A 56,049-nucleotide genomic window follows, 5' to 3' on the forward strand; every position below is an offset into this window, starting at 1 on the left:
AGGACGGGCCAGCCGAGCAGGTGACCGCCGTCGAGGACGCCGCCGAGCTTGAGCGGGACGGTGGTCTGCGCCTTGTCCACGTAGCGCGAGACGAAGCCCGAGTCGACCAGGCCGATCAGCAGGATGAAGAGGCCGATACCGATCGCGATGCCCTTGCGCAGCGACTTCGGCACGGCGCTCATCACGCGTTCCCGCAGCCCGGTCGCGACCAGCAGCATCACCACGATGCCCGCGAGGACGACCATGCCCATCGCGTCCGGCCAGGTCATCCTGGGGGCGAGCTGGAGCGCGACGACGGTGTTGACACCGAGACCGGCGGCCAGCGCGATCGGCACATTGCCGATGACGCCCATGAGCAGGGTGGTGAACGCGGCGGTCAGCACGGTGGCGGTGACCAGCTGGCCACCGTCGAGGTGGTGACCGTACATGTCCTTGCCGCTACCGAGGATGATCGGGTTCAGCACGATGATGTACGCCATCGCGAAGAACGTGGCGAATCCGCCGCGGATTTCGCGCGCAACCGACGACCCCCGCTCGGAGATCTTGAAGAAGCGGTCCAGGCCGTTCTGCGGCTGGGGAGCCGGGGACTGGACGGAATCGACCGGAGCGGTGGCCGAGGGGGACATGTATGACCTCAGTCGTACGTAGAGGGGGTTAAAAGTGGTCAGCTTTGGACTTTCAGACGAATAATTCGAGACAGTCGTAAGCAGATTCAGTATGAATACATAAGGCGAAGATCGCTATCTCCGCGCGTAGACCCATGGGCCACCCGGCCGGACGGCCTTTATGTATGCCGTCTTTACGGGCTACGGGAGGGGGCCGCAGGGGGCCCCATACACTGAGGTCATGGCGAAGTGGACACCGAAGCACGAGGCACCCGAGCCCCTGGAGGGGCCCGTCGTCGCCACCATCACGGGCGGCACGATCCTCTGGTTCGTCCTCTTCCTGGTCCAGCTCCCGTTCTACGGCTGGTTCGACGACCACGGGTACGCGTGGTGGGTGTGGACCTGTCTGGCCGGTGCGGGGCTCGGCCTGATCGGCATCTGGTACGTACGGGGACGGGACGCGGCGATCAAGCGCGCGGCTGCGTCCGCCGCCGAGGAGGGGTCGGCCGGAGCCCCCGTGCCCGGCACCGGGACGGACGGCAAGGGCTCTTCGGACACCCCCGCGTAACGCGTTCCGGCCACCGGGGGCGTCCACCACCCCCACCATCGTCCCGGCCGCCCCGGCGTAGTTCCGGCTGCCCCGGCGTGTCCACCGTCCCCCGGCGTCCGCCGCCCCGGCCTCAGGGTCTCCGTCCACCCGCAGGACCATTACCCCCCGTTTCCCCTCCTCCCCCGGTCTGATCTTCGGACCCCCGATGGGTGATTCGGACGATCCACCCGTACCGTCGGAACCATGACGCAGCGGGCACCCCATGACTACGGCGAGCAGACCCCCGAGGCCTCCGCCTCCGCCGACCGACCCGGGCCGGGCATGATCGACGCCGGGTCCGAGCTCGACCCGGTCCATCCGGTGAAGCTGCCGGCCCTGCCCGTGAACACCCGTGGGCTGACCGCGGCCGAGGTGGCCGAGCGGATCGCCCGGGGCGAGGTCAACGACGTACCCGTCCGCTCGTCCCGCTCCCTCCGCGAGATCGTCCGCGCCAACGTCTTCACCCGGTTCAACCTGATCATCGGCGTGCTCTGGCTGATCATGCTGTTCGTCGCGCCGATCCAGGACGGCCTCTTCGGCTTCGTGATCATCGCCAACACCGGCATCGGCATCGTCCAGGAGTGGCGCGCCAAGAAGACCCTGGACAGCCTCGCGGTCATCGGCGAGGCCAAACCCACGGTGCGGCGCGACGGGGTGTCGGCCGAGATCTCCACCTCCGAGATCGTCCTCGGGGACCTCGTCGAGCTGGGCCCCGGCGACAAGGTCGTCGTGGACGGCACGGTCGCCGAGGCCGACAGCCTGGAGATCGACGAGTCGCTGCTCACCGGCGAGGCCGACCCGGTGCTGAAGCATCCCGGCGACCCCGTGATGTCCGGCAGCTTCGTCGTCGCGGGCGGCGGCTCGTTCGCCGCCACCAAGGTCGGCCGCGAAGCCTACGCCGCGCAGCTCGCCGAGGAGGCGTCCCGCTTCACCCTCGTCCAGTCCGAGCTGCGCACCGGCATCTCCACCATCCTCAAGTACGTCACCTGGATGATGGTGCCGACCGCGATCGGCCTGATCATCAGCCAGCTCGTCGTCAAGGACAACAACTTCAAGGAGTCGGTCGCCCGGACCGTCGGCGGCATCGTGCCGATGATTCCGGAAGGACTGGTGCTGCTCACCTCGGTCGCCTTCGCGATCGGGGTCGTACGGCTCGGCCGCAAGCAGTGCCTGGTCCAGGAGCTCCCCGCCATCGAGGGCCTGGCCCGGGTCGACGTCGTCTGCCTGGACAAGACCGGCACCCTCACCGAGGGCGGCATGGACGTCACCGAGGTACGGACGCTCGGCGGCGCGGACGACGCGTACGTGCAGCGCGTGCTGGGTGCCCTCGGCGCCTCCGACCCACGGCCCAACGCGAGCCTGCAGGCCATCGTCGACGCCTACCCGGACGGCGAGGAGTGGCGGTGCACGCAGGCGCTGCCGTTCTCCTCGGCCCGCAAGTACAGCGGCGCCGCGTTCGACGAGGGCGGCGGCCGGCAGTCGGCATGGCTGCTCGGCGCCCCCGACGTGCTGCTCCCCGAGCGGGACCCGGCGCTCACCGAAATCGAGCAGCTCAACGAGCAGGGGCTTCGGGTGCTGCTGCTGGCCCGCGCGCAGGGCGGGCTCGAAGGGCCGGACATCGCCACCGGGGCCGTACCCAGCGCGCTGGTCGTCCTGGAACAGCGGCTGCGGCCCGACGCCGGGGAGACGCTGGCCTACTTCGCCGACCAGCGGGTGACCGCGAAGGTCATCTCCGGCGACAACGCGGTCTCCGTCGGCGCGGTCGCCGGAAAGCTCGGCATGCCGGGCGCCGGGAACACCCTGGACGCCCGCCGGCTGCCCACCGACCCGGACGACATGGCCACGGCCATGGAGGAGAACGCGGTCTTCGGCCGGGTCACCCCGCAGCAGAAGCGGGACATGGTCGGCGCGCTCCAGTCCCGCGGCCACACCGTCGCGATGACCGGCGACGGCGTCAACGACGTACTGGCGCTGAAGGACGCCGACATCGGCGTCGCCATGGGGTCGGGCTCCGAGGCGACCCGGGCCGTCGCCCAGATCGTGCTGCTCAACAACAGCTTCGCGACGCTGCCGTCCGTCGTCGCCGAGGGCCGCCGGGTGATCGGCAACATCACCCGGGTCGCCACCCTGTTCCTGACCAAGACCGTCTACTCCGTGCTGCTGGCGGTCCTGGTGGTCTGCTTCCAGGTCGACTACCCGTTCCTGCCGCGCCACCTGACCCTGCTGTCGACGCTGACGATCGGCATCCCGGCGTTCTTCCTGGCCCTCGCGCCCAACAAGGAACGGGCCCATCCGCACTTCGTGCGCCGCGTCATGCGGTACGCGATCCCCTCGGGCACCATCGCGGCCGTCGCCACCTTCGTGACGTATCTGATCGCCCGGAGCCACTACTCCGGTGCGGGCGCGCTGGACGCGGAGACCAGCGCGGCCACGCTCACGCTGTTCCTGGTCTCGATGTGGGTCCTGGCGATCATCGCCCGCCCGTACACCTGGTGGCGGATCTGCCTGGTGGTGGCGATGGGGCTGGCGTTCCTGATCGTGCTGGTGGTGCCGTGGCTGCAGAACTTCTTCGCGCTCAAGCTGGTGGGAGCGGTGATGCCGTGGACCGCGGTGGCGATCGCGGTGGTGGCGGCGGCCGGCCTGGAGTACGCCTGGCGGCTGGTCAGCCGCCGCTTCCCGGTCTAGGCCCCCGCGCCCGCGGGCGGCTTCACGTCGTCACCTGACGTCGACGAAGTCGCCCGCGGTCGTAACGGCCGGGGTGGTGGACGTACCGGCGAAGCTGTAGCGCCAGTAACCGTCGGCCGCCGCCTTGACCGTCGTCTTCAGGTTGCCGGTGCTGTTCGTCCTGACCGTCTTGACCGTGGTGTACGTGGAGCCGTTCTTCTTTCGGAACTGGAGCTTCACCGGCTGCCCGGTGTAGCCGTGGTACGCGTGGTCCTCCCAGTTCGCCCGGGACAGTTTCCCGGTGACCGTGATCGTCTTGCCCTTCTTCACCGGCTCCGGGGCGGCGTTCACCGTCAGCTTCGACAGCCGCTGCACCCGCGCGGTGGTGTACGAGTCGTAGGACGTGAGGCCGCCGTCCTTGGCGGACGCACCCGCGAGGACGTGCCAGGAGCCCGCCACCTTGTTCCAGCGCAGGTCGACCTTCGGGTCGATCGTGAGGGTGAGCGTGCAGGTGGCGGTGGTGGCGCTCGTGTTCTTGCAGGTCGCGCCCCCTTCGGGCACCAAAGCACCGTCCATGCCCTCGTCCGGGTCGGTCCCGTGCCACAGGAGCACCCAGCCGTCGGCGATGCCAGAGGCGTGCGAGGCGGTGACCGAGAGGGTGATCGTCTTCGGGGCCGTCGTCCCCAGGACGATGTCCTTGCCGCCGTTGACCAGGACCTCGGAGAGAACGGGCTCCGCCGTGGCGGCGGGCTTCCCGGTCCCGCCCGCGGGGGCCGCCGACGCGGGCAGGGCGGTCAGGGCGGTCAGGGCGAGAGCACCGGAAACAGCGGCAACTGCACGGATACGCATGTGTTCCTCCAGTCTGTTGGCTCGCCCGACTCGACGAACCGGCGATACGGGATGCGAACGGGCCGCGCCCGGGAGGACGGCGGGAGCCGTCCCCGGACACGGCCCGGAAAGGTGCGCGATGGTGCGTGTCTCGCGAAAGAACTACTTCACGTCGACGAAGTCGCCCGCGGTCGTGACGGCCGGGGTGGTGGACGTACCGGCGAAGCTGTAGCGCCAGTAACCGTCGACCGACGCCTTGACCGTCGTCTTCAGGTTGCCGGTGCTGTTCGTCTTGACCGTCTTGACCGTGGTGTACGTGGAGCTGCTCTTCTTGCGGAACTGGAGCTTCACCGGCTGCCCGGTGTAGCCCTGGTACTTGAAGGTCTCCCAGTTGGCCCGCGAGAGCTTTCCGGTGACCGTGATCGTCTTGCCCTTCTTCACGGGCTCCGGGGCGGCGTTGACCGTCAGCTTCGACAGCCGCTGCACCCGCGCGGTGCTGTGGAAGTCGGTGTAGGCGACGTCGGTGTAGTTGCCCGCGAGGGCGCCCGCGGCGACGTGCCAGGTACCGGCCAGGGAGTTCTTGTACAGGTCGTAGCGCGGGTAGATGGTGAACGTCAGCTTGCAGGTGGAGGTCGTCGCGTTGACCTTGGTGCACTTGGCCGTGTCCTCGTTCGGCAGGATGGCCCCGTCGATCGTGTTCTCCGAAGACGGGTCCGTGCCGTGCCACAGGTCGGCGTAGGCGTCGACGACACCGGCCGGGTGCGACGCGGTGACCGAGACGGAGATCGTCTTCGCGGCCGTGGTGCCCAGGACGATGTTCTTGCCGCCGTTGACGACGACCTTGGAGATGACGGGTTCCGCGGTGGCGGCGCGGGAGGCCGCGGCGGCCTTCGAGGACCCCTTGGCGGCGGTGCCGAAGACCTCGGCGGCCGACGTCGGCTTGTGCAGGTTCGCAGCAGAGTGGTCGCCCGCGTGGGCGGCCGGAACGGCCAGAGCGGTCAGGGCCAGGGCGCCGGAAACGGCTGCGACAGTGGCACGAATACGCATGTGTTTTCCCCAGTGGAGAAAGGGCCCCGCGAGTACGTGGTGCGACCCGTGCGGGGCTCGTTCGGTCTGTGAGTCTGCTGACTCGACAGACCAGACCCTCCACACATGTGAAGGGTTGTACACCAAACCGAACTTCTTGCGAAGATCCTTCCGCGGCGCTCGGAAGATCCTTGCCTCAGCGCTCGGAAGATCCCCCTCGGCGCTCATGGGGCCCTTGGGTGTTCGTGGGGCCCTCGGGTGTTCGTGGGGCCCTCGGCGCTCGTGGGGGCCCTTGGGCGCCCCGCCTCAGTCGAACCAGCGGTCCCGGGCCAGTTCGGCCGTGCGGGACGGGTCCTCCAGCAGCGCCGCGACCTCGAAACGGCGCGGCCACTGCCCCGCCGCCCAGGCCAGGCCCGCCGCGACACCCTCCAGCGTGGCGGCGTGCACGGTCCCGTCGGGGGTGCGGCGCCAGTCCAGTTCGACGCCGCCCGCGCGCAGTTCGCCGTGCTCGATGTACGTGTCCGGGGTTCCGGCGCCGAGGAGGACCCGTACCGCATCCGGTACCCGGTGCTCCTCGCCCTCCGTCGTCACCTCCGCCGCCACGGTCTCGCCGAGCCGCCGCACCTGGAACAGCTCGGCCAGATCGGCCGCGCGCGTCGGGGCGACCGGGAGCAGCGGGAGACCGGCGGTGAGCGGCAGCAGATCCGGGGCGTCCGCGATCACCGCGTCCGCCGCGTCGACGACCCGGACCTCGCCGTCGACCACGGCCCGCAGCTCGTCGGGCAGCGTCACCTGTTCGGGGTCGAGATCGGCCAGCGCCGTGTACAGGGAGTGCAGTTGTACGGGGCCGACCTCACGGTCCTCGTCCGCGAGCCGGGCCAGGAGTTCGGCGGCGCCGCCGGGCTCGTCGAGCAGGGCGGCCACGGAGGTCCGTACGCCGAGGGCGCGCAGCACCTGGGCGTCGTCGAACCCGGTCGCGTCGGCGGAGTCGTACAGTCCGGCCAGCCGCGGGTCGCCGGAGGCCGCCCGCAGACCGGCCGGCCGGCGGCCGTCGAGCACGGGGTGGTCGCGCAGCCACCAGGCCGTGTACGGACGGACGGACCGGGTCGTGCCGTCGGGCAGCAGCACCCGCACCGGCTGGGTCAGCGCGTCGCGCAGCGGCGGCCGGGCGAGCAGGGCGAGCGCCTGCGGCCAGGCGTCGTCGTCGACGAGGTCCAGGTCGCGGACGGCGACGAGTTCGGTGGCGACCGGCGGCACGGGAGTGTCGGGCAGCTGGTCGAGGACGTCCTCGCACCACACGTCCACGGCGTCGAGCAGACCCGCGTCGTCGGGCTCGGCGAAGTCGCCCTCGCGGGGGTCCAGTTCGTCCGGGTCCAGGACGACGTCGGCGGCCCGGACGAGGGCGAAGGTGGCGAGCACACCGCAGGCGGTGAGCGGCTGCTCGCCCCAGCGTTCGGTCAGCTCCTGGTCGCAGAGCGCGAGTTCGCCCTCCCGCATGACGGCCGCGAACGGGCTGCCGGGCAGCACGAGTTCACTGGCGGGGGCCGGTTCGCCGTCCTCGTCGGGCAGGGCGAGCGCGCCGAGCCAGGGCTCGTCGCCGGGGGCCAGCTCGGCGTCCCGTACGAGGGTGAGGACGGTCTCGGCGAGCTCGTCGGCGTCCAGCGCGTCCTCGTCCCAGATCTCGCCCGCGTCCAGCGATCCGGCGACGGCGGCCCGCACCTGCGGGGTCGCCAGCACGGCGCGCGGGGTGGCGGGCAGGGCGCCCAGCTTCTCCAGCAGCGGATGGGCGGCGTCCGGGTGCGCGACCTTGAGCCCGAGCCGGGCGAGCCGGTCCAGGACGGGGCCGGTGAGCGCGTCGGGGAGCGGAAGGAGGACCTGGCGGGGGCCGATGGTGGTGCGGGGGGCGGCCGGCGCCCCGGCGTCCGGCGCCTCCGGCGTCCCGGCCAGCGGGACGGGCAGGCCGGAGAGGCGGTCCGGGTCGGTGCCGGACAGGCTGTCGTACAGCCGCCGCCACCAGCCGGGGTCGCGCTCCAGCCCGGCGAGCCGGTCGATCGCCTCGGTCAGCGGGACGCGGGCGACGCCGAGCGTGCGCAGTTCGCTGCGGCGCTCCAGCCCGGCGGGCAGCAGGCACGGCAGGACCTCGGCGAGCACCCGTACGGTCTCGGCGCCGACGCCCTCCAGCACCTCGGCCTCGATGGGGCGCAGCGCGGTGGTGGCCGCCTCGCGGATGCCGTCCGCCGCGTCCCAGGTGTCCCACCGGTCCGCTTCAGCGGCTGCGTCGCGCGGGGCGGCGGGCGCCAGGAACGCGACGCGCGGCAGCCGCGCCAGGATCGCGCCGCGCAGGGCGCCGTCCAGTTCGCCCTTGCCGAGCGGCCCGGGGACGAGGTCGATGGTGTCGACCGCCGTCGGCTGCCAGCCGGCGAGCAGTTCGGCGTACGCCTCGGCCGCGCGCTGCACCAGGAAGTCGGTGAGCGGGCCGGGCGCGGGGTGGCGGCGGGCGGTGTCGAGCGGCAGCGACGCGATGAGCAGCGCGGGGATGCCGAGGGGTTCGTCGGTGGGGGTCGGCGCGTGGACGACGGGGGCGGTGCGGGGGCGTACCGGGGCGCCCTCCGCGTCCACGGGGACCGCCCAGGTGACCGACCAGTGCGGGCGCAGCCGTTCCTCGCGGGGCCGGTCGACGAGCAGGGCGGGCTCGACGGGGCCGTGGTGGGTGACGGTGCGCCAGCGGTGCGTGCCGTGTGCGGAGTCCTCGACGTGGGTGTACGGGCCGTGCTGCGAGCGGCGCAGCGTCCGTACGGCGTCCTGGGTCTCGATCACGATCTCGTCGAGGCCGCGCAGGGTGAGCAGGAGCGCGTCGTCGACCGCGTCGAGCAGCCGGAGCACGAGGTCCTCGGCGCCGCCGTCGCGCAGCGGGAGGACGACGACGGTGTCGTACCCGTCGGGTGCGGTGCCCTCGGCGGGCAGCGGGAGCCGCAGCAGCGGTACGTGGCCGTCGCGGCGGCGGAGCTCGTCACCGAGTCCGGGGCTGGCGACGGCCGTGCGGGCGGCGAGGTCGCGGGCCTCGGCGAGGGACCAGCGGACGCCGCCGTGCCGGCCGACGACGGCGGGCTCGTCGCTCACCGCGAGCACCGCGGCGAACCCGACGCCGAACCGGCCGACGGCTCCCTCGTGCCCCTCCCGCTTGGCGGAGGCGCGCAGGGTGGAGAGCGACTCCACGCCGGTGGCGTCGAGGGCGGCACCGGTGTTGGCGGCGGCGAGTACGGCGGGGGCGTCCGCGGTCGCCGGGTGAAGGGTGAGGCGGAGCCGGCCGGGGACCTGGGCGCGGGCGGCGGCGTCGGCGGCGTTCTGGGCCAGCTCGACGACGAGGCGGTCGCGGTAGCCGCCGAGTGCGAGGTCCTCCTCGGCGTTGGCGTCCTCACGGAACCTGGCGGGGCCGGCGCCCCAGGAGTCGAGCACGCCGCGTCGCATCCGTGCGGTCCCGAACGGATCGGCCCCCTCGGTCGCATTCATGCTCACGCTCTGACTCCGCTCTTTCCGGTTACGCGTTGCCCGTGCCGCCAGTGTGCGCTTGAAGGTACCGGGTCCTCTCGCCGGGCGGGGCGCCGTGTCTGCGGGGTCGCCCGCGGCAAGGCCGGATTCTGTCGCACCGCACACTGCCGCCCCGGCCGCGTCCTCGACGCCGGACGGTCCGGGGCATGCCGGACAGAGCCTGTCCGGCGATCGGGGAAAACGGCTCACCGGCCGGACCCGCAGGCCCGCAGGCGCACCCAGGACGTGCCGAGCGTGGGCCCCCGGGCGCACGCACCCCGGGGCCGCGCCCCGCACATGAAAACGAAGCGGTTCGCGGGTGAGGCGGCAGGCTCACCCAGGACGTACCCCCGGTCGCCCCGCACGCTCACCCAGGACGTGCCGGGACCAACCCCGGCAGGCGCCGGGCGGCGGGCCCGTCAGGAGTGGCCGAGGTCCTCCGTCGGGGCGTCCGGCTCCACCGGTACCGAGCCGGAGTCCCGCGCCGGCCGCAGCGGATACTCGTCCACCTGCATCGTGTCGAGCGCATGCGGCGCCGGCTTCGGCGGCTTCGGCATCACCGCCGCCTCCGAATGCCCACCGCACCCGTACGACAGCGACACCACATGGCCGTCCGCCGGACCGAACTCGTTCGCGCACACCCCGAACGCCTGCTTCAGCGAACCCGCCAACGGCACCAGGAACGCGCACGTGACGCACGACGCCGGAGCCGCCTGGGCCATCGGCGTCTTCGCGCCGAACCCCTCGTCCCACCGGTCGGCCGCCGTATGCAGCCCGTACCGCGACAGCACCCGCGCCCGCCGCATGCCGAGCTCCTCCGCGACCGCCGCGATCGAGCCCCGGTCCGTCGTCGCGGGACGCGTCGTCAGCTCCGCGTCCTCCACGTCGACGATGTCGGCCATCTCCTCCGACATCTCGGAGACCGCGGAGTTCGGCGGCGGCTCCTCCTCGCCGGTGTAGCCGGGCTCCAGGCGGAGGTCGTCCGCCTCGGTGGGCAGCAGATCGCCGGGCCCCATGTCCCCGGGGCGCAGCCGCTCGCTCCACGGCACCCACTCGGGGGCGAGGAGCGCGTCACCGCCGGGCAGCAGAACCGTCTCGTCCAGGGTGATGTTCTTCGCGCGGGACGCCCGCGCGACCGTCACCGCCCAGCGCCAGCCCCGGTAACCGGGCTCCTGGCACTCGAAGAAATGCGTGACGACCCGGTCGCCCTCGGAGACCAGGCCCGCATGCTCACCGACGACCCCCGGTGCGGCTGCCTCCTCGGCCGCCGCGCGTGCGAGGTCTACCGCCTCGGCGCACAGACGGTCGGGGACAGGGGTACGGGCCGTACGGCTTCGCGTCGTCGCAGCACTCACAGGTCTCGCTTCTCTCCTACGCCAGTCTCACGAGCGCGCCAGCACATCCATCGATTTCGGCCATGACGGGTGCGGGCGGAGCGGACCTGGGGGCCGCGTCGACGTCCACACCCGTTGTGCCTGCCTCGGGCGCACCTTCTGCCATCCATTCTGCGGGATCGCCGATAGGCGCGCGGCCGAGAACAACCGCCGGTGGCGCGCTACGCACGCTACCCTCTCCGCCGCTCCCCGCCCACCTGCCCGTCCGGAACAGGGTCGTATCCGGGGTCGCGCTCCCGTGCGAAGACCGTCTCGCGGCCCGTGCGATCACCGGCCGGTTCAAGCCGGTCGGGCCGGTCGGAGCACTGGCCCGACAGGGCGGAGTGCACCGCGTCCCGCGCCGATGCCGGTTCGTCACCGCCGTGACTGGGGCACTATGACGAAGTGACTTCCGCCAGGTCGCACAAGGATCCCGGCCCGCTCCGCAGGACGGGCCGGGCGGTCGGTCATGCCCTCCGCACCCCGTTCACCGGCACCGCGAAAGGAATCCGGAAGGCGACGCACGCCCACGGCGCCGGGGAGTCCGGGCTCGGCAAGCTGATCGAACTGCACGCGGTGAACGGCGCGGGCGATGTGATGATCACGGTTGCGCTCGCCTCGACGGTGTTCTTCGCCGTACCGACGGACGAGGCCCGGGGCCGCGTCGCCCTCTACCTCGCCGTCACCATGGCGCCCTTCACCCTCCTCGCGCCCGTGATCGGCCCGCTCCTTGACCATCTGCCGCACGGCCGCCGCGCCGCGATGGCCGCCGCGATGCTGGCCCGTGCGGTGCTCGCGCTCACCATGTCGGGCGCCGTCGCCACCGGCGGCCTGGAGCTGTATCCGGCCGCACTGGGCGTCCTGGTCTGCTCGAAGGCGTACGGCGTCGTCCGCAGCGCCGTCGTGCCGCGCCTGCTGCCGCCCCGCTTCTCCCTGGTCAAGGCGAATTCCCGAGTCACCCTGGCCGGGCTCCTGGCGACCGGTGTCGCCGCCCCGATCGGGGCGGGGCTCCAGATCATCGGCTCCCCCTGGCCGCTGTACGGGGCGTGCGTGATCTTCGTCGGAGGGACCGTCCTCGCCTTCACGCTGCCGCACAAGGTCGACTCCTCGAAGGGCGAGCGGAAGGCCCAGCTGGTGCCCCCGCTCGGCGCGGCGTCCCCCCGTCCCGCGGTGGGGCGGAACGGGAAGGCGAAGGGCCGGGAGAAGAACGGCGAGAAACGGCCCGGGCTGCGGTCCGTGGGACCGTCCGTGCTGAACGGGCTCCAGGCCAACACCGCGCACCGCGCCCTCTCCGGCTTCCTGATCTTCTTCCTGGCGTTCCTGCTGCGTGAGCAGCCGCTCGCCGGGCAGAGCGCCGCCGTCTCGCTCGGCATCGCCGGCGTGGCGGCCGGTGCCGGCAACGCGCTCGGTACGGCGGTCGGCTCCTGGCTGAGGGCCCGCGGACCCGAGATGATCGTCGCCTCCGTGCTGGCCCTGGCGCTGGGCGTCGCCGTGCTCGCCGCGCTCTTCTTCAGCACCGTCATGGTCGCCGCGCTCAGCGCGACGGCGGGCTTCACCCAGGCCCTGTCGAAGCTCTCGCTGGACGCGATGATCCAGCGCGATGTGCCCGAAGAGGTGCGGACCTCCGCGTTCGCCCGGTCCGAGACCGTGCTCCAGATGGCGTGGGTGGTCGGCGGCGGCATCGGCATCGCCCTCCCCCTCAACGGCGTACTGGGCATGTCGGTGGCGGCGGCCGTCCTCGCCCTGGGCGCGGCCACGTCCGTACGGGGGCTGCTGGCCGCCGCGCGGCACGGCTCGCCGCACCCCCGCGTGGCGTGAGCGGGAGCGACCGATAGCCTTCGGCCCATGACCGTTGCGTTCTTCTCCGGTAAGGGCCGTCGAATCGGCGTCGCTCTTGGTGCCGTGTCCGCGGGACTCCTTGTCCTGTCCGCCTGCGACAAGCCGACGCCGCTCGCGACCGTAACGGTCGGCGGCAACTCGGTGAGCACCGAGGCGTCCTGCTACAACGACGGCAAGGCCCTCAAGGAGTCCGAGCTCCAGGGCTGCCTCAACAAGAAGGCGGAGAAGTCCGTCGAGGTCGCGATGGACGACAAGGTCCGCTTCGGCGTCGACCCGGAGATCGCGGACAACGGCTGGACCCTGTTCATCAACGGGCAGCAGGCCGAGCAGGAGCCGTACAAGAAGACCTACCGGTCCATCCCGGGCAGCGCCTTCTTCTCCAGCCAGACCGGCGAGACCACGAGCAACAAGACGCAGATCAGCATCGTGGAGACCAAGGGCAAGAAGCTCACGGGCATCTGGCACTTCGAGCTCAAGAAGACTTCCTGATCCCCCTCCCGCCCTCGGAGGATTCCCCCGTGCGTGTGCTCGTCGTGACCGCTGTCCCCGCTGAACGGGACGCGGTCACGCGTGCGTTCGGGGACGTGTCCGAGGTGCCGGGCGCCCGGACCCACCGCGTGACCGGCCCCGGCGGCTCCGTCCTCGTCGATGTCCTCGCGGGCGGCGTCGGCCCGGCCGCCGCGGCCGCTGCGGCGGCTTTCGGCCTCGCCGCGCAGCCGTACGACCTCGTCGTCTCGGCCGGGATCGGCGGCGGGTTCGCACCCGTCGCCCCGGTCGGCTCGGTCGTCGTCGCGAGCGGCATCGTCGCCGCCGACCTGGGCGCCGAGACCCCCGAGGGCTTCGTCCCCGTCACCGGTCTGGGCTTCGGGCGCGACCGGTTCACACCACCGCCCGCGCGGGTACGGGACGTGGCCGCCGCCGCCGGCGCGCTCACCGGCGAGGTCCTCACCGTCTCGACCGTGACCGGCAGCGCCGCACGCGCCGCCGCCCTGCTCGCCACGCACCCCCGGGCCGCCGCCGAGGCCATGGAGGGCTTCGGGGTCGCCGAGGCCGCCGAGCGGGCGGGCGTACCGGTGCTGGAGATCCGGGCCGTCTCGAACACCGTCGGCCCGCGCGACCGGGACGCCTGGCGCATCGGCGACGCGCTGGCCGCGCTCACCGGGGCGTTCGGGAAGCTCGCACCCGCACTGGAAGGTTGGACCCGCCATGACCGACACGACTCGTAACCCGTCGAATCCGCTGCACATCGCCTTCTCGCCGTGCCCGAACGACACCTTCGTCTTCGACGCCTGGGCGCACGGAAGGGTCCCCGGCGCGCCCGCACTCGATGTCACCTTCGCGGACATCGACCTCACCAACGGCATGGCCGAGCGCGGCGAGCTCGACGTGCTCAAGGTCTCGTACGCGGTACTGCCCTGGGTGCTCAACGAGTACGCGCTGCTGCCGTGCGGCGGGGCGCTGGGGCGGGGCTGCGGGCCGCTCGTCCTCACGAAGGAGCCGGGCACGGATCTGACGGGGAAGACCGTCGCCGTACCGGGTGAGCGCTCCACGGCGTATCTGCTCTTCCGGCTCTGGGCGGCCGACGTGGTGCCGGGCGGGGTCGGCGAGATCGTCGTCCTGCCGTTCGACGAGATCATGCCCGCCGTCCGCGACGGGAAGGTGGACGCCGGTCTCGTCATCCACGAGGCCCGTTTCACGTACCAGAACTACGGGCTCCACAACCTCGCCGACATGGGCCGGCACTGGGAGGAGACGACCGGGCTGCCGATCCCGCTCGGCGCGATCATCGCCAAGCGGTCGCTGGGCGCGGCCACGCTGCGGCTGCTCGCCGACGCGGTGTGCACCTCGGTCCGGATGGCCTGGGACGACCCGGAGGCGTCACGCCCCTACGTGCTGGAGCACGCCCAGGAGATGGACCCGGCCGTGGCGGACCAGCACATCGGGCTGTACGTCAACGAGTTCACCGCGAACCTCGGCGAGGACGGCTACGCGGCGATCCGCGGACTGCTGACCCGCGCGGCGGCCGAGGGACTGGTGCCGCCCCTCGGCCCGGACGCGCTGTCGTTCGTCTGAGTTCTGCGCGGGTCACACGTCGAGCTGGTCGGCGACCGCGCGCAGCAGACCGCCGATCTTCTTCCCGGCCGCCTTGTCGGGATAGCGGCCGCGCTCCAGCATCGGCGTGATGTTCTCCAGCAGGGTGGTCAGGTCCTGCACGATGGACGCGAGTTCGTCCGGCTTGCGGCGCTGTGCGGCCGCGACGGACGGCGTCGGGTCCAAGATCGCCACCGAGAGCGCCTGGTCTCCGCGCTGACCTGCGACGACGCCGAATTCGACGCGCTGTCCGGGCTTGAGTGCGTCGACGCCGTCGGGAAGCACCGAGGAGTGCACGAAGACGTCGCCGCCGTCGTCGCGGGAGAGGAAGCCGAAGCCCTTCTCGCTGTTGAACCATTTGACCTTGCCAGTCGGCAAAGCACGCACCCCATCTCAACCCGTATGCCGGAACAAGCCTCAGCAGGTCAGGCTATCCAGTGGTGGTGCTCCCCTGCTGGCAGCAGCCTCCCCAGGGGAACTACCCCTCGTCAAGCCTGGTCATCCGGACTGCTGTCCAGAAACGGTGCCTGTGTGGCGCACCGTCGGCCGTGGGACTGGTCGCCGGCACCGGGAACTACCCTGGCGGGGTGAGTACTACATCTTCTGGCGCCGGTGACCGGCTGGTCCGGATCGGCGCGATCGTCTTCTTCGTCGGCGCGCTGGCCACACTGGCCACGATGGCCCCGCTGTTCCTCGGGACCCATCCACTTCCGTCCATCGCGTGGTCGCTGTGCATGCTGATGGGCGTCGGCTTCCTGATCGCCGCGGCGGGTGTGGTGCGGTCGGTGCGGGCGGGGGCGCCGAAGCGGTAGGGCCGGGGGCGCCCGGCGGCCCGTTTCGGCCTCGCACCGGACGGGCCCGGTCCTCGGCGCGGGCCCGGCTCCGGACGGGCTCGATCTCGCCCGGTCCGCACACCCGTAGCCCCGCGCCGGCCGTCCGGGGGTGCGCCGGCAGCGGATGCTGGGAGACTACGAGCATGCCGATTACCGAAGTCTCGCCCGGGGTGTCCATCGCGTACGAGACCTTCGGTGACCCCTCCGACGCGCCTGTCCTCCTCGTGATGGGTTTCAGCGCTCAGATGATCGCCTGGCACGAGGACTTCTGCCGCGCACTCGCGCGTCGTGGCCGCTACGTGATCCGGTACGACAACCGCGACTGCGGGCTGTCCACCACGTTCGACGGTCATCCCGTCGATACGGGCCGGCTCATCGCCGCCGTGAGCTCCGGAGACATTCCGTCCGCCCGCGCGATGGTTCCCTACACGCTTCAGGACATGGCCGACGACGGCCTCGGCCTGCTCACGGCGCTCGGAATCGAACGAGCTCACGTGGTCGGATCCTCGATGGGCGGAATGCTCGCCCAGACGATGGCCATCAGCCGGCCGACGCGGGTGCTGACCCTGACGTCGATGATGTCCTCGACCGGCGAACCCGAATACGGCCGGTCCAGCCCCGAAGCCCAGGCGGTGATCTCCGGTCCGAAGCCGGCGGACCGCGAGGGATACATCGCAGCGGCGGAAAAGGACCTGGTATGGGCCTCCAAGCGCTACGGCGACCCCGCGGCCCTTCGTGAGCTGGCTGCCGACAGTTACGACCGCGCGTACTGCCCGGCCGGAGCCGGACGTCAACTCGGAGCGCTGATCCTCAGTGGTTCACGCGCACCTGCGCTCCGGGAGCTCCGGGTCCCGACCTTGGTGATCCATGGCCTGGACGACACGCTGATCGACCCCAGCGGAGGGGAACGCACCGCGGCTCTCGTGCCCGGAGCGAAGCTCTTGCTGATCCCCGGCATGGGTCACGACCGCCCCCGCGAACTCTGGCCCGAAATCAACGACGCCATCGAGGCGCACACCGACCGCGAATGAACCATTTCGGCGGCAGTCCCGCCATGGTCACGACGCTCCGTCGCAGAGCGCCCGGAAGTGCGGCAGCGCCTGATGGTCCGGGTCGGATTCCGTAAGCGCGCAGTCGCCGTCGAGTCGACTCGGTCTGCCGGAACTCGGTCCATGGAGGTTTCCTGGCCGGCTTGCCGTCTGGTTCGGCGGACGCATCCCGCAGGCCGCCGACCGCGCACGTTCCTGCTGCTGCCGATGACTTGTGATCTCCGGTCCGGTCCGACTCCGCCAAAGCGGTGGCCCGTGACAGGTGGGGGGTGCGTGAGCGTCAGCGGAGGGGCAGGACGGCGGCCTCGGCGCCGAAACCGGCCACCAGCCGTCCATCCGGCGCCACCGTAGCGGCATGCACCGGCGGGGGGACACCAGCGGCGGGCCGACCTGTTGGCCGGCAGCCAGGCCCCATACCCGCACCCTGGCTCCAACTCCGCCTCGCATCCGCCAGGACAGGGCCGTATGACTGATCCAGTGAAACCGTGCCGAGGCGGGACACCGCGCCGTATACGTACAGGACGGTCTGCCCGGATCCGGGATGGGCGCCGATGGCGAACGGGAATACCTGGACAGTGGTGTGCTCCCGCTCACTCTGCTCAACCAGATGTCGAAGCTGGTTCCTGGCGACGGCAGGGGCCGCCGGCTGGCACACGGAGTGCAGCTTCATGAATGACTCCCCGTCTGCTCGACTCTCACTCCGAGCCTTCGCGCTCTCCCCTTATGCCGTGAACACCACAAATCACCCCACTCCCAACCCTCAGAACTGCTACCTTCTCAAGTCAAATAGTAATTTCGCACGAACACGGATAACAAGCACTTCAAACAACGTCCCCCTGGTGCGACAAACCACAAATCCCCCTGCCCAAAAAGAGGACGCGATGAGAAGGTAAAGAAACATTCATTACGACAGCGTCAGCTCCGGAGAATGGACTGGCCTCTCCCACGGCGATCAATTCTTCCAGATCAAGTACATCAATGACAGCGATTTCGGAAACAACCTCAACGTGCGCGTAGTTGCCATAGATACGACTCAGGCCGACTAGGCAAAAACTTCAGAGTTGCGGCAGGGCGTCCAAAAAATTGGGCGCCCTGCACGGCATTACAACTTACCGAAAGAATTCATGAAATTCACGACACGCCTTCGCGTCAGCAGTGCATTGTGGGTACTCCCTGCCGCAATCGGCTTGATGCTCTTGTATTTTTTCAAAAGTTTCGCAATTGATTACAAAGTACCCGAATACCAACCCAAGTACGCACCATCCGTCACATCGTCCGCACTGCTGTCATTCTATGCGCTCTCCTATGCAATTGCTTCCTCGCTCTCCGCATGGGAAAGCGGAAGACTAAGAAGAAATCACGTTTGGGAACTCGCACCATCGCGCTCCCGAATCGGAATCACCTTCCACACTCTAGCTCCAGTGATAGCCCTTTCCTGGCTCATGTTGATTCTTCCTGTCGGGATGGCGCTGGCCAAAGAGGAGACAGCCCCGACCCCAGGAATACTCCCTCTGCTGATCACGGCACTGCTCGTGGCAACAGCGCATGCCGTAGTGGGATTTGGAATAGGCCTACGAATTTCGCATCTCATCGCAACTCCAGTCCTTGCCGTGGGTGTTTTTTTCTGTGTAGCAGCCGCCTGGTCCTACGAGCCGTTCTGGATTCGCCATATATCGGGGCAATTTCCCGTCGACCTGATGTTCGCGGAATCTGCAAGCCTCGTGTCACTCGTACCCCATGTCCTTTTCATCGGTTCTCTTGCCGCTGGGGTCGCGATACTTTCCATCCCGGTCCACGGCAGGCGGTCTCGCGTCTGCATTCCCGCACTGGCTTGCGTCATATCGATTTCCGGACTGCTTGCATCGTACGTCACGGTTAAAAACTGGGGCGCCAACCCACCGCTGTCGACCGGCAACGTCGCAATGGAATGCTCTGGGCAATCTCCAAAGGTTTGTCTACCTGCGGGTACTGATACTCAAGTAGCCGTGGTGCAGGCCGAGGTGGCAAGCGTCCTAAGGAAGTTGGAGAATGCAGGAGTGGCCTTCGAACCACCCCGAAGTGTGGTCGACAGCATGGCGAACCGCCGCTACCCCATTGCCTCTACTCGTTCCCGCTGGCAACTTCCGTTGATTGCCAGTCAGCATGAGGGCACCACCGGGCTCCAGACTGTTCGAAAGGCCACCGAGCTTCCCTGCCGGCACCCGTCCGAAGGCATCTACACCCGGAGCGTCCTACTATGGTCGGCAGATCTCGTCGGCCAGAGAAAAGCCTACTTGCGCCAGCAGCGTGTGGAGCTGAGTCGGTTCAGGAATCGCGAAGAGGTCATAGCCCTGACAGAGAAGCGTGTGGCTGAAGTCCATGCAATGCCGACTGCAGCCCAGCTAAAGTGGTACGAGGACGAACGTAAGCGGGCTTGCGATCCGAAGCAGCAGTCGGGAGCAAACTGATGTGGTGGTGGATCAAGTGTCGCCGGGCGCACACGCTACTGCCATCCGCCCTCGCCTGCTTCATTTTCATCATAGCGATCATGCAGGGGAAGACGCTTTCTTTGCCGTCCATTCTCTCCGGCACGAGCAATCAATTCTTATTCACGCTGATCGCTCCAGTACCGCTCTGCGCCGCTCTGGCAGCATCGCTTGAGTCCCGGATCTTTTCATCAGAAGAGACCGGCCTGCGAAATATCCCACTTCTCGACGCGGGGTTAACTTTGCTGTCCACTGCGGTCGCGGCAGCCTCAGCGCTTGGCGTGAGTGCAGCATTGAATTCACCTGCAGCGACTGCAGCCGGGCGTAACGCGGCTTTTCTTGTCGGCCTTACGCTCTTCTCTCGAAGCATAATCGGGCGACCTGCAGTCATGGTGCCCGTGGCATGGATCTTCTGTGTCGTATTCTTCGGCTACAAAAATTCTCAGCAACCTTATTTTTGGACTATCCTCCCGGAAAGTTCCAGCAATCCATATGCTGCTGCAGTGGCAGTCGTCGCGCTCTTTACGGGTCTCGCCGCCCAGGTCTTCTGGCCGCCACAACCGAACGAGACGGGAGAAGCATGAATCTAACAATAAACTCTTGCACCTACGGTTACCGACCTTGGTCAAATCCCGTGGTAGCAGACCTTGATTACGAAATGCCTCATGGGACGAATATTCTCCTGGGCCCCAATGGTGCCGGAAAATCTACACTTCTCAAGCTTGCCGCATCTGTGATCCATCCACGCAAGGGAACTGTTAAGTTCGGTGAAATTTCCTCTCGCGAGCGCGCCTACCGCAGTAAAGTAGCGTGGATGCCGCAGCGAATTGTCGCCATGTCCGCGCTCACTGCGCGAGAGCAGGTCGCCTATGTAGGTTGGCTCAAGGGCATGAATCGGCGGGATGCATGGGACTCCTCAATCAGCGCACTGTCTCGCGTAGATCTCAAAAAGCAAGCAGACACAAAGGCTGCGCGTCTTTCTGGAGGTCAACTGCGCCGGGTCGGTGTCGCGTCCGCTCTGGTACACGATGCCAGCGTTCTACTCCTAGACGAACCCACTGCTGGAATGGATCCGCGACAGCGGAGAGTTTTCCGGAGTCTCCTCCGCCCCTTGGCAGAAGAGAAAGACATATTGATTTCCACGCACGACGTGTCTGACCTGGCTGAAGAATCGGATCACGTCACACTGCTGGAAGCCGGAAAAATCACATTCACGGGAAGTACTGAAGACTTTCTAGCGCATGCACCCGCAGATGTTGCTGTCGGCAGGAAAGCGGAAGCCGCCTACACTGCACTGAACAAGAGTGAATTTTAATTCATACAGATGGAGCTGCCGTCGACCAGGTGCTCGCCGGGGAGCAGACGGCGGCGGTTTCGGCGTGAGCTGTATGCCGGGTCACCGCTGACCTGGCCGGGCCGGGCCGGGTCCGGGTCCGCCCGCCCAGCGGGCGGGGGCACCCGGATCCGATCCAGGACCTCGATCGTCTGCGGGGGCGTCGCCCCACTGGCCCGGGAGAGCAGAAGGACCAAGGGGCGGCAGCCGCCTTCACCGGCGAGGTGGATTCTGCTGGTCGGGCCGCCCCGCGGCCGTCCGGCTCCCTCGTCGGGCGATCGCGAACGGGGGCGGGCCTACGGCCCCGTGACGTAGGCGCTCCAGATCCGGAGCGGGAAGACGTTGCCGCGCCCCGAATCGGGTCCGCCCACGCCCTGCATTCCCAGCAGTTGAGGGGTGCCCGGCTTGCTGCGGAACATCGTGACGGCCGTGGTCAGCCCCTTGCTGTGGCCGATGAACCAGGCCGACTTCATCCGGTCGTCCTCGCCGGTCGCGCCCGCCGAGAGGTCGTCGGCAGCCCCGGGCCTGGCGAACGCGGCGAACTTCCCGTCCCGGCGCAGCCGCGTCCAGGCCACCATCCCCAGGGTGTTGTTCACCTCGTTGGCCACCGAGGCGTCCATCGCGCGCCGCAGCTCGGGCTTCCCGAAACCCTCGACCACCTCGCCGTCCCGGGTCACCCTGGTCACCGAGTAGGGATCGGCCCTCATACCGTCGTTGCTGAAGGCGGTGTACGCGTCCGCCATCCTGACCGCGCTCGGTGTGGACGTGCCGAGGGGAAAGGACTTGTCCAGGCGGGCCAGGCTCTCCTCGTGCAGCCCGGCCGATACCGCCAGTTCCTTCACCTTCTTCAGCCCGATGCCCTTGCCGAGCAGCACGAAGGTCGCGTTGGACGACTTGACCAGCGCATCGCGCAGGGACGTCGGCGCCGTGACCATCACCCGGCCGGGACCGGCACCCGGCGAGGCGGGGAGCGCCGCGTACGGGCCGCCCTTGATCAGACGCCCCCCACTGTCGTAGCCGCTGTCCAGGGTGATCCCGTCGCCGTGCTGAAGGGCCGCTGCCAGCACGAAGGGCTTGAAGGCCGAGCCGACGGGGACGCCCGCGGTGTCGGCGTTGTTGGCGAAGTGGGTGACCGCGTCGGCTCCGCCGTACACCGCGACCACGGCCCCGTCGGGCCGCACGGATGCGGCGCCGACCTCGACGTGCTTGTCCTCGGGGCGCTTCTTGGGGTCGAGGTCGCGCTCGCGCACGCTCCGCACGGCCCGCTCCAGCTGCCCCACCCTGGCCTTTTCGAAGGTGGTCTGGACCCGGTAGCCGCCCCGGAAGAGGTCCTTGTCGGTGAGGCCCGAGCGCTTCTTGATGTACTTGTTGGCGATGTCGACGAGATAGCCGGTCTGGCCGCCGAGGCTGGTCGGCTTGGCGGCCGGCCTCGGCTCGGGGAACTTCCGGTACGCGGCCCGCTCGGCCTTCGTCATCGTGCCGATCTCCACCTGCCGGTCGAGGATCCACTCCCAGCGGTCGACGGCGCGTTCGTGGTTGCCCTTGCCGCCTGCGGGGTCGTACTGCTCCGCCCCCTTGAGCAGGGACGCGAGCAGCGCCGCCTGGCTGGGGTCGAGGTCCTTCGCGGGAATTCCGAAGTACGCGTGCGCCGCTGCCTGGATGCCGTAGGCGCCGCGGCCGAACCAGCTGGTGTTCAGATATCCCTGGAGGATCTCCTCCTTGCTCTGCTTGTTGCTCAGCTTCAGCGAGATGAAGAACTCCTTGACCTTCCGGGTGGCCGACTGCTCCTGGCTGAGATAGGTGTTCTTCACGTACTGCTGGGTGATGGTGGAGCCGCCCTGGGTCTCACCGCCTCCGACCATGCTGACGGCCGCGCGGGCGATCCCCTTCACCGATACCCCCGAGTCGGAGTAGAAGGTCTCGTTCTCGGCGGCGATGACCGCGTGCTTCACCGAATCGGGTATGTCGGCGAGCGTGACGTTCTGCCGGTCGACCGCACCCACGCTCACCATCTGGCTGCCGTCCGCCCAGTAGTAGACGGTGCCCTGCCTGCGCGCCTCGGCGTTCTCGTCCGGGATGTCGACGGATGCGTAGACCGCGGCGAACAGCCCGGCCAGCGCTCCGGATCCGAGCAGGATCCCGCTCAGCACCTGCCGCCACGAAGGGACCCAGCGGCGCCAGTTGCTTCTCCCCCGGCGGGGGTAGTCGACACGGAGCCCGCGAGGGCTGATCGGGCGGATGGGGCGTCGGACCATGCTCCGGCTCCTCGTTCACCGTCCCGCACCGGTGTGGTGCGGGCTTGCGGTAGGAGATGTTCCGGATCGCGATCAGGTTGTCTCAAAGCCCCGTCCGGCACGGGTGGCGAACCGAGGACGAAGCACAACGGCCGTCGCCAGCCAGGTGGATCGGGGTCGTCTCAGGTGGATCGGGCCGTCAGCCCGCCGCGGGAGCGTCCGGAGGCATGGTCGCCCGGCGCTCAGTGAATCCGCCCCCGCCGAAGGCCCCGCGCCGCGTCCCCGTCCAGGTACCCGCCCAGCCAGGACGGGAACTCCGTCAGCGACGACAGCACGATGTCCGCGCCCGCCGCCCGGAGTTCCTCCGCGTCGCACGGGCCCGTGGTGACCGCCACGGACAGTGCTCCGGCCGTACGGGCGCCCCGTACGTCCCCGGTGTGGTCGCCCACGTACACGTGCGCCCCGTGCTCGCGCAGCGCCTGCCCCTTGGCCTCCGCCCACAGGCCGCCGATCACCGCGTCGGGCTCGATCCCGAGGTGGGCCAGGTGGAGCTCGGCGCTCGGCCCGTGCTTGGCGGTGACGACCATCGCCCGGCCGCCCCGCTCACGGATCGCCGCGACCGACTCCCGCGCACCCGGCAGCGCCGGGCTCGGGGCGATGGCGTGTGTGGGATAGATCTCCCGGTAGCGGTCGGCGGTGGCGGCCACCGCATCGGCCGGAAACCAGTTCCGCAGCTCCTCTTCGACCGGCGGCCCGAGCCTGCTCACCGCCAGGTCCGCGTCGATGGGCGTGCCCGTCTCGGCCGAAAGCGCCAGGTAGGCGGCCTTGATTCCGGGCCGGGTGTCGACGAGCGTCATGTCGAGGTCGAAGCCGACCGTCAGGGGGTACGAGGGCATGGGGTCCATTGTCGCGGGGCCGGGCACGGAACTGTCGCAGGGCCGGGCACGGAACCGGAACGTCGCGACCGTCCCGGTACGGGCCTCGGGCCCGAAATCGACGGTGCTTAGACTTAGCCAAGCCTAACTTTGCTCCGCTTTCGATTGGGTCCGATGTCAGCCGCCGCACCACGCCGCTCCAGACGCGCACTCGCGACGGCGGCGGCCGTCGCGGCGCTGCTGGTGGCGGTCCTCCTCAGCCTTGCCGTCGGGGCCCGTTCCATACCCCCGTCCGAAGTGATCGACGCCCTGCTGCACGGCGGGCACTCCGACGCCGCCGAAGTCATCCGGAACATGCGGGTGCCGCGCACCCTGATCGGGCTGATGGTCGGCGCGGCACTGGCCCTCGCGGGCACGGTGCTCCAGGGCATCACCCGCAACCCCATCGCCGACCCCGGCATCCTCGGCATCAGCCAGGGCGCCACGGTGGGCGTGGTGCTGGCCATCGCGTACGCCGGAATCCACACCCTGACGGGGTATGTGTGGTTCGCCTTCACGGGGGCCGCGATCGCCTCCGTCGCCGTCTACGCCATCGCTTCCAGCGGCCGCGGGGGTGCCACCCCCGTGAAACTCGCCCTGGGCGGCGCCGCGATCAACGCGCTGCTGGTGTCGGTGACGACGGCGGTGCTGACGACCAAGGCGTCCGCGCTGGACGAGTTCCGCTTCTGGCAGGTCGGTTCGATCGCCGGGCGCGAGGCCGACGTGGCGCAGCAGATCTGGCCGTTCATGCTGGCCGGGACCGTGCTCGTGCTGTCCGTCGCGCGCGGGCTCGATGCGCTGGCGCTCGGCGAGGACGTGGCGAAGGGCCTCGGCCAGAAGGTCGCAACGGTACGGATCGTCGGCGGGATCGGGGCCACGGTGCTGACCGGTGTCGGCGTCGCCGCGGCGGGCCCGATCGCGTTCATCGGGCTCGCCGTCCCGCACATCGCCCGCGCGGTCGTCGGCAGCGACCACCGCTGGGTGCTGCCGATGGCGGCGCTGATCGGGCCCGTCATGCTGCTCGTCTCCGATGTCGTCGGCCGCGTCGTCTTCCCGCCGAGCGAGGTCCCGGCGGGCGTGATGACGGCGCTGATCGGCGTTCCGTTCCTGGTCACCCTGGTACGCCGGAAGGCGGTGCCCGCATGAGCGACACCACGGTCCGGGTACGGCCCGCCGGGTACCGCGTCGTACGGATCGGGGTGCGGGGCAGGTTCCTGCTGCACCGGCGGGCGGCCGTCGCCGCCGCCGCCCTCGTCGTCCTGCTGGCCGCCGTCTGCGTCGCGTACCTCTGTGTCGGCGAGAGCTTCGTCGCACCCGGCGAGGTCGTGAAGGTGATCCTGGGGCAGCCGTCCCCCGACGAACTGGTCGTCGGCACGCTGCGGCTGCCGCGGATGGTCGTGGGGCTGCTGGTCGGTGCGGCGTTCGGGATCGCCGGTGCGCTGATCCAGACCGTCGCCCGCAATCCGCTGGCCAGCCCCGACATCATCGGCATCAGCCAGGGCGCCGCCGTGCTCACGGTCGGCGCGATGACCTTCGGCGTCACCTCGTACACCGTGCTGCCGTATCTGTCCGTCGTCGGCGGGGTGGCCGCGGCGGCCCTCGTGTACGTCTTCGCCTGGCGCGGCGGGCTGCACGCCACCCGCTTCGTCCTCATCGGCATCGGCTTCGCCATCGCGCTGCGCTCGCTCACGACCCTGTTCCTGACGAAAGGCGACTATCTGGTCGCCCAGCAGGCGCAGATCTGGATGACCGGCTCGCTCAACGGCCGCGGCTGGTCCGAGGCCGCGCCGATCGGCTGGACGCTGCTGGTCCTGCTGCCGGCCGTCCTGTGGGCCGCCCGCGCCCAGCGCACCGTCTCGATGGACGACGACACCGCGACGGCCCTCGGCGTGCGACTGGGACGGGTACGGCTGGGGCTCGTCGCCCTCGGCGTGGTCCTGGCGGCCGTGGCGACCGGGACCGCCGGCCCGGTCGACTTCGTGGCACTGCTCGCCCCGCAGATCGCCCGCCGGACGACCCGGACCGCGCAGATCCCGCTGTTCTGCTCGGCGCTGCTCGGTGCGGTGATCGTGGTGTTCGGGGACCTGCTGGCGCGCAGGCTCTTCTCGCCCACCGAACTGCCGGTGGGCGTACTGACGGCGGCGGTCGGCGCCCCGTATCTGATCTGGCTGATCGTCCGCGGTCAGGGTGGCCGCCGCGGCCGTAGTGGAGGCACCGCATGAGCTCGACCCATACGTCCGGCACGTCCGGCGCCACGACGGCCCCGACCGCGACCGGCCGGCTCACCGCGCGGGAGCTGACGCTCGCGTACGAGGACCGCACCGTCGTCCACGAGCTGGACCTCGCCGTTCCCGACGGCCGGGTCACCGTCATCGTCGGCCCGAACGCCTGCGGCAAGTCGACCACCCTGCGCGCGCTGGGCCGCCTCCTCAAGCCGCGCGGCGGAGCCGTGCTCCTCGACGGCACCGAGCTGTCGAAGATCCCCACCCGGAAGATCGCCCAGTCGATCGGGCTGCTGCCGCAGACCCCGGTGGCCCCCGAGGCGATCACCGTCTGCGACCTCGTCGCCCGCGGCCGCCAGCCGCATCAGCACTGGTGGCAGCAGTGGTCGGAGGAGGACGAGCGGGCGGTGACGGACGCCATGGAGCGTACGGACATCACCGCGCTCGGCGACCGGTCGGTGGACGAGCTGTCCGGCGGACAGCGCCAGCGGGTCTGGATCGCGATGGCGCTCGCCCAGGAGACGGATCTGCTGCTCCTCGACGAGCCGACCACGTACCTCGACATCGCACACCAGGTGGAGGTCCTGGACCTGTTGCGCCGGCTCACCGCCCCGGCGGCGGACGGCACCCGCGGCCGGACCGTCGTCACCGTGCTCCACGACCTCAACCAGGCCGCCCGCTACGCCGACCACCTGGTCGCCATGAAGGCGGGCCGGATCATCGCCGAGGGCCGCCCGGAGGACATCGTCACCGCCGACCTCGTGGGCGAGGTCTTCGGCCTGGACGCGGTGATCGTCCCGGACCCGGTGACGGGTTCGCCGCTCGTGGTCCCGGGGGCTCCTTGGCAGGCCGCTCCGGCGTCGTGAACCCGCGCCGCGCCTCCGCCCGGCCCGGTCGGCCGCCGGCCCGCCCGTGACCGACCACCCCAACCCCGACGAAAGGCAGGCCATGCCCCCCTTCACCCGCCGCGGCCTCACCCTCGGCGCCCTCGCCCTGACGGGCGCGCTCGCGCTCTCCGCCTGCGGATTCTCGGAGTCCGGCGGCAGCGCCAGCGGCTCCGGCTCCGGCTCCGGGAAGGCCGCGACACACACCGTCAAGACGGCCATGGGAGACGTCAAGGTCCCCGTGGACCCCCAGCGCGTCGTGGTCCTCGACTCCGGTGAGCTGGACTCCGCACTCACCCTCGGCGTGCGGCCCGTCGGCGCGACGCACTCGGCGACGGAGGACAGTTTCCCCTCCTACCTGCCCGAGAGCCGGACGAAGGGCATCAAGGCGGTCGGCGAGATCGCCAACCCCGACATGGAGACCGTCGCCTCGCTGAAGCCGGACCTGATCCTCACCAGCAAGGTCCGTGACGGCGACCGTTACGAGCAGCTCAGCGCGATCGCCCCCACCGTGATGACCGAGTCCACCGGAACCGCCTGGAAGGAGAACTTCCAGCTGCACGCGGACGCGCTCGGCAAGCAGGCGGAGGCGGAGAAGGCCGTCGCCGCGTACGACGCCCATGTCGCGGCCGTGACCGAGGCGATCGGCGGCAAGGAGAAGGCGGCCGCCACGGACGTCAACTTCGTCCGCTTCGTCGAGGGCGGCGACATCCGCATCTACGGCAAGCAGAACTACATCGGCTCGATCCTCGCCGACCTCGGCGTGGGCCGCCCCGCGATCACCGACAAGGCCAAGGACGGCTTCTCGTACGACGTGTCCCCCGAGAAGATCGACCTCGCGGACGCGGATGTCATCTTCACGTCCACGTACGGCGACCCGGACAAGGCGGGGGCGACGAAGACGATGAACGGCGGGCTGTGGAAGGGGCTGACGGCGTCCAAGAACGGAAAGGTCTTCAAGGTCGACGACCGCCTGTGGATCGCGGGCATCGGATACACGGCCGCGGACAAGATCCTCGACGAGTTCCAGGCGAAGACGACCGGCTGACGCCCGGCCGTCAGGACCGTGGTCTCCGCGCCCTCCACACCAGGTAGAGCGCGGAGGCGACGGCCGCCCCCCGCACCACCCACGGCCACGTCTGGCCGATCGCCTCGCCCATCCGCCCGTCCCCGATGGGCTCGCCCCACCGGCCGTCGCTCCTGCCCCACAGCCAGACCAGGGCGCCCGCCACGACCACGCCCGGCAGGCCCATGGCGGCCCACTTCGCCTCCGCGCGCGACAACTTGCGTGAGCCGTACGCGAGCAGCCAGCCGCCCGCCAGGGCCGGCCAGGAACCCAGCACGGCGCCCGCGACCAGCAGCACGGCGGCGAGCAGCAGCAGCGGGTGGGAGAAACCGCGGCCCGTCGGCTCGCGCGCGGCGCGGCGGCGCAGGCCCGGGAGCCGCCGGCGTCGCGGGGCGGCCCCCTCGGCACCGGCGTCCCCGTCCGGGCCACCGGACTCCTCGTCATCGTCCGGCGCGTCGTCCGCCGGGTCGCCCGCGCGCGGGCGGGGCACGGCGTCCCCGGCCGACGGCGGCCGCATCATGGCCGGGATCTCGACACCGCCGACGAACCCCGGCACGTCCACCCCGTCGCCGAACGGTACCGGCTCGATCCGCCACCAGTCGGGCTCGCCCCCGGACGGCCCCAGTTCGTCCGTACCGGCCATGTGCGGCGGCGAAGGCACCCGTTCGGCGGCCGCTTCCGGAGCCGCCGCGCCCACCGAATCCGTCGGTCCCGCCGAATCCGTCGAACCCGTTGAACCCGCCCAGCCTGCCGAGTCCGCCGAACCCGCCGCGCCCGTCGGGGGATCCGCCTCCTCCGGCTCCCCGGCCGATGCCCGCGCCCGCGACGCGCCCTTGCCGGAACTGTCTTTCCTGAGCATCCCCCTGCGCGGACGGGGGATGCCGCTCCCCTCCCCCGCGGCGGGTTCCGGCCGCTGGGGCAGCTCCACCGTCCCGTCCGCCGACGCGGCCGCGGCGGCGACGAGTTCGTCGGGGGTGCCGAGCCTCCCGATGATGCGGCGGACCGCTGCCGGGCTGTCCGCGGGCTGCTTTCCGCGCTGCCGGTCGATCTCGCCCCGGAGGGTCGAAACGAGCCTCATCCGGGCGCCCGAGGACAGCTGTTGCTGCTGCGCCAGGTCCCCGACCCGGCTCAGATAGTCGTAGACGAGCTGGTCGCTCTCGATCCCCACGCGATGGTTCCCCTCTACCGCCCTGCCCCGACGGTAGCGCCCTCGGGCCCGTCCGGAGCGACTACCGTGGGACGGATGGGGATGACCACACCACCGCGGACGCTCGCCGAAGCTCTCCGCGCCCGGGACGACGAGTCGTTGGCGGGGCTGCTGCGTGCCCGCCCCGATCTCCTCACCCCCGTGCCGGGCGACATCACCCAGCTCGCGACGAGAGCCGGTACACGTGCCTCCGTCGTACGCGCGCTGGAGCACCTCGACCGGTTCTGCCTGCAGACCGCCGAGGCACTCGCCGTGGCCCCCGACCCCGCCCCGTACGAGACGCTGCTCGGCCTCCTCACCGGCGACGGCCGGGACGACGGCGCGCACCGCGGCGACGCGGACACGGCGATCGCGGACACGCTGCCCGCCGCCCTGGCCACCCTGCGCGAACAGGCCCTCGTCTGGGGCGAGGACGACCGGCTGCGGCTGGTGCGCACCGCGCGCGAACTCCTCGCGCCGTCCCCGCAGCACCCGTCCCCCACCGGTCTGGGCCCGACCGTCGCGGAGGCCACCGCCGGAATGTCGCCGGGCCGGCTCCAGGAGATCCTGGCGGCCGCCGGACTGCCCGCCACCCATGACCCGGTCTCCGCCGTGGCGGCCCTGTCCGCGCTCTTCACCGACCGGGCCCGCATGGGCGAGCTGCTGGACACCGCCCCCGCCGAGGCCCTGGCCGTACTGGACCGGCTGGTGTGGGGGCCGCCGTACGGGGAAGTGACCCCGAACCCCACGCCGCCGGTGAAATGGCTGCGCGACCACGGGCTGCTGCTGCCCGTGTCGACCCGCACCGTGGTGCTGCCCCGCGAGGCCGCCCTGCATCTGCGGGCCGGACGCGCCCACCGTGTACCGGAGCCCCGGCCGCCCGCCGTGGAGGCGGTCGCGGTCCGTGATCCCCAGGCTGTGGACAGCGCCGCGGCCGGTCAGGCGTTCCTGGCGGTGACCACCGTCGAGGAGCTGCTGAAGAGCTGGAACGGCGGCGGCCCCGCGATACTGCGCGCCGGCGGACTCAGTGTCCGCGAGCTGAAGAAGACCGCCGCCACCCTCGACCTCTCCGAGCCCGTCGCCGCGTTCTGGGTCGAACTCGCCTACGCGGCCGGGCTGCTGGCCTCCGACGGAGAGGCCGACGAACGGTACGCGCCGACGCCCGCGTACGACGACTGGGCCGAACTCCCCGCCCAGGACCGCTGGGTACGCCTCGCCATTGCCTGGCTCGCCGCCACCCGCACCGCCGGACTGGTCGGCGGCCAGGACGCCAAGGGCCGGGCCCTGTCCACCCTCGGCCCCGACCTCGACCGCTCCGCCGCCCCCGAGGTACGCCACCGGGTCCTCGCCCTCCTCGCCGCCCTGGAACCGGGCACCGCCCCCGACCCGGAGACCGTGCTCGCCCGCCTCCGCTGGGAACGCCCCCTGCGCGGCGCCTCCGCCTCCGCCGGGGACACCACCGACCTGCGGTCCCGGATCGCCCTGTGGACACTCAACGAGTCCGAACTCCTCGGCATCACCGGGCGCGGGGCGCTCGCCTCGCCCACCCGCGCCCTGCTCGGCCCCGGGCCCGCCGAGGCCGCCGCGCTGCTCGCGCCCCTCATCCCGGAGCCACTGGACCACGTCCTGCTCCAGGCCGACCTGACGGCCGTCGCCCCCGGCCCGCTGGAGCGCCCCCTGGCGGACACGCTCTCCGTCCTCGCGGACGTCGAGTCGAAGGGCGGCGCCACGGTCTACCGGTTCACCCCCGGGTCCGTCCGCCGCGCCCTGGACGCCGGACGGTCCGCGGCCGATCTGCACGCGTTCCTCGCCACCCACAGCCGCACGCCGGTGCCGCAGCCGCTCAGCTACCTCATCGACGACGTGGCCCGCCGCCACGGCCATCTGCGGATCGGCGCCGCCTCCTCGTACGTACGCTGCGACGACGAGGCCGTGCTGAACGAGATCCTCGCCGACAAGCGCTCGGCCACCCTGCGCCTGCGCCGCCTCGCACCGACGGCCCTGGCCGCCCAGGTCGACCCGGCGTCCCTGCTCGACGGGCTGCGCGAGATGGGCTACGCCCCGGCCGCGGAGTCCGCCGAGGGCGATGTCCTGATCACCCGCGCGGGCACCCGCCGCACCCCGCCCCGCACGGCCCCCGCCCCCGTTCCCGAGGGCCCTCCCGTCCCGGACGCCACCCTGCTCGGTGCGGCGGTACGGGCGATCCGCGCCGGGGACACGGCCGCCACGGTGGCCCGCAAGGACCCGGCCGACGCCCCCGACGCCCCGGCCGGTTCCCTGCCCCGTACGGCCCCGGCCGAGACCCTCGCCACCGTCCAGGCCGCCGCGATGACCGGGTCGGCGCTCTGGATCGGCTACGTCAACGCGGACGGGGCGGCCAGCCAGCGCGTCATCGCCCCGGTCCGGGTCGAGGGCGGCTTCGTCACGGCGTACGACCACACGGCGGACGAGGTCCGCACGTACCCCCTGCACCGGATCACCGGCGTCGCCGAACTGGCCGACGACCAGACGGTGTGACCTCCGGCCCGTCCGGCCTTTGAGGGCGGAACCCCGCCCGACGTGTCGAGCGGCTCAGTGCGTCATCTGCACGGCGCAGACCTTGCGCGCGCCGTTGAAGACCTGCCAGGAGAGCGTCTGCCGGTCCTGCCGCTGGGGGCAGCTGCCCCCGCTCAGCACCGCCGTGATCGCCATGATCGCGTTCTGGCCCCGCGGGACCTGCGTCCGGTCACAGCCCCAGACGCTGAACAGCCGGCCTTCACCGTGGAGGGACCCGTCGGCCTGCTTGCTCAGTGTCGCGGGGAAGCACTGCCCCGCGACGAACATGCGGTCCAGACACAGCGCGACGGCAGATCCGTTGGCATTGACGTGGCCCCAGCCCCGTTGGCCCCCGCCCTGGGGGCAGTTCGAGGCGGACGCCGTCACCATGGTCACCTTCGAGAAGGCGAAGTTCGCACCGCAGTCGACCGCGGACGGCCGGTCCTGGTTCAGCTTGCCCCAACCGGCGTCGTACACGTTGAGGCAGGTACCGACGCCGACGGAGGCGAACGCCACGTCGACCGGGTCCGGCGGGTCGGGGGTCGGAGTGGGGGTGGCGCTGGGGCTGGGGCTGGGGGAGATTTCCGGCTCCTCCGACTCCTTGGCGTCCTCGCCGACGGACGGCGGCTCCTGGTGCGGCTCGGGCTTCGCGGCGGACCCGCCGGAGGGGCCCGCACCGATCGCGGGCTTCCGTTCGCCGACCGACGCCGCCTCCTTCCACGGCTGCCAGACGCCGAGGAGAACGACGAGGCCCACCAGGGCGGCAAGCGCCGCCGACGAGGCACTGACGAAGTAGGTGGTGGTGATGTCGCGGCCGGCCACCTTGATCCGGGACCGGCCGTCCCCTCGTACATCGATGTGCGTCCCACCGTTGCCCTCGCGGTCACGGTCGGAACCGTCCGAGGTCCCTCCGGAGTAACTCAAACGATCACCCCTTGGTGATGTTGATGTCCCGCCCGGACATGGTGATGCGGGAGCGTCCCGACGCGGTCGCCGTCATCGTGACGCTGTTGGCCCGAGGTTCCTCCTCTCGGGCAATGGGACGCAACTCGTCGATCAGCCGCTGGAGTTCAGGCACCATCTCCGGGTTGGCGGCCAGCAGCCGACGCAGCCGCGTCTGCCATTCGCCGACCAGTTCCCGCTCGGCCTGCTCGGCCCGCTCGGCCCCGTTCCGCCGCGCCTGGAGCACCTCGTCGCGCGCCTCGCCCAGCTCGGCCACCACCGTGTCCGCCCGCTCGGGGTGCACCCGGCGCCACAGCTCGCCCATCGCCTGCTGCACTGTCTCCCACCCGGCCGTCGCCATTCCGGTGACCACCGTCGACGCGGCCAGACCCGCCAGTTCCGCCAGTTCCGATGCCATGGCCTCACCCCTGTATTCGCCCGGATTCCTGGGGCAACGTGTATATCGCCCGGCTGGGGGAGGCGTCCCGCGATTTGAGGAGTTCCAGAGCATACGCACGCGGAGGCCCCGGGCCGACCGGTGACGGGCGGTGAGAGTGCCTGGTCAGGTCGCGGGCTCGGCGGTACACACGAACCGGGGGGTGGGCCGGCCGGTGAGAGGGCACACTCTGACGTGTCCACGATGCTGGGAGGGGGAGGTCATGCGGCGCACCGAAGCGGCCAGGCAGCTGGGGGGTTTCGTCCGCGAGCACCGTACCGACGGGGGCAGACGGCTGCGGCAGGCCGGAATCATGCTCGTCGTCGGAGCGGTGGGCACGGCTTTCGGGGTGCCGGTGGCCGTCGCTTCGATCGGCACCACCCACGGGGCTCCGGAGCTGGCCGGTCTGCTGCTCGGCGTCGGGCTGGTGGGGCTGGGCCTGGGGATCTGGCGGCTGGTCCAGGGGTTCCGTACCCGTGAGCAGTGCTTCGACGTCCACGAGCGGGGGCTGACCCACCGCGTGGCGGGCACCGCCACCCTGATCCCGTGGCAGGACATCGCGTCCGTCGGCGCGCACGGCGAGGACGGCCGGCCCCTGGCCGAGGCCCGCGGCATGGGCTTCACCTGCGACATCACTCTGACCGACGGACGCAGGATCCGCGTCGACTCCTTCACCGAGGACGTCCGGCTCCTGGCAGGGACCGCCCACCGCGCCGTGCACCTGGGGCAGCTCCCCGAGGGACGGGGCGGCCGCCGGGCGGGCTGACCGGCGGGTCGGCCCGCGCCCCGGCACCACCGCGCCCGCATGCGGCACACTGGACGTTTGGCCGTTACTGGCCGCCGCCGCAGCAGAAAGGGCCGAAGCGCGTGACCGGACCCCTCATCGTCCAGAGCGACAAGACGCTACTTCTGGAAGTCGACCACGACCAGGCCGATGCCTGCCGTCGTGCGATCGCGCCCTTCGCCGAACTGGAGCGCGCACCCGAGCACATCCACACCTACCGGCTGACCCCGCTCGGGCTGTGGAACGCGCGCGCCGCCGGGCACGACGCCGAGCAGGTCGTCGACGCGCTCGTGCAGTACTCGCGCTACCCCGTTCCGCACGCGCTGCTCGTCGACATCGCCGAGACGATGGCCAGGTACGGCCGCCTCACCCTGTCCAAGCACCCGGTGCACGGTCTGGTGCTGACCTCGACCGACCGGCCCGTGCTGGAGGAAATCCTCCGCTCGAAGAAGGTGCAGCCGCTGGTCGGGGCGCGGATCGACCCGGACACCGTGGCCGTGCACCCGTCCGAGCGCGGGCAGATCAAGCAGACACTGCTCAAGCTGGGCTGGCCCGCCGAGGACCTCGCGGGGTACGTCGACGGCGAGGCGCATCCCATCGATCTCGCGGAGGACGGCTGGGCGCTGCGGCCGTACCAGAAGCAGGCCGTCGAGGGGTTCTGGCACGGCGGCTCGGGTGTGGTCGTGCTGCCCTGTGGTGCGGGGAAGACGCTGGTCGGGGCCGGTGCGATGGCCCAGGCCAGAGCGACCACGCTGATCCTGGTGACGAACACCGTCTCGGCCCGGCAGTGGAAGCACGAGCTGGTGAAGCGGACCTCGCTGACCGAGGACGAGATCGGCGAGTACAGCGGTACGCGCAAGGAGATCCGGCCGGTCACCATCGCGACGTACCAGGTGCTGACGACCCGCCGCAAGGGCGTCTACCCGCACCTGGAGCTGTTCGACTCCCGCGACTGGGGTCTGGTGATCTACGACGAGGTGCACCTGCTGCCCGCGCCCGTCTTCAAGTTCACCGCCGACCTCCAGGCCCGGCGGCGGCTCGGCCTCACCGCGACGCTGGTGCGCGAGGACGGCCGCGAGTCGGACGTCTTCTCGCTGATCGGGCCCAAGCGGTTCGACGCCCCGTGGAAGGAGATCGAGGCGCAGGGCTACATCGCGCCCGCCGACTGCGTCGAGGTGCGGGTCAATCTGACGGACTCGGAGCGGCTCGCGTACGCGACCGCGGAGACCGAGGAGAAGTACCGGTTCTGCGCGACGACGGCGACGAAGCGGAAGGTGACGGAGGCGCTGGTGCACAAGCACCGGGGCGAGCAGACCCTCGTCATCGGGCAGTACATCGACCAGCTCGACGAGCTGGGTGAGCATCTGAACGCCCCGGTGATCAAGGGCGAGACGAGCAACGCCCAGCGCGAGAAGCTCTTCGACGCGTTCCGGCAGGGCGAGCTCAGCGTCCTCGTGGTGTCGAAGGTCGCGAACTTCTCCATCGACCTGCCGGAGGCGACCGTCGCCATCCAGGTGTCGGGAACGTTCGGCTCGCGCCAGGAGGAGGCGCAGCGGCTCGGCCGGGTGCTGCGGCCGAAGGCCGACGGGCACGAGGCGCGGTTCTACTCGGTGGTCGCCCGCGACACGATCGACCAGGACTTCGCGGCGCACCGCCAGCGGTTCCTGGCCGAGCAGGGGTACGCGTACCGGATCGTGGACGCGGACGAGTTGCTGAGCGACAACTGAGGCCGGTGGCCGACCCGCGTACGGCGGTCAGTCACTGAAGATCAGCAGCGGCAGCAGGTCGGCCGCGATCACCGCGTGCGGCAGCAGCGCGAAGGCCGCGGCCCGTCGACGGGCCGCGGTCCAGCGCGAGCGCCACGGCAGAACCCAGGTGACGAACAGACCCGCAGGTGTCACGTACCCGATCGCTCGGGCGGCGCTCCACATGATGTTCCGGGTGGCCCCGGTGCCCCAGGAGCAGGCCGCCTGCGCGTCACAGCTGCCGGGCCCCATGAGGGCGAAGAGCACGATCATCAGGGCGGCGTAGGAAAGGATCACCGCGGCCACGGTGACGACGGCGGGGGCGATCCAGCCGTCGGGGCGCAGGGGGCCCGCGGGTTCGGGCGGCGCAGGCCGCGATGGATCGCGTCGCAGGGCCGTCAGTCGCAGGGCCGTCAGTCGCAGGGCCGTCACGGGATCAGCCGCCGAGGGCCACGAGCAGGATCAGACCGCCCACCGCCGTCAGACCTGGGAGCACCGCGACGGCGGCCGCCCAACGGCGTGCGGTGGCCCAGCGGGGACGCCACGGCAGCACCCAGGCGGTGATCAGGGCGAGGGGTGTGACGAACGGGGTCGCGAACAGCCCGTAGGCCATGAGGCCCAGCGGGACCGTGATCTCCGACGGGCAGTTGTCGGGGCCGCAGCTGTCGGTGGCCATCGCCGCAAAACCGATGGCGACCATGGCGATGCCGGTCAGAAGGCCGGAAAGAACCGTGGCGAAGCCGGGGGCGACCCAGGCGTTCGGGCTGTGTGCAACGGCGGTGGGACCGGCGGGGGCAGGACCGGGGACAACCGGACCGGGGGCGACCGGACCGGCGGGGGCGGGACGCATCGCAGGAACGTGGCTGTTCTCCATGCCGCTACCCCATCGCGGGGCAGGGCCGGGACACCTCCGGTCGGATACTCACACCGGGGAGGTTCCGCGTACTCAGTGCTCGCGGTGGTGAACGCCTCGGTGCACGCCTCGGTGGACGCCGGCCTCTTCGGCGTACTCGCCGAGGACGACCACGCCGAACGCGGCGCGGACGTAGACCTTGGCGGCGCGCAGGGCGTCGCCGACGGGGTGGCTGTGCCGGTGACCGGTGGCCGCGGTCGCGCCGTGCGCGGGGCCGGTCCTGCGGGGGTTCAGACTGACGGTGCTCATGTAATCCATGGTCCTGCTCCCGCCCCGTGAAGGCATCGACCCGAGGGGGGAATCCGGGAGCGGTGCGCGTAGGTCTCCGGTCGCATGCCGTCCCCTACGGGACGGACCCGGTGACGCACCGGCCCGGCACCGGCGTCGGACCGGCATCAAAACCGTTCGCCCCCGATGAAAGCGGTCGGTACAATCGCCGGTCTGCCCGCCTCCCGCACCGTGGTACCGGCCGTCGCCGGCAGCCGGGGGAGCGCCGCCGACCGGACGGAAACCGGCCGACAGCTGTACGTATCACCTGCGTACGTACCCAGTGATCGATCCCCGAGCGGACCGCATCGCCCCGAGCAATGGCCGGGGGCGAGGTGCGGTCCGCCGTCCTGCGTTGAAAAGCCGGAGGCAACACCGTGCCCGCGCACGAACACGAAAGCGACACCACCACCGATCCCCTGACTCGTGAACGCGCCCATCTCGCCGCGTCCCGTTCCGCCTTGCGCGCCATGCGGGAGGACGCCCAGGCGCTCGACATCCGCGACGTCACCGCGAACTGGGTCAACGCGGCCGTGCTGCAGGCGCAGATCGACGAGCGCATCAAGTCCCTCGCCGATCTCGCCCACACCCCGCTCTTCTTCGGGCGGCTGGACTATCTGCACCACGTCGGTGCGGAGCAGGCCGAGGGCGCCGAGGGGGAGCAGTTCTACATCGGGCGCCGCCACGTCCACGACGCCGACGGCGACCCGATGGTGATCGACTGGCGCGCGCCCGTCTCGCAGCCGTTCTACCGGGCCTCCAGGAAGGATCCCCAGGACGTCGGGCAGCGCCGCCGCTTCGGCTACACCGGCGGTGAGCTGACCGCGTACGAGGACGAGCACCTCACCGACCCCACCGAGGCCGCGCAGACCAGCAAGCTCCTCCAGGCGGAGATCGAGCGGCCGCGTGTCGGTCCGATGCGTGACATCGTCGCGACGATCCAGCCCGAGCAGGACGAGATCGTCCGCAGTGGGCTCGGCGGGACGGTCTGCGTGCAGGGCGGGCCCGGTACCGGCAAGACGGCCGTCGGCCTGCACCGTGTCGCGTATCTGCTGTACGCGCACCGGGAGCGGCTCGCCCGTACCGGCACGCTGGTCATCGGGCCGAACCGTTCCTTCCTCCACTACATCGAGCAGGTGCTTCCGGCCCTCGGCGAGCTGGAGGTGAAGCAGGCGACCGTCGACGATCTGGTGACGGCGGGCATCGAGGTGCGCGGCGCGGACGCGGCGGACGCGGCGGTCGTCAAGGGTGACGCCCGGATGGCGGAGGTGCTGCGGCGGGCGATCCGTTCGCATGTGACGCCGCCGGCGGAGCCGGTGATGGTGGTGCGCGGCTCGCGGCGGTGGCGGGTGCCCGCGTACGAGCTGGAGGAGATCGTCGCCGAGCTCTTGGCCCGGGACATGCGGTACGGGGCCGCCCACGAGGCGCTTCCGCAGCGGATCGCGCACTCCGTCCTGGTCCGGATGGAGGAGGCGGGGGAGGCGCCCGACGACCGGGTGCAGAACGCGGTGGCCCGTACCCCCGCCGTGAAGGCGGCCGTGAAGGCGATCTGGCCGGCCGTCGATCCGGCCAAGCTGGTGCTGCGGCTGCTGTCGGACGCGGAGTTCCTGGCCGCGCATGCTGAGGGTCTGCTCACCGAGGACGAGCAGAAGACGATCCTGTGGACCAGGCCGGCCCGCAGCGTGAAGTCCGCGAAGTGGTCGGTGGCGGACGCGGTGCTGATCGACGAGGCGAGCGATCTGGTGGCGCGTACGCACTCGCTCGGCCATGTCGTGCTCGACGAGGCGCAGGACCTGTCCCCCATGCAGTACCGGGCGGTGGGCCGCCGCTGCACGACGGGTTCGGCGACGGTCCTCGGCGACCTCGCGCAGGGCACGACGCCGTGGTCGACGGAGAGCTGGTCCCAGGCGCTTCACCACCTGGGCAAGTCGGACGCGGTGGTGGAGGAGCTGACGGCGGGCTTCCGCGTACCGCGCGAGGTGATCGCGTACGCGTCACGGCTGCTCCCGGTGATCTCGCCGGGCCTCGCGGCGGTGGAGTCGGTGCGTGAGTCGCCGGGTTCGCTGGAGGTACGGGGGGTGGCCGGCCCGGCGGATCTGGACGCGGCGGTCCTGGAGGCGTGCGAGGAGTCGCTGACGCGGGAGGGGTCGATCGGCCTGATCGCGGCGGACGCGCGGATTCCGGTGCTGGCGGACGCACTGACCGCCGCGGGGCACACGTATCTCTCCCCCGGTGAGGAGACGACCGCGGAGTCCCGGCTGACCCTGGTCCCGGCGTCGCTGGCGAAGGGTCTTGAGTACGACTACGTGGTACTGGACGAGCCGGCCGCGGTGGTGGACGGTGAGCCCGACGAGCGCACGGGGCTCCGGCGGCTGTACGTGGCGCTGACGCGTGCGGTCTCGGGGCTGACGGTGGTCCACGCGGCGGAGCTGCCGGGCGAGCTGGTGTAGCGGCGGGGACGGGCGAGGGAGCGGCGGGGACAGGGAGAGGGAGAGGCAGGGGCAGGCGCGAGTGGGGGCGGGCCCGCCCTCTGCCCCGCCCTCCCCGAACCGGGGCCCCGCCCCGGTCACCGCACCCGGCAGCACCGGGCCCGTCCGGCGTTCGAGGACAACGCGGCCGGGGCGGGCCCGGCAAACCACTCCGCCCGGCCCCGCCCCGTTCCACCCCGTCCCGCTACGCGTCGAGCACCGTCCGCCATTCCCGTACCGCCTCCACGTCCACCGGCCCCGACCATCCGTGCGGGCGCGCGGCGCCGCCGATGTGGACCGCGTCGATGCCCGCGTCCAGCAGCTCCGGGAGATGGTCCAGGCGGAGCCCGCCGCCGACCAGGATCCGCGGTTCGTACCCGGGCTCCCCCTTGCGCGCCGACTCGACGAGCAGCGTCGGGATGCCGTCGTCGACGCCCTTCGGCGAACCCGCCGTGAGGTACGTGTCCAGGCCGGGCATGTCTGCCAGCTGCTTGCGCAGGGCGTCCCGGTCGGCGGCCCGGTCGATCGCGCGGTGGAAGGTCCAGCGGCAGCCGTCCAGCTCGGCGACGAGCCGTTCGACGGCGACCAGGTCCGGATGGCCCTCGGCGTCCAGGAAGCCCATGACGAACTCCTCGGCGCCCTCCGCCCGCAGCTCGCGCGCCTTGGCGACGAGCACGTCGATGTCGCCCGCGGCGAAGCCGTCCTCCAGCCTGAGCATCACACGCAGCGGGATGTCCACCGCCGCCCGGATCTCCGCGAAGGTCGCGCAGGACGGGGTCAGGCCGTCCGCCGCCATGTCGGTGACCAGCTCAAGCCGGTCCGCACCACCCGCCTGGGCGGCGACCGCGTCCTCCGCGTCGAGAGCGATCACCTCCAGGACTGCACGATTGCTCATGGGATCCCAATCCTCCAGGAAGCGGCAATAGGTCTAGTCCAATGACCAGCCTACGGGGCGGCAGGCCAGCGGCGCAGCCTCCATGCGACGTGAAGATACGTGAGGTCAGACGCACTTCCGATGACCGGACGCACACACTCCGGATCCCGGCGGCATGTTCGCCCTTGCGTTTCATAGGGGTGGGGGGTATACCTGAACCTGCAACGCATACCCCCTAGGGGTATGAACATCTCCGCCAGGGAGGACATCGTGTCCGCGCACACCGCCACAACCGGAACCGGCACCGGTCCCGGCACAGCCGTCGGCGCCACCGCAGAGGTCGAGCTCGCGATCGGCGGCATGACCTGCGCCTCCTGCGCGGCCCGTATCGAGAAGAAGCTCAACCGGATGGACGGCGTCGAGGCCACCGTCAACTACGCCACCGAGAAGGCCAAGGTCAGCTACCGGGGCGAGGACGTCTCCGTACAGGACCTGATCGCCACCGTCGAGAAGACCGGTTACACCGCGCAGGAGCCCGCGCCCCCGGTGGTCGCCGGGGACGGCGGTCCCGAGGCCGCGGAGGCCGACGAGCTGCGGCCCCTGCGGCAGCGGCTGCTCACCGCCGTGGCGCTCGCCGTACCGGTGATCGCGATGGCGATGGTCCCGGCGCTCCAGTTCGACTACTGGCAGTGGCTCTCGCTGACCCTGGCGGCGCCCGTCGTCACGTACGCCGCCTGGCCGTTCCACCGCGCCGCCTGGACCAACGCCCGGCACGGCGCGGCGACGATGGACACGCTGATCTCGGTCGGCACCTCGGCCGCGTTCCTGTGGTCGGTGTGGGCGCTGTTCTTCGGCACCGCCGGGATGACCGGCATGACACACCCCTTCGAGTTGACCATCGGGCGGAGTGACGGCGCGGGGAACATCTATCTGGAGGCCGCCGCCGGAGTCACCGCGTTCATCCTTGCCGGGCGCTACTTCGAGGCCCGCTCCAAGCGGAAGGCGGGCGCCGCGCTCAAGGCGCTCCTCGAACTCGGGGCCAAGGAGGTGACCGTGCTGCGCGGTGGCCGCGAGGTGACCGTGCCGACCGCCGATCTCCAGGTCGGGGACCGGTTCCTGGTCCGCCCCGGCGAGAAGATCGCCACCGACGGCACCGTCGTGGAAGGCGCGTCTGCTGTGGACGCGTCGATGCTCACCGGTGAGTCCGTACCCGTGGAGGTCGGCGTCGGCGACGCTGTCACCGGGGCCACGCTCAACGCGGGCGGCCGGCTCGTCGTCGAAGCGACCCGGATCGGCGCCGACACCCAACTGGCCCGGATGGCCAAGCTCGTCGAGGACGCGCAGAACGGCAAGGCGGCGGCCCAGCGCCTCGCCGACCGGATCTCGGCCGTCTTCGTCCCCGTCGTCATCGCCCTGGCTCTCGGCACGCTCGGCTTCTGGCTCGGCAACGGCGCGGGTCTGACGGCCGCGTTCACCGCCGCCGTCGCCGTACTGATCATCGCCTGCCCCTGCGCCCTGGGCCTCGCCACCCCGACCGCCCTCATGGTCGGTACGGGACGCGGCGCCCAGCTCGGCATCCTGATCAAGGGCCCGGAGGTCCTGGAGACCACCCGCCGCGTCGACACGATCGTCCTCGACAAGACCGGCACCGTCACCACCGGCCGGATGACCCTGCTGGACGTCCACACGGCGGACGGTACGGACGAGGCCGACGTGCTGCGGCTCGCGGGCGCTCTGGAGCACTCCTCGGAGCACCCCATCGCGCAGGCCGTCGCCGCCGGAGCCGCCGAACGCACCGGCGCCGCCCTGCCCACACCCGAGGACTTCGCCAATATCGCGGGCCTCGGCGTCCAGGGGGTCGTCGAGGGCCACGCCGTCCTCGTCGGCCGCGAGCAGCTGCTCGCCGAGTGGGAGATCCACCTGCCGGTGGAGCTGGCCCGGCGCAAGGCCAACGCGGAGGCCGCCGGGCGGACGGCCGTCGCGGTCGCCTGGGACGGGGAGGCACGCGCGGTCCTCGAAGTCGCCGACGCGGTGAAGGACACCAGCGCGGAGGCCATCGAGCGGCTGCGGGCCCTCGGCCTGACCCCGATCCTGCTCACCGGCGACAACCGGGCGGTGGCCGAGGCCGTCGCGGCCGAGGTCGGGATCGAGAAGGTGTACGCGGAGGTCATGCCGGAGGACAAGGTCGGCGTCGTCAAGGACCTCCAGGCCCAGGGCCGTTCGGTCGCCATGGTCGGTGACGGCGTCAACGACGCGGCCGCCCTCGCCCAGGCCGACCTGGGCCTGGCGATGGGCACCGGCACGGACGCCGCGATCGAGGCCGGTGACCTGACCCTGGTCCGCGGAGACCTGCGCGCGGCGGCGGACGCGATCCGGCTCTCCCGCAGGACGCTCGGAACCATCCGGACGAACCTGTTCTGGGCCTTCGCCTACAACGTGGCCGCTCTCCCGCTCGCCGCGGCCGGGCTGCTCAACCCGATGATCGCGGGCGCGGCGATGGCGTTCTCATCGGTCTTCGTGGTCGGCAACTCGCTGCGGCTGCGGGGGTTCAGGGCGGCGGCGTGACCCCGGTCACCGATCCGCCCGCACGAACCGCACCCGGGTTCCCGGCACCGCCTGTGCCGCGCCCGCGAGTGCGGTTTCGCGCACGACGCCGACGACCGGGTAGCCCCCGGTCGTCGGATGGCCACCCGCCCGGCCACTGAATCCGCCGTTCCCGGCCGGGGCGGCTCCGGGTCCCGCCCCGTCGGGCAGCCTTCGCTCCCGACACGGCTCCCGTGCCCCGCCGCGAAGACACCCCCATCGCAAAAACGTGACACCCAGGACCCGAAGTGTCACGTTCACCACCACCCCCACCCCGCCAGAGCGGCTCCGGACCCCACCCCGGCCGCGGCGCCCGCCCCATCCGACAGCCATCGCCACCCGCACAACTCCCGCACCCCGCCGCAAAGACACCCCCCTCGCAAAAACGTGACACCCAAGACCCGAAGTGTCACGTTCACCACCACCCCCACCCCGCCACCCCCGTGACAGCCCCGGTCCGAGGACTCCCCCGGGCCGCCCGGTCCCGGGCTACGGTCGTCCCATGACCGACAGTTCGCACGAGAACCCTGCCCCCGGAACGGGCGGCGTTCACGAAGCGGGCGCTGCCGCCGATGCCCTCCGGGACCGCTGGCACACCGCCCTCGTCGCCGTCCGGGGCGGCACGCCCTCCCCCGATCCGCGGCCGTACGCCGACAACCTCCTGGCCCGCTGGGCCGAGCCGCAGCGGCGGTACCACACCACCGCGCACCTGGTCGCGGTGCTCGACCGCATCGACACGCTCGCCGGGTACGCGGCCGACGCGCCGGCCGTGCGACTCGCCGCCTGGTTCCACGACGCGGTCTACCGGCCCGACCGGTCCGAGAACGAGGAACGCAGCGCCGCCCTCGCCGAACGCGCCCTTCCGGAGGCCGGCGTACCGGCCGACGTCACAGCCGAGGTCGCCCGGCTCGTCCGGCTCACCGTCACCCACGATCCGGCGGACGGCGACGCCAACGGCGAGGTGCTGTGCGACGCGGACCTGGCGATCCTGGCGGCGGCCCCGAAGGAGTACGCGGCGTACGCGGCGCAGGTGCGGGAGGAGTACGGCTTCGTGCCCGACGACGCGTTCCGGGAGGGGCGGGCGACGGTGCTGCGCCAGCTGCTCGGGCTGCCGCGGCTGTTCCGTACCCCGCACGGGGCGGACCGGTGGGAACCCCGGGCGCGGCAGAACCTGTCGACCGAGCTGGAGCTGCTCAGCCACTGAACACACGGTGCCTCGGCGGGGCGGTGACCGACCGGGCAGCGGCCGACCGGGCGGCGGTCGGAACACGTCGGTGGCGGGAATGCGGCGGCCCAGCCCACTGTTGGCAGCTGTCATGCCCGACTCTGCCGCTCGACGCTCACGTATGCCCCTTGCCGTCTACATCCTGGGACTCTCGGTCTTCGCCCTGGGGACCAGCGAATTCATGCTCTCCGGGCTGCTGCCGCCCATCGCCGACGACATGGACGTGTCCATCCCGCGGGCCGGACTCCTCATATCCGCCTTCGCGATCGGCATGGTGATCGGCGCACCGCTGCTCGCCGTGGCCACACTCCGGCTGCCGCGCCGCACCACACTCATCGCCCTGATCTCCGTCTTCGGCCTCGGCCAGGTGGCGGGCGCACTGGCTCCAACGTACGAGGTGCTCTTCGCGTCCCGTGTCGTGAGTGCCTTCGCCTGCGCGGGGTTCTGGGCGGTGGGGGCGGCGGTCGCCATCGCGATGGTGCCGGTGAACGCCCGGGCCCGTGCCATGGCCGTGATGATCGGCGGTCTGTCGATCGCCAATGTGCTGGGCGTGCCCCTGGGCGCCTTCCTGGGTGAGAACCTCGGCTGGCGGTCGGCGTTCTGGGCCGTGGGCGCGGCGTCCGCCGTGGCGCTGATCGGAGTGGCGACGCTGATCCCGCGCATTCCGCTGCCGGAGCAGAAGCCGCGGATCAAGCGGGAGATGAGCATCTACCAGGACCGGCAGGTGTGGCTGTCGATCGTGATCACGGCGCTCGCGGCGGGCGGTGTCTTCTGCGCGTTCAGCTATCTGTCCCCGCTGCTGACGGATGTCGCCGGGCTGGACTCCGGCTGGGTGCCGACGGTGCTCGCGTTGTTCGGGATCGGTGCGCTGGTCGGTACGACGATCGGCGGCCGGGTCGCTGACGCGCATCTCTTCGGAGTGCTGATGAGCGGCACCGCGGCCTCGACGGTCTTCCTGGTCGCACTGGCCCTGTTCGCGTCGAACCAGGCCGCCGCGGTCGTGCTCTCGTTCCTGCTGGGAGTGTCGGCGTTCTACACGGCCCCGGCGCTGAACGCCCGGATGTTCAACGTCGCGGGCGCCGCCCCGACGCTGGCCGGGGCGACGACGACGGCCGCGTTCAACCTCGGCAACACGGGCGGCCCCTGGCTGGGCGGCACGGTGATCGACGCCGACTTCGGTTTCGCGGCGACCGCGTGGGCGGGGGCGGCGATGACGGTCCTGGCGCTGGTGGCCGTGGTCTTCTCGCTGCGGCTGCACAGCGGTGGCGGCGGCCGGTCGCGGCGGGTGACCGGGTCGCCCGCCACGGCGTCGTCGGGAACGTCCGACAAGGTGTCGGGAGCCTCCACGGGGGCGGCCGCCGGGGCGATCGCGGAGGCGGGTACCTCCGCGGTCTGAGCCGCGCCCCGCACGCGTACTTCCCGTATCCCCCACCCCGTACGTCCTACCTGCTCCGGAGTCCGGGGCACCTCGGCAATCGTCAGCCGCGCGGCCGACCCGGCCGGGATGAGCGCCTTGGTCGGGATCAGCGCCCCGGTGCGAGGCCCACCCCCGTCAGCCGCCGGAAAGCGGACGGCTGACGGGGGCCGGCCGCCCCTTGGGCCGCCGCAGACCGGCTTCCGTGATCCGGCGGACGAGCTCCTTCGAGCCGATCTGCCGCGCCCCGGCCCGTACCGCGTCCTCGTACCGCGATTCCGGTACGTCGTAGTGGTCCCGCTCGAACGCGCGGGGCGGACAGCCGATGGCTGCCGCGAAGACGTGCAGTTCCTCGAAGGAGACGTCGCTGACCAGGTGCGACCAGAACCGCCCGTGCCCCGGCCAGTCCGGCGGGTCGATGTAGACCGTCACCGCCGCGGTATCCCGCCCAGCGAACCGACCGGCGCGACGGCCACGGCGGCCTTGGTGCAGACCCAGTGCGGGTCCGGGCCCAATTCCGGTTCGACGTCCAGGGCGTGCGGGTCGCCCGCGTCGCAGACCGGGCAGAGCGGCCAGCGTCCGTACCGTTCGAGGAGCGCGTCCTGCACATCCTGGGCGACGAGGCCGACGACGAACGAGACACCGTCGGGCCATTGTTCGACCCACCAGCGGCGGTGGGTCACCGCGTCCTCGACCAGCGAGACGATCCCGGCATCGGCGACGTCGCCTGCGGCCAGATCAGCCATGACCAGCGCGCGGGCCGTGTGCAACGCCTGTTCCAGGGGGTTCATCTCCATGGGCCCATTGTCACCCCGCCCGCACATCCGCTTCCCGTGCCCGCCCCTGCCGTTTCCGCGCTGTCAGAGGTAGGGACCAAAGGGGGGTTGACGGGCAACCGGGTTGAAAATATCTTTCAAATGTGACCAATGACGTGAAGGAAAGTTTCAGCGCTGATTCCCCGCCCGCCCCGGCGGCTCTCGCGGCCAAGGTGCGTACGCTCGCGCCGTCCATGACCCGCTCCATGCAGCGCGTCGCCGAGGCCGTCGCCGGTGATCCCGCCGCCTGCGCAGCCCTCACGGTCACCGGTCTCGCCGAGCTCACCGGCACCAGCGAGGCAACCGTGGTCCGCACGGCCCGCCTCCTCGGCTACCCCGGCTATCGCGATCTGCGCCTCGCCCTCGCCGGGCTCGCCGCGCACCAGCAGTCGGGCCGGGCCCCCTCCGTCACCGCCGACATAGCGGTCGACGACCCGATCGCCGATGTGGTCGCCAAGCTGGCCTACGACGAGCAGCAGACCCTCGCCGACACGGCCGCGGGGCTCGACACCGTCCAGCTCGGTGCCGCGGTGGCCGCCGCCGCCACCGCCCGGCGCATCGACATCTACGGCGTGGGCGCCTCCTCCCTCGTCGGCCAGGACCTGGCGCAGAAGCTGGCCCGTATCGGCCTGATCGTGCACTCCCACACCGACCCGCACCTCGCCGTGACCAACGCCGTGCAGCTCCGCTCCGGCGATGTGGCCATCGCGATCACGCACTCCGGCTCCACCGTCGATGTCATCGAGCCGCTACGGGTCGCCTTCGACCGCGGTGCGACGACGATCGCGATCACCGGCCGCCCCGACGGTCCCGTGACGCAGTACGCCGACCACGTGCTGACCACGTCCACCGCCCGGGAGAGCGAGCTGCGGCCCGCCGCCATGTCGAGCCGTACGAGCCAGCTGCTCGTCGTCGACTGCCTGTTCATAGGCGTCGCGCAACGCACGTACGAAACGGCCGCACCGGCGCTCGCCGCCTCCTACGAGGCGCTGGCCCACCGCCACACCCCGCGCCCCCGCTGACCCCGCCCCGAACAACCGGCCTCACCGACCCACGCTCCCGCACCCGCACCCGACCCTCACTTCCGCTCCCGCACCCGCGCCCGCTGAACCGCACGAGATCGAGAAAGCAGAGCTGCTCTCCATGACCTCCACCACCGACGCCGACACCACCCCCGACGGATACGGGGAACTGCGCGCCCAGCTCGAAACGCTCACGACCGAGGCGTTCCGGCCCGAGCTCGCCGAGATCGACCGCCTGGACACCCTTGAGATAGCCCGGATCATGAACGGCGAGGACCGGTCCGTCCCGGCCGCGGTCGGCGCCCGGCTGCCCGAGATCGCCGCCGCGATCGACGGCACCGCCGAGCGCATGGCCCGCGGCGGCCGGCTGATCTACGCGGGCGCGGGCACCGCGGGCCGGCTCGGCGTCCTGGACGCCAGCGAGTGCCCGCCCACCTTCAACACCGACCCCTCCGAGGTCATCGGCCTGATCGCGGGCGGCCCGTCGGCGATGGTCAAGGCCGTCGAAGGCGCCGAGGACAGCAAGGAGCTGGCCGCCGCCGACCTCGACGCCCTGGACCTCACCGCCGACGACACCGTGGTCGGCATCTCCGCCTCCGGCCGTACGCCGTACGCGATCGGCGCCGTCGAACACGCCCGCGCCCAGGGCGCGCTGACCATCGGTCTGTCCTGCAACGCGGACTCCGCACTGGGCGCCGCGGCCGAGCACGGCATCGAGGTCGTCGTCGGCCCGGAGCTGCTCACCGGCTCCACCCGGCTCAAGGCGGGTACGGCCCAGAAGCTCGTCCTCAACATGCTCTCGACGATCACGATGATCCGGCTCGGCAAGACGTACGGGAACCTGATGGTCGACGTCCGCGCCTCCAACGAGAAGCTGCGCGCCCGTTCCCGCCGGATCGTCTCGCTCGCCACCGGAGCGTCCGACGAGGAGATCGAGGCCGCCCTCGCCGCGACCGACGGCGAAGTGAAGAACGCCATCCTCACCATCCTCGGCCGGGTCGACGGCCCCACCGCCGCCACCCTGCTGACCGCGTCCGGCGGCCACCTCCGCGAGGCCCTCGCCGCGGCCCCCCGCACCACCTGACCCACCGGCTCCACCCCCGCACCCCCGCACAGCAAGGCACCACGCACCATGGCAACAGAAGACAAGAACCGCGCCACCGCCGCCGCGATCCTTCCGCTCGTCGGTGGCGCCGCGAACGTCAGCTCCATCGCCCACTGCATGACCCGGCTCCGGCTGGGCCTGCACGACCGCTCGCTCGTCGACGACGAGGCCCTGAAGGCGGTGCCCGCCGTCATGGGCGTGGTCGAGGACGACACGTACCAGATCGTCCTCGGCCCGGGCACCGTCGCCCGGGTCACGCCGGAGTTCGAACAGCTGGTGGAGGAGGGCAGGGCTCCGGCCCCGGAACCGGCCGCAGCGACGGCCGCCACCGCGGCCGCAGCCGAAACCACGCCCACCGCCTCCGCCTCCACCTCCGACGCCGACGCCACCCCCGCTTCCGTCTCCGCGGCCGAACTCGCCGCTCAGGGCGCAGCGATAAAGGCGGCGCGGAAGGCGAAGAACGCCACCCCGTTCAAGCTGTTCCTGCGCCGGATCGCGAACATCTTCGTCCCGCTGATCCCGGCGCTCATCGGCTGCGGCATCATCGCCGGTCTCAACGGCCTGCTGGTGAACCTCGGCTGGCTGACGTCGGTCACGCCCGCGCTGGCCGCGATGGCGTCCGGCTTCATGGCGCTGATCGCCGTGTTCGTCGGCTTCAACACGGCGAAGGAGTTCGGCGGTACGCCGATCCTGGGCGGTGCGGTCGCCGCGATCATCGTCTTCCCGGGCGTCGCGAACATCGAGGCGTTCGGCCAGAAGCTCTCCCCCGGCCAGGGCGGTGTGCTGGGTGCGCTGGGCGCGGCGGTGCTGGCGGTGTACGTGGAGAAGTGGTGCCGCCGCCGGGTGCCCGAGGCCCTGGACGTACTGGTCACCCCGACCCTCACGGTCCTGGTCTCCGGCCTGGTGACGATCTTCGGTCTGATGTACGTGGCCGGCGAGGTCTCCACGGCCATCGGTACGTTCGCCGACTGGCTGCTCTCCAACGGCGGCGCGGGCGCGGGCTTCGTGCTCGGCGGTCTCTTCCTCCCCCTGGTGATGCTGGGCCTGCACCAGGCACTCATCCCGATCCACACCACCCTGATCGAGCAGCAGGGCTACACCGTCCTGCTCCCGATCCTCGCGATGGCGGGCGCCGGCCAGGTCGGTGCGGCCGCGGCGGTCTACTTCCGCCTCCCCCGCAACGAGTCGATCCGCCGGACGATCAGGTCCGCGCTCCCGGCCGGTCTGCTGGGAGTCGGCGAACCGCTGATCTACGGCGTCAGCCTCCCGCTCGGCCGCCCGTTCGTCACGGCGTGCGTGGGCGGCGCGTTCGGCGGCGGCTTCATCGGCCTGTTCAACCAGCTCGGTGACAAGGTCGGCTCCACGGCCATCGGCCCGTCCGGCTGGGCCCTGTTCCCCCTCCTCGACGGCAACCACGGCCTGAGCACCACGATCGCGATCTACGCGGGTGGCCTGCTGGTCGGCTATCTCGCCGGATTCCTCGCGACGTACTTCTTCGGCTTCAGCAAGGACCTGCTGGCGGAGTTCAACGTCTCCCGGGAACCGGCGGCCCCCGCGGTCACGGCGACGGGCGGCCCGACGGCCCCGACAGCCGGCCCCGACAGCCCGGCGAGGGAACCGGCCGGCGTCTGACCCCTGACGTGGATGAGGGCGGCACCACCCGATGCCCGGGATGGTGCCGCCCCCGCGCCGCCCCCGCGCCGCCCCGGAGCTGCCCCGGTGCCGCCCCCGGACTTCGCTGCCTCCCCCCAAGACCGCTCCCGCGCTCTCAGTGCTCCCGGTAGTGGTCCGCGACGGCGCCGAACGCGGCCTTGGGTTCCCACGGCAGGCCGGGGTAGGTGGTTCCGAGGCGGTCCTCGAAGACCTTGACGACGCCGTAGCTGGCCAGGTCCAGGTCGTCGCGCGGGTCGCCGTCCGGGCGGTGCACGTGGTCGTACAGCGCGAAGGTGAACACAAAGGTGCTGTCGACACCTCCGGCGTCGAAGGCCTCCAGCAGTTCCCGCACGTACGCGGCCTGCCCGCCCTCGTCGCGGGCGTACGCGCCGTTCAGCCGGACAGGACCGCCCTTGTCGTACTCGACGATTTCAAGACCGCGCGCACCCCGGTCACCCGCCCCCCGGTAGCCGGCCGCGCCGAATTCGGTGATCGCGACCGGCTTCCCCTGGGCACCGAGACCATGGACGCCGTCGGCGAACCGGTCGGCGGTCTCGGCCGACCGGTAGAGATCCACGGACATGATGTCGAAGGGGGCCCAGTCGACGCGTTCGAGCGGTACGGAGGCATAGGTCACCCTGCCGCCGAAGCGCTCTCGGACCAGCGCGACGGCCTTGCCGAGGAAGTCGTTGACCCGCCCGCCGACCTGGCCGATGTGCTCGCGCGCCCGCTCCGGACGGCTGAGCAGCGCGACCCGTTCGTCGGTGCTGTCGCCGGGCAGGAAACCCTTGTTCATCAGGCTCAGTTCGGCGCCCACGACGAACACGACCTCGGCCCCCCGCTGCCGGAGCCGCTCCGCGCGCTCGGCGCAGTCGGCGAACAGCGACAGCATCTCGTCGGCGGTCAGTTCGAGCGGGTAGGGGGAGAACCAGACCTCAAGGCCGAGACCGGCGGCGTACCCCGCCGCGAGCTCCACCCGTTCCGGATCACCGCCCATGACGCGGACCGCGTTGCAGTGCAGGTCGTCGCGGATGATGCGCAACTCGCGCTCGACCTCCTCCGGGTCGAAGCGCTTTCGGGAGATCTCTCCGTTCTTGACGAAGCCGGTGTCGTAGCTGATGCCTCTGGCACGCACGCGTCGCATCCTCTCCTGACGAAAACCTTTACGGTACTGACCGTACCCTAGTTGCCGACCGTGAGGGATGACAATCACAATGGGAAGGTACGAGCGGTACCGATACCAGGAAGAGTCCATGACGCAGGAGCCGACGGGGCAGTCAGAAACAGGGCAGACAGGGGTGGGGCAGACACGGCGACGCGGAGCCGTCCTGGAGGAGGCGATCCTGCGCGCCGCGGTGGACGAACTCACCGAGTCCGGATACGCCGGACTGACCATGGACAAGGTCGCCGCCCGCGCCGGCACCAACAAGAACGCCCTCTACCGCCGCTGGCCGAACCGGCTCGCGCTGGGCATCGCCGGCTACCGGCAGTTGGTCACGACGGTCCAGCCCCCCGACACCGGCGAACTGCGCGGCGACGCCCTTGAGCTGCTGCGCGGGGCGAACCGGCACTGGAGTTCCCCCCTCGGAGCCATCCTGCGCGAACTCCTCGCCGCGGCCGGCAGCACGCCGGAGTTCCTGGCCCAGTTGCAAGAGCAGTCCGGCGACGCCGTGGCCGCCCCCTGGCTGACCGTCCTGGGGCGGGCGGTCGCACGCGGTGAAGCGGCCCCCGAAGCACTCCACCCGAGGGTCGCCACCGTGGCCGTCGTCCTGCTCCGCAACGAATTCGTCGTGCGCGGTGCCCCCTCCGCGCCCGACGACGTGCTCGTCGAGATCGTCGACGAGGTCTACCTGCCCCTGGTGCGGCGACGCGGCCCGGACCCGAGCTGACCTCCCGCACCACCGGCCGAAGGGCGGCACCCGGCCGAAGCGCGGCAGCCGCCCAGGGCGTCGCCCTTCCGTACGTCCGCCGCCGTGTCGTACCTACCCGGCCGGCACCGTCACGGCAGCCGCCCCTCCCGGTTGACCTCCCTGACCCGGGCCCGCAGCACCTCCCCGAGCGGGGCCGGGCGCACCGACTCCGGCGGACACTCCCACTCCGCCCCACCGCCCGGCGCCCGCAGCTGCACGTACGGTCCGACCCGCCCCATCACGCGCCCCACCCGCCCGTCCCGGGTGTCCACCGCGAACGAACCGGGCTCCGGCCCGCACCACTCCGGCCCGCACCGCTCCGGTCCCTCACCCGTCATGACCGGCCGGCCCCTGCGCCTCCAGCACCACACTCAGCCGCAGCGCCGTGTCGAGGTTGCACCGGCCGAGGTCGACCAGCAGCGTCATCGGTTCGTCCCCCGCGCACGTCACCGGGTCGATCCGCAGCGACGGCAACGTGATGCCCACCCCCGAGAACCCTTCCTTGAGCCGCGCCACCGCATCCTCGGCCGCCTGCACTCTGCCCTCTGCCGCCCTGCGCCGTTCCTTGATCGTCATGACCCATCCCTTTCCACGCTGAGTAATGACAATGCATACCCAGCGTGTCCAACGCGCGGCTCGCCCGGAAGAGGCGCAGAACCGGCAACCGCACGTGTGTCACAGGGAGTTGTCATGCCTGGCGCCAAAAAGCCTGGCGCCCGTTCGACGCGGCCGCCAAGGCGGCGGACGGAGCGACGAACGGGGCAGCAGACAGGGCAGCAGACAGGGGCTGCGAACGGGGCGGCGGAGCCGCTACGGCTTCAGCTTGTCGGCCTCCCGGACCTCATGGAGATGGATGAGGACGTCGAAGGACTTGGCGATCGCGATGTCGCGCGGCTCCGTGGGGAACTGCGTACCGACGCCGAGCGTGGGCCGGGCGATATTCAGCCAGGCGCGCGCCGCCGCCGGGGCCTTGCGGACGTCGAGGTAGAAGTCCCGGTAGCGGACCTGGTCGAGGGTGTACTCGTTCCTGCCGGGATCGGCGGCGCCCACGGTGAACTTCTTCCAGTCCCCGCCGAGGGCTCCGTCCTTCGACAGGAAGGAGCCCTGGTTGAAGGTGAAGCCGATGGGGAGGTAGTTCTTGCCCATCGTGTCCCGCAGGAACGACCCCTGCGTCTTGGAGTACATCTCGGGATCGCCGGCGACGTAGCCGACGTGGTCGTTCTGCGCCGACAGCAGGATCTTGTCGCCGGTGTGTTCCCGCCACCAGGCGACGTTCTGGGCCATCACCTCGTCGCGGAAGCGCTCAAGGCTGTTCAGCGACTCCGGATCGTCGGGGTTCAGGGTGAGGAACTTCGCGGTCTGGGCGATGGAGCGGGCGTTCTGCTCGGCCCAGTCGAACGCGTCTCCACCGGATCCCTTCCGGCTGCTGACCAGTTCCAGGGCCTTCTGCGCCTTGGCGGCGAGCTGCTGCCGTTCCGCGAGCGGCTTGCCCAGGTAGGCGAAGACGTCGTCGATGGGCCGCAGGCCGGTGTAGAGCTCGTCGAGCCGCGCCAAGTCCTCCGGGTGGTTCTGCCGCACGTAGCCGGTCACCCGGCCGAAGAACGCGTCGTTCAGCGAGGGGGCGCCGATGTCGTCGCCCATGAAGTGGACGGGGCGGTCGGGGTGGTTGCGGTTGTAGTCGCGCATCCACTCGATGAGGCTCACGAACTCCTCGCGCTCCCACGGGGAGTTGGTCAGCGTCTCCTTGGCGATCTCGCGGGCGTCGCCCTTGCCGGTCTGGAGGTAGTCGTCGATCTGGAGTCCCGCGGACCAGCTCAGCTCCAGGGCGAAGGTGGTGAAGCCCTTCTTCTCGACGAGGTGGCGGAAGACCCGCTCCTTCATGGTGAAGAACTCGTGGGAGCCGTGGGTGGCCTCGCCGAGGCCGACCACCCCGGCGTTGCCGATCATCGCGTCCAGGGCTCGCAGGTCGGCCGTGTTCCCGCCCGGCTCGGTCGAACGCAGCGGGTGGGCCGCCCGCTCCAGTGCGCGTACCGGGTTCTGCTTCCCGACGACCGCAGCCGGCACGGCCGCACCGGCCGTGCCGGCCGTGCCGACTTCGGCCGCCTGGACCGCCCCAGGAGCGAGGACCGCTCCCATCGCGACCGCCGCCGCCGCGACCGCCGTCACCGTCGCCGGCAGTACCCGCCGACTGATGCGCTTCCGATACCTTGCCATGCCTTTACCCCTCGCCTTGCCTTTTGCAGCTTGAGAAGGATCATCGCCTGCGAATCCATTGCCGCGCACTGGGGGAAGCCTCCGAGCACCTTCGGGGGGATACCCCCGCACGGAGGGGAGCAGGGTGGTTGGTGCACAAGGACGGCAGGCGTCGCCGCTGATAGCACCGGGCCCGGACGCGTCCCCCGGACACGGCTCCCCCACCCGACCCCCGCACCCGACCCCCGGACCGGCTCCCCCAGGTCCGGCCCCCGGACCCGCCCCCCAGCCCCGACTCCCCGACTCCCCGGCCCGGCCCTACTCCTGCCGATCCGGCGCCGACCAGAGATGGCTGAGCGTGCCGAGCACGAGGCGGCACACCTCGTCCGGTTCGGCACCGGCCAGCGGCTCGCGCGCGACGACCGTCCGCATCAGGCCGATGCCGAGGAGCCACGCCATGGCGAGATCCGCGCGCAGCGCGCCGTCCCGGGCGTCGGAGAGCCCGGCCAGCGCGCTCTGGTACTCCTCGCCCAACTCCCGCAAGGTTCCGGCCGCTTCGTCGCCCCGACCGATGGACCGCAGATACACCTCCAGCGAGCGGTCCCCGGCTCCGCCCGCCGCGCTGCGGGTCAGCATCGAGCGCAGGGCGGTCTCGAAGAGTTCCTCGGGCGGCGTCGCCCGCAATTGTTCGAGGCCGCCCTGCGCGAGGACCTCCGTGAGGAGCCCCTGCTTGGACCCGAAGTACCGGAAGAGCAGGGCCTGGTTGGCTCCGGCCCGTTCCGCGATGCTCCGGACCGTCGTCCCTTCGTAACCCCGTTCCGCGAACAGGTCACGGGCCGCCTCCAGCAGCCGGCGGCGGGTCGCCGCGGCATCACGGCGGTGCGTGGCCGCGACATCGCGGCGGCGCTCTCCGGACGACGGTGCGGGGGCGGGCTCCATGTCGGCCTTCCTCTCGGAGCGGCCCGTCAGGATAACGGCCGTAAAGCATCGTTGACCGCCCGCGAAGCCACTCCTACCGTTGTAAGCAGCTGCTTACATTTGGGAGGCCGCAGTGACCACAGCAGACATCGCACCCCTCGCCTACCCCTTCAACACCGCCGAGGGTCTGCAACTCGCCGAGGAGTACGAGCGCGTACGCGACCAGCCGGGCCTGTTACGGGTCCAGATGGCGTACGGCGAACCGGCCTGGCTCGCCACCCGTTACGCCGATGCCCGGCTCGTCCTGGGCGACCAGCGGTTCAGCCGGGCCGCGGCCGCGTCGCACGACGAGCCCCGGCAGTCCGAGGGCCAGCGCGACGGCGGCATCCTCGGCATGGACCCGCCCGACCACACCCGGCTGCGCTCCCTGGTCGCCAAGGCGTTCACGGTCCGCCAGGTGGAGAAGTTGCGGCCGCAGGTACGGGAGCTGACGGCGACCCTCCTCGACGACATGGAGGCGGCCGGACAACCCGCCGACCTGGTGGACCTGTTCGCGCTGCCGCTGCCGGTCGCGGTGATCTGCCGGATGCTGGGCGTACCCACCGAGGACCGCCCGCGCTTCCGAGTGTGGAGCGACGACGCGCTGTCGACCAGTTCCCTCACCGCGGCGGAGTTCGACGCCAGCCGGGAGGAACTGCGCGCCTACATGCGCGGGTTGATCGCGCAGCACCGCCGGGAACCGCAGGACGACCTGATGACGGCGTTGATCGAGGCCCGCGACGGCGGCGACCGGCTCTCCGAGCTCGAACTCGTCGATCTGTGCGTCGGCATCCTGGTGGCGGGACACGAGACGACGGCGTCCCAGATCCCCAACTTCGTCCTCACGCTGCTGGATCACCCGGACCAGTTGGCCAGGCTCAGGGCCGAGCCCGAGCTCGTTCCGAACGCGGTGGAAGAACTGCTGCGCTTCGTGCCGCTGGGCAGCGGCGCGGGCCAGCCCCGTTACGCCACCGAGGACATCGAGGTCGGTGGAACCCTCGTGCGGGCCGGCAGTCCGGTCCTGGTCGCGGTGGGCGCCGCCAACCGCGACGCGCTGCGGTTCACCGCCCCGGGCGTGCTGGACATCGCCCGCGCGGGCAACCAGCACCTCGGATTCGGCCACGGGGTCCACCACTGCCTGGGCGCCCCGCTGGCCCGGCTGGAGCTCCAGGAAGCGCTGGGCGCGCTGATCGCCCGCTTCCCGGGGCTGAAACTGGCGGGTGACGTGACGTGGAAGTCCGAGATGCTGGTGCGCGGACCGCGCGTCATGCCGGTCGGGTGGTGACCGGAATGACCTGGAACGTACGCGTCGATCCGGAGCTCTGCCAGGCGTCCGGCATGTGCGCCGGGACCGTCCCCGGGGTATTCGCCCTGGACGGGGAGCACGCCCGGGTGAAGGCGGACGGGATCGAGCCGGACGAGCGGGTGCTGGACGCCGCCGACATCTGCCCGGCCCAGGCGATCACCGTGCACGACGGG

52 protein-coding genes and 1 pseudogene (2 of these 53 only partly in view) are annotated in these 56,049 nt (G+C 71.3%); 28 read left to right on the top strand and 25 right to left on the bottom strand.

Annotation, left to right across the window (positions count from 1 at the left end):
* A protein-coding gene (locus ACFVT1_RS02490) for an NCS2 family permease (RefSeq protein ID WP_389791784.1) crosses the window boundary here: on the bottom strand, positions 1–626 show its start. Its footprint begins 838 nt before the window's first position; only the first 626 of its 1,464 coding nucleotides appear in the window; it begins with the start codon at positions 624–626; its stop codon lies beyond the left edge, outside the window.
* Between the two features lie 220 nt (positions 627–846).
* On the opposite strand from ACFVT1_RS02490, the gene ACFVT1_RS02495 reads away from it, so the two are divergent.
* Together ACFVT1_RS02495 and ACFVT1_RS02500 are read left to right on the top strand one after the other, a co-directional pair.
* Positions 847–1,173 carry a DUF2530 domain-containing protein gene (locus ACFVT1_RS02495; RefSeq protein WP_389791786.1) on the top strand — a complete coding sequence of 109 codons (327 nt, stop codon included), beginning with the start codon at positions 847–849 and terminating at the stop codon, positions 1,171–1,173.
* Between the two features lie 225 nt (positions 1,174–1,398).
* Entirely contained in the window at positions 1,399–3,879 is a 2,481-nt protein-coding gene (locus ACFVT1_RS02500; RefSeq protein WP_389791788.1) for an HAD-IC family P-type ATPase, read from the top strand.
* A gap of 30 nt (positions 3,880–3,909) precedes the next feature.
* Here the strand turns inward: ACFVT1_RS02500 and ACFVT1_RS02505 are convergent, their stop codons facing one another.
* The 4 genes from ACFVT1_RS02505 to ACFVT1_RS02520 all read right to left on the bottom strand — a co-directional run bounded on the left by ACFVT1_RS02505 (position 3,910) and on the right by ACFVT1_RS02520 (position 10,595).
* Complete coding sequence (locus ACFVT1_RS02505) at positions 3,910–4,707, bottom strand: DUF5707 domain-containing protein (protein ID WP_389791790.1); 798 nt, start codon at positions 4,705–4,707, stop codon at positions 3,910–3,912.
* 141 nt (positions 4,708–4,848) lie between these two features.
* Positions 4,849–5,733: a DUF5707 domain-containing protein gene (locus ACFVT1_RS02510; protein ID WP_389791792.1), complete on the bottom strand. Its 885-nt coding sequence runs from the start codon at positions 5,731–5,733 to the stop codon at positions 4,849–4,851.
* Positions 5,734–6,018: 285 nt separating this feature from the next.
* Positions 6,019–9,222, bottom strand: a complete 3,204-nt coding sequence (locus tag ACFVT1_RS02515; RefSeq protein ID WP_389792235.1) for a sacsin N-terminal ATP-binding-like domain-containing protein — start codon at positions 9,220–9,222, stop codon at positions 6,019–6,021.
* Positions 9,223–9,659: 437 nt separating this feature from the next.
* Positions 9,660–10,595, bottom strand: coding sequence for a DUF3027 domain-containing protein (locus ACFVT1_RS02520; protein ID WP_389791793.1), 936 nt, complete (start codon positions 10,593–10,595; stop codon positions 9,660–9,662).
* Between the two features lie 423 nt (positions 10,596–11,018).
* Between ACFVT1_RS02520 and ACFVT1_RS02525 the strand changes: the two genes are divergently transcribed.
* The 4 genes from ACFVT1_RS02525 to ACFVT1_RS02540 are packed head-to-tail and all read left to right on the top strand — an operon-like array spanning position 11,019 to position 14,525.
* Entirely contained in the window at positions 11,019–12,431 is a 1,413-nt protein-coding gene (locus ACFVT1_RS02525; RefSeq protein ID WP_389791795.1) for an MFS transporter, read from the top strand.
* Between the two features lie 27 nt (positions 12,432–12,458).
* On the top strand, positions 12,459–12,941 hold the full coding sequence (locus ACFVT1_RS02530) for a DUF2771 domain-containing protein (RefSeq protein ID WP_389791797.1): 483 nt from the start codon (positions 12,459–12,461) through the stop codon (positions 12,939–12,941).
* A 29-nt stretch (positions 12,942–12,970) separates the two neighbouring features.
* Positions 12,971–13,678 (top strand): futalosine hydrolase, encoded by a 708-nt coding sequence (locus tag ACFVT1_RS02535; protein ID WP_389791799.1) that lies wholly within the window; start codon positions 12,971–12,973, stop codon positions 13,676–13,678.
* Positions 13,659–14,525: a 1,4-dihydroxy-6-naphthoate synthase gene (locus tag ACFVT1_RS02540; RefSeq protein ID WP_389791801.1), complete on the top strand. Its 867-nt coding sequence runs from the start codon at positions 13,659–13,661 to the stop codon at positions 14,523–14,525. The genes ACFVT1_RS02535 and ACFVT1_RS02540 overlap by 20 nt, the downstream gene beginning before the upstream one ends.
* Positions 14,526–14,537: 12 nt before the next feature.
* Here ACFVT1_RS02540 and ACFVT1_RS02545 read toward each other — a convergent pair whose 3' ends face one another.
* Positions 14,538–14,921 (bottom strand): cold-shock protein, encoded by a 384-nt coding sequence (locus tag ACFVT1_RS02545; protein WP_072485776.1) that lies wholly within the window; start codon positions 14,919–14,921, stop codon positions 14,538–14,540.
* Between the two features lie 209 nt (positions 14,922–15,130).
* Between ACFVT1_RS02545 and ACFVT1_RS02550 the strand changes: the two genes are divergently transcribed.
* Positions 15,131–15,355 carry a hypothetical protein gene (locus ACFVT1_RS02550; RefSeq protein WP_362195266.1) on the top strand — a complete coding sequence of 75 codons (225 nt, stop codon included), beginning with the start codon at positions 15,131–15,133 and terminating at the stop codon, positions 15,353–15,355.
* Positions 15,356–15,519: 164 nt separating this feature from the next.
* Complete coding sequence (locus ACFVT1_RS02555; RefSeq protein ID WP_389791804.1) at positions 15,520–16,407, top strand: alpha/beta fold hydrolase; 888 nt, start codon at positions 15,520–15,522, stop codon at positions 16,405–16,407.
* Positions 16,408–16,705: 298 nt separating this feature from the next.
* On the opposite strand, the gene ACFVT1_RS02560 is transcribed toward ACFVT1_RS02555, so the two are convergent.
* On the bottom strand, positions 16,706–17,095 hold the full coding sequence (locus ACFVT1_RS02560) for a Scr1 family TA system antitoxin-like transcriptional regulator (protein ID WP_389791806.1): 390 nt from the start codon (positions 17,093–17,095) through the stop codon (positions 16,706–16,708).
* 454 nt (positions 17,096–17,549) lie between these two features.
* On the opposite strand from ACFVT1_RS02560, the gene ACFVT1_RS02565 reads away from it, so the two are divergent.
* The 3 genes from ACFVT1_RS02565 to ACFVT1_RS02575 all read left to right on the top strand — a co-directional run bounded on the left by ACFVT1_RS02565 (position 17,550) and on the right by ACFVT1_RS02575 (position 20,205).
* On the top strand, positions 17,550–18,872 hold the full coding sequence (locus ACFVT1_RS02565; protein ID WP_389791808.1) for a hypothetical protein: 1,323 nt from the start codon (positions 17,550–17,552) through the stop codon (positions 18,870–18,872).
* An 80-nt stretch (positions 18,873–18,952) separates the two neighbouring features.
* Positions 18,953–19,474 carry a hypothetical protein gene (locus ACFVT1_RS02570; RefSeq protein WP_389791810.1) on the top strand — a complete coding sequence of 174 codons (522 nt, stop codon included), beginning with the start codon at positions 18,953–18,955 and terminating at the stop codon, positions 19,472–19,474.
* On the top strand, positions 19,471–20,205 hold the full coding sequence (locus tag ACFVT1_RS02575; protein WP_389791812.1) for an ATP-binding cassette domain-containing protein: 735 nt from the start codon (positions 19,471–19,473) through the stop codon (positions 20,203–20,205). The genes ACFVT1_RS02570 and ACFVT1_RS02575 overlap by 4 nt, the downstream gene beginning before the upstream one ends.
* Before the next feature lie 44 nt (positions 20,206–20,249).
* On the opposite strand, the pseudogene ACFVT1_RS02580 reads toward ACFVT1_RS02575, so the two are convergent.
* The 3 genes and pseudogenes from ACFVT1_RS02580 to ACFVT1_RS02590 all read right to left on the bottom strand — a co-directional run.
* A pseudogene (locus ACFVT1_RS02580) lies at positions 20,250–20,513 on the bottom strand (IS5/IS1182 family transposase); the annotation flags it as partial.
* A gap of 6 nt (positions 20,514–20,519) precedes the next feature.
* Positions 20,520–22,478 (bottom strand): transglycosylase domain-containing protein, encoded by a 1,959-nt coding sequence (locus ACFVT1_RS02585; protein ID WP_389791814.1) that lies wholly within the window; start codon positions 22,476–22,478, stop codon positions 20,520–20,522.
* A gap of 221 nt (positions 22,479–22,699) precedes the next feature.
* On the bottom strand, positions 22,700–23,362 hold the full coding sequence (locus ACFVT1_RS02590) for an HAD family hydrolase (RefSeq protein WP_389792237.1): 663 nt from the start codon (positions 23,360–23,362) through the stop codon (positions 22,700–22,702).
* A 144-nt stretch (positions 23,363–23,506) separates the two neighbouring features.
* Here ACFVT1_RS02590 and ACFVT1_RS02595 point away from each other — a divergent pair, with 144 nt between their 5' ends.
* The 4 genes from ACFVT1_RS02595 to ACFVT1_RS02610 all read left to right on the top strand — a co-directional run bounded on the left by ACFVT1_RS02595 (position 23,507) and on the right by ACFVT1_RS02610 (position 27,525).
* Positions 23,507–24,517 carry a FecCD family ABC transporter permease gene (locus tag ACFVT1_RS02595; RefSeq protein WP_389791816.1) on the top strand — a complete coding sequence of 337 codons (1,011 nt, stop codon included), beginning with the start codon at positions 23,507–23,509 and terminating at the stop codon, positions 24,515–24,517.
* The gene (locus ACFVT1_RS02600; RefSeq protein WP_389791818.1) at positions 24,514–25,593 is read left to right on the top strand and encodes a FecCD family ABC transporter permease; all 1,080 of its coding nucleotides are present in this window, start codon (positions 24,514–24,516) and stop codon (positions 25,591–25,593) included. Before ACFVT1_RS02595 ends, ACFVT1_RS02600 begins: the two co-directional genes overlap by 4 nt.
* A complete protein-coding gene (locus ACFVT1_RS02605) occupies positions 25,590–26,459 on the top strand; it encodes an ABC transporter ATP-binding protein (RefSeq protein WP_389791820.1) in 870 nt (289 codons plus the stop codon). The genes ACFVT1_RS02600 and ACFVT1_RS02605 overlap by 4 nt, the downstream gene beginning before the upstream one ends.
* Positions 26,460–26,541: 82 nt before the next feature.
* Positions 26,542–27,525: an ABC transporter substrate-binding protein gene (locus tag ACFVT1_RS02610; protein WP_389791822.1), complete on the top strand. Its 984-nt coding sequence runs from the start codon at positions 26,542–26,544 to the stop codon at positions 27,523–27,525.
* Between the two features lie 10 nt (positions 27,526–27,535).
* On the opposite strand, the gene ACFVT1_RS02615 is transcribed toward ACFVT1_RS02610, so the two are convergent.
* On the bottom strand, positions 27,536–28,711 hold the full coding sequence (locus tag ACFVT1_RS02615; RefSeq protein WP_389791823.1) for a hypothetical protein: 1,176 nt from the start codon (positions 28,709–28,711) through the stop codon (positions 27,536–27,538).
* A gap of 75 nt (positions 28,712–28,786) precedes the next feature.
* Here ACFVT1_RS02615 and ACFVT1_RS02620 point away from each other — a divergent pair, with 75 nt between their 5' ends.
* Positions 28,787–31,246, top strand: coding sequence for a helicase-associated domain-containing protein (locus ACFVT1_RS02620; RefSeq protein WP_389791825.1), 2,460 nt, complete (start codon positions 28,787–28,789; stop codon positions 31,244–31,246).
* A gap of 54 nt (positions 31,247–31,300) precedes the next feature.
* Here ACFVT1_RS02620 and ACFVT1_RS02625 read toward each other — a convergent pair whose 3' ends face one another.
* Both ACFVT1_RS02625 and ACFVT1_RS02630 read right to left on the bottom strand, forming a co-directional pair.
* Positions 31,301–32,188 (bottom strand): hypothetical protein, encoded by an 888-nt coding sequence (locus ACFVT1_RS02625; RefSeq protein WP_389791827.1) that lies wholly within the window; start codon positions 32,186–32,188, stop codon positions 31,301–31,303.
* A 4-nt stretch (positions 32,189–32,192) separates the two neighbouring features.
* Positions 32,193–32,624, bottom strand: a complete 432-nt coding sequence (locus ACFVT1_RS02630) for a hypothetical protein (protein ID WP_389791829.1) — start codon at positions 32,622–32,624, stop codon at positions 32,193–32,195.
* A gap of 241 nt (positions 32,625–32,865) precedes the next feature.
* On the opposite strand from ACFVT1_RS02630, the gene ACFVT1_RS02635 reads away from it, so the two are divergent.
* On the top strand, positions 32,866–33,408 hold the full coding sequence (locus ACFVT1_RS02635) for a hypothetical protein (RefSeq protein ID WP_389791831.1): 543 nt from the start codon (positions 32,866–32,868) through the stop codon (positions 33,406–33,408).
* Positions 33,409–33,509: 101 nt separating this feature from the next.
* Positions 33,510–35,153, top strand: a complete 1,644-nt coding sequence (locus ACFVT1_RS02640) for a DNA repair helicase XPB (protein ID WP_389791833.1) — start codon at positions 33,510–33,512, stop codon at positions 35,151–35,153.
* Positions 35,154–35,180: 27 nt separating this feature from the next.
* Here ACFVT1_RS02640 and ACFVT1_RS02645 read toward each other — a convergent pair whose 3' ends face one another.
* The 3 genes from ACFVT1_RS02645 to ACFVT1_RS02655 form a co-directional block, all read right to left on the bottom strand.
* The gene (locus tag ACFVT1_RS02645) at positions 35,181–35,603 is read right to left on the bottom strand and encodes a hypothetical protein (RefSeq protein ID WP_389791835.1); all 423 of its coding nucleotides are present in this window, start codon (positions 35,601–35,603) and stop codon (positions 35,181–35,183) included.
* A 4-nt stretch (positions 35,604–35,607) separates the two neighbouring features.
* Complete coding sequence (locus tag ACFVT1_RS02650) at positions 35,608–36,045, bottom strand: hypothetical protein (protein ID WP_389791837.1); 438 nt, start codon at positions 36,043–36,045, stop codon at positions 35,608–35,610.
* A 72-nt stretch (positions 36,046–36,117) separates the two neighbouring features.
* A complete protein-coding gene (locus ACFVT1_RS02655) occupies positions 36,118–36,333 on the bottom strand; it encodes a hypothetical protein (protein ID WP_362195206.1) in 216 nt (71 codons plus the stop codon).
* Positions 36,334–36,728: 395 nt separating this feature from the next.
* Between ACFVT1_RS02655 and ACFVT1_RS02660 the strand changes: the two genes are divergently transcribed.
* Positions 36,729–38,801, top strand: coding sequence for a HelD family protein (locus ACFVT1_RS02660; RefSeq protein WP_389791839.1), 2,073 nt, complete (start codon positions 36,729–36,731; stop codon positions 38,799–38,801).
* 223 nt (positions 38,802–39,024) lie between these two features.
* Here the strand turns inward: ACFVT1_RS02660 and ACFVT1_RS02665 are convergent, their stop codons facing one another.
* On the bottom strand, positions 39,025–39,714 hold the full coding sequence (locus tag ACFVT1_RS02665; RefSeq protein WP_389791841.1) for a copper homeostasis protein CutC: 690 nt from the start codon (positions 39,712–39,714) through the stop codon (positions 39,025–39,027).
* Between the two features lie 249 nt (positions 39,715–39,963).
* Here ACFVT1_RS02665 and ACFVT1_RS02670 point away from each other — a divergent pair, with 249 nt between their 5' ends.
* On the top strand, positions 39,964–42,258 hold the full coding sequence (locus ACFVT1_RS02670) for a heavy metal translocating P-type ATPase (protein WP_389792238.1): 2,295 nt from the start codon (positions 39,964–39,966) through the stop codon (positions 42,256–42,258).
* 6 nt (positions 42,259–42,264) lie between these two features.
* Here the strand turns inward: ACFVT1_RS02670 and ACFVT1_RS02675 are convergent, their stop codons facing one another.
* Positions 42,265–42,609: a hypothetical protein gene (locus tag ACFVT1_RS02675; protein WP_389791843.1), complete on the bottom strand. Its 345-nt coding sequence runs from the start codon at positions 42,607–42,609 to the stop codon at positions 42,265–42,267.
* A gap of 169 nt (positions 42,610–42,778) precedes the next feature.
* Here ACFVT1_RS02675 and ACFVT1_RS02680 point away from each other — a divergent pair, with 169 nt between their 5' ends.
* Complete coding sequence (locus ACFVT1_RS02680) at positions 42,779–43,480, top strand: hypothetical protein (protein ID WP_389791845.1); 702 nt, start codon at positions 42,779–42,781, stop codon at positions 43,478–43,480.
* A gap of 142 nt (positions 43,481–43,622) precedes the next feature.
* Positions 43,623–44,897 carry a Cmx/CmrA family chloramphenicol efflux MFS transporter gene (locus ACFVT1_RS02685; protein ID WP_389791847.1) on the top strand — a complete coding sequence of 425 codons (1,275 nt, stop codon included), beginning with the start codon at positions 43,623–43,625 and terminating at the stop codon, positions 44,895–44,897.
* Positions 44,898–45,053: 156 nt separating this feature from the next.
* Here the strand turns inward: ACFVT1_RS02685 and ACFVT1_RS02690 are convergent, their stop codons facing one another.
* Positions 45,054–45,347, bottom strand: a complete 294-nt coding sequence (locus ACFVT1_RS02690; protein WP_389791849.1) for a DUF4031 domain-containing protein — start codon at positions 45,345–45,347, stop codon at positions 45,054–45,056.
* Entirely contained in the window at positions 45,344–45,712 is a 369-nt protein-coding gene (locus ACFVT1_RS02695; protein WP_389791850.1) for a hypothetical protein, read from the bottom strand. The genes ACFVT1_RS02690 and ACFVT1_RS02695 overlap by 4 nt, the downstream gene beginning before the upstream one ends.
* Before the next feature lie 122 nt (positions 45,713–45,834).
* Here ACFVT1_RS02695 and ACFVT1_RS02700 point away from each other — a divergent pair, with 122 nt between their 5' ends.
* From ACFVT1_RS02700 to ACFVT1_RS02710, 3 genes are all read left to right on the top strand, one after another.
* Positions 45,835–46,752: a MurR/RpiR family transcriptional regulator gene (locus ACFVT1_RS02700; RefSeq protein WP_389791852.1), complete on the top strand. Its 918-nt coding sequence runs from the start codon at positions 45,835–45,837 to the stop codon at positions 46,750–46,752.
* A 121-nt stretch (positions 46,753–46,873) separates the two neighbouring features.
* Entirely contained in the window at positions 46,874–47,836 is a 963-nt protein-coding gene (gene murQ, locus ACFVT1_RS02705) for an N-acetylmuramic acid 6-phosphate etherase (RefSeq protein ID WP_389791854.1), read from the top strand.
* A gap of 48 nt (positions 47,837–47,884) precedes the next feature.
* Positions 47,885–49,489: a PTS transporter subunit EIIC gene (locus ACFVT1_RS02710; protein WP_389791856.1), complete on the top strand. Its 1,605-nt coding sequence runs from the start codon at positions 47,885–47,887 to the stop codon at positions 49,487–49,489.
* A gap of 136 nt (positions 49,490–49,625) precedes the next feature.
* On the opposite strand, the gene ACFVT1_RS02715 is transcribed toward ACFVT1_RS02710, so the two are convergent.
* Positions 49,626–50,645: a hypothetical protein gene (locus ACFVT1_RS02715; RefSeq protein ID WP_389791858.1), complete on the bottom strand. Its 1,020-nt coding sequence runs from the start codon at positions 50,643–50,645 to the stop codon at positions 49,626–49,628.
* Between the two features lie 118 nt (positions 50,646–50,763).
* Here ACFVT1_RS02715 and ACFVT1_RS02720 point away from each other — a divergent pair, with 118 nt between their 5' ends.
* Complete coding sequence (locus ACFVT1_RS02720) at positions 50,764–51,399, top strand: TetR/AcrR family transcriptional regulator (protein ID WP_389791860.1); 636 nt, start codon at positions 50,764–50,766, stop codon at positions 51,397–51,399.
* A 110-nt stretch (positions 51,400–51,509) separates the two neighbouring features.
* Here the strand turns inward: ACFVT1_RS02720 and ACFVT1_RS02725 are convergent, their stop codons facing one another.
* From ACFVT1_RS02725 to ACFVT1_RS02740, 4 genes are all read right to left on the bottom strand, one after another.
* The gene (locus ACFVT1_RS02725) at positions 51,510–51,758 is read right to left on the bottom strand and encodes a hypothetical protein (RefSeq protein WP_389791862.1); all 249 of its coding nucleotides are present in this window, start codon (positions 51,756–51,758) and stop codon (positions 51,510–51,512) included.
* On the bottom strand, positions 51,748–51,996 hold the full coding sequence (locus ACFVT1_RS02730) for a hypothetical protein (RefSeq protein ID WP_389791864.1): 249 nt from the start codon (positions 51,994–51,996) through the stop codon (positions 51,748–51,750). The genes ACFVT1_RS02725 and ACFVT1_RS02730 overlap by 11 nt, the downstream gene beginning before the upstream one ends.
* Before the next feature lie 234 nt (positions 51,997–52,230).
* Entirely contained in the window at positions 52,231–53,634 is a 1,404-nt protein-coding gene (locus ACFVT1_RS02735; RefSeq protein ID WP_389791866.1) for an erythromycin esterase family protein, read from the bottom strand.
* 297 nt (positions 53,635–53,931) lie between these two features.
* A complete protein-coding gene (locus ACFVT1_RS02740) occupies positions 53,932–54,552 on the bottom strand; it encodes a TetR family transcriptional regulator (protein ID WP_389791867.1) in 621 nt (206 codons plus the stop codon).
* A 112-nt stretch (positions 54,553–54,664) separates the two neighbouring features.
* On the opposite strand from ACFVT1_RS02740, the gene ACFVT1_RS02745 reads away from it, so the two are divergent.
* On the top strand, positions 54,665–55,855 hold the full coding sequence (locus ACFVT1_RS02745; RefSeq protein WP_389791869.1) for a cytochrome P450: 1,191 nt from the start codon (positions 54,665–54,667) through the stop codon (positions 55,853–55,855).
* Positions 55,856–55,860: 5 nt separating this feature from the next.
* Positions 55,861–56,049 carry the 5' portion of a ferredoxin gene (locus tag ACFVT1_RS02750; protein WP_389791871.1) on the top strand. The gene runs 30 nt beyond the window's last position, so only the first 189 of its 219 coding nucleotides appear in the window; its start codon is at positions 55,861–55,863; its stop codon lies beyond the right edge, outside the window.

This window comes from Streptomyces sp. NPDC057963 (genome assembly GCF_042887155.1).
Classification (GTDB): domain Bacteria; phylum Actinomycetota; class Actinomycetes; order Streptomycetales; family Streptomycetaceae; genus Streptomyces.

Coding starts and splice junctions, on each gene's coding strand:
- ACFVT1_RS02495 (WP_389791786.1), top strand. CDS start 847: ATGGCGAAGTGGACACCGAAGCACGAGGCACCCGAGCCCCTGGAGGGG.
- ACFVT1_RS02500 (WP_389791788.1), top strand. CDS start 1,399: ATGACGCAGCGGGCACCCCATGACTACGGCGAGCAGACCCCCGAGGCC.
- ACFVT1_RS02505 (WP_389791790.1), bottom strand. CDS start 4,707: ATGCGTATCCGTGCAGTTGCCGCTGTTTCCGGTGCTCTCGCCCTGACC.
- ACFVT1_RS02510 (WP_389791792.1), bottom strand. CDS start 5,733: ATGCGTATTCGTGCCACTGTCGCAGCCGTTTCCGGCGCCCTGGCCCTG.
- ACFVT1_RS02515 (WP_389792235.1), bottom strand. CDS start 9,222: ATGAATGCGACCGAGGGGGCCGATCCGTTCGGGACCGCACGGATGCGA.
- ACFVT1_RS02530 (WP_389791797.1), top strand. CDS start 12,459: ATGACCGTTGCGTTCTTCTCCGGTAAGGGCCGTCGAATCGGCGTCGCT.
- ACFVT1_RS02540 (WP_389791801.1), top strand. CDS start 13,659: ATGACCGACACGACTCGTAACCCGTCGAATCCGCTGCACATCGCCTTC.
- ACFVT1_RS02555 (WP_389791804.1), top strand. CDS start 15,520: ATGCCGATTACCGAAGTCTCGCCCGGGGTGTCCATCGCGTACGAGACC.
- ACFVT1_RS02560 (WP_389791806.1), bottom strand. CDS start 17,095: ATGAAGCTGCACTCCGTGTGCCAGCCGGCGGCCCCTGCCGTCGCCAGG.
- ACFVT1_RS02565 (WP_389791808.1), top strand. CDS start 17,550: ATGAAATTCACGACACGCCTTCGCGTCAGCAGTGCATTGTGGGTACTC.
- ACFVT1_RS02570 (WP_389791810.1), top strand. CDS start 18,953: ATGCAGGGGAAGACGCTTTCTTTGCCGTCCATTCTCTCCGGCACGAGC.
- ACFVT1_RS02575 (WP_389791812.1), top strand. CDS start 19,471: ATGAATCTAACAATAAACTCTTGCACCTACGGTTACCGACCTTGGTCA.
- ACFVT1_RS02585 (WP_389791814.1), bottom strand. CDS start 22,478: ATGGTCCGACGCCCCATCCGCCCGATCAGCCCTCGCGGGCTCCGTGTC.
- ACFVT1_RS02590 (WP_389792237.1), bottom strand. CDS start 23,362: ATGGACCCCATGCCCTCGTACCCCCTGACGGTCGGCTTCGACCTCGAC.
- ACFVT1_RS02595 (WP_389791816.1), top strand. CDS start 23,507: ATGTCAGCCGCCGCACCACGCCGCTCCAGACGCGCACTCGCGACGGCG.
- ACFVT1_RS02600 (WP_389791818.1), top strand. CDS start 24,514: ATGAGCGACACCACGGTCCGGGTACGGCCCGCCGGGTACCGCGTCGTA.
- ACFVT1_RS02605 (WP_389791820.1), top strand. CDS start 25,590: ATGAGCTCGACCCATACGTCCGGCACGTCCGGCGCCACGACGGCCCCG.
- ACFVT1_RS02610 (WP_389791822.1), top strand. CDS start 26,542: ATGCCCCCCTTCACCCGCCGCGGCCTCACCCTCGGCGCCCTCGCCCTG.
- ACFVT1_RS02620 (WP_389791825.1), top strand. CDS start 28,787: ATGGGGATGACCACACCACCGCGGACGCTCGCCGAAGCTCTCCGCGCC.
- ACFVT1_RS02630 (WP_389791829.1), bottom strand. CDS start 32,624: ATGGCATCGGAACTGGCGGAACTGGCGGGTCTGGCCGCGTCGACGGTG.
- ACFVT1_RS02635 (WP_389791831.1), top strand. CDS start 32,866: ATGCGGCGCACCGAAGCGGCCAGGCAGCTGGGGGGTTTCGTCCGCGAG.
- ACFVT1_RS02650 (WP_389791837.1), bottom strand. CDS start 36,045: ATGGAGAACAGCCACGTTCCTGCGATGCGTCCCGCCCCCGCCGGTCCG.
- ACFVT1_RS02655 (WP_362195206.1), bottom strand. CDS start 36,333: ATGAGCACCGTCAGTCTGAACCCCCGCAGGACCGGCCCCGCGCACGGC.
- ACFVT1_RS02665 (WP_389791841.1), bottom strand. CDS start 39,714: ATGAGCAATCGTGCAGTCCTGGAGGTGATCGCTCTCGACGCGGAGGAC.
- ACFVT1_RS02675 (WP_389791843.1), bottom strand. CDS start 42,609: ATGGCTGTCGGATGGGGCGGGCGCCGCGGCCGGGGTGGGGTCCGGAGC.
- ACFVT1_RS02680 (WP_389791845.1), top strand. CDS start 42,779: ATGACCGACAGTTCGCACGAGAACCCTGCCCCCGGAACGGGCGGCGTT.
- ACFVT1_RS02685 (WP_389791847.1), top strand. CDS start 43,623: ATGCCCCTTGCCGTCTACATCCTGGGACTCTCGGTCTTCGCCCTGGGG.
- ACFVT1_RS02695 (WP_389791850.1), bottom strand. CDS start 45,712: ATGGAGATGAACCCCCTGGAACAGGCGTTGCACACGGCCCGCGCGCTG.
- murQ (WP_389791854.1), top strand. CDS start 46,874: ATGACCTCCACCACCGACGCCGACACCACCCCCGACGGATACGGGGAA.
- ACFVT1_RS02710 (WP_389791856.1), top strand. CDS start 47,885: ATGGCAACAGAAGACAAGAACCGCGCCACCGCCGCCGCGATCCTTCCG.
- ACFVT1_RS02720 (WP_389791860.1), top strand. CDS start 50,764: ATGACGCAGGAGCCGACGGGGCAGTCAGAAACAGGGCAGACAGGGGTG.
- ACFVT1_RS02725 (WP_389791862.1), bottom strand. CDS start 51,758: ATGACGGGTGAGGGACCGGAGCGGTGCGGGCCGGAGTGGTGCGGGCCG.
- ACFVT1_RS02730 (WP_389791864.1), bottom strand. CDS start 51,996: ATGACGATCAAGGAACGGCGCAGGGCGGCAGAGGGCAGAGTGCAGGCG.
- ACFVT1_RS02735 (WP_389791866.1), bottom strand. CDS start 53,634: ATGGCAAGGTATCGGAAGCGCATCAGTCGGCGGGTACTGCCGGCGACG.
- ACFVT1_RS02740 (WP_389791867.1), bottom strand. CDS start 54,552: ATGGAGCCCGCCCCCGCACCGTCGTCCGGAGAGCGCCGCCGCGATGTC.